The sequence below is a fragment of the Paenibacillus sp. 23TSA30-6 genome, from assembly GCF_014858585.1.
GTDB lineage: Bacteria > Bacillota > Bacilli > Paenibacillales > Paenibacillaceae > Paenibacillus.
The window spans coordinates 1-48,904 of record NZ_SLTL01000037.1 but is presented as its reverse complement, the minus strand read 5'-3'; the positions used below and the strand labels follow the sequence as shown (position 1 = coordinate 48,904).

The 48,904-nt window shown below is 48.9% G+C and carries 48 protein-coding genes and 1 pseudogene; 9 read left to right on the top strand and 40 right to left on the bottom strand.

The features are described from left to right. Positions 1–489 precede the first annotated feature (489 nt). From E0698_RS23540 to E0698_RS23525, 4 genes are all read right to left on the bottom strand, one after another. Positions 490–777, bottom strand: coding sequence for a DUF6171 family protein (locus tag E0698_RS23540; RefSeq protein WP_443146921.1), 288 nt, complete (start codon positions 775–777; stop codon positions 490–492). A gap of 51 nt (positions 778–828) precedes the next feature. After that, the gene (locus tag E0698_RS23535; protein ID WP_192513072.1) at positions 829–1,149 is read right to left on the bottom strand and encodes a hypothetical protein; all 321 of its coding nucleotides are present in this window, start codon (positions 1,147–1,149) and stop codon (positions 829–831) included. Positions 1,150–1,217: 68 nt separating this feature from the next. Beyond that, entirely contained in the window at positions 1,218–2,162 is a 945-nt protein-coding gene (locus E0698_RS23530; RefSeq protein ID WP_192513071.1) for a Gfo/Idh/MocA family protein, read from the bottom strand. Positions 2,163–2,325: 163 nt separating this feature from the next. Next, the gene (locus E0698_RS23525) at positions 2,326–3,015 is read right to left on the bottom strand and encodes a TerC family protein (RefSeq protein WP_134913671.1); all 690 of its coding nucleotides are present in this window, start codon (positions 3,013–3,015) and stop codon (positions 2,326–2,328) included. A gap of 352 nt (positions 3,016–3,367) precedes the next feature. On the opposite strand from E0698_RS23525, the gene E0698_RS23520 reads away from it, so the two are divergent. Both E0698_RS23520 and msrA read left to right on the top strand, forming a co-directional pair. Then, entirely contained in the window at positions 3,368–3,985 is a 618-nt protein-coding gene (locus E0698_RS23520) for a TVP38/TMEM64 family protein (RefSeq protein ID WP_134913669.1), read from the top strand. 185 nt (positions 3,986–4,170) lie between these two features. Continuing rightward, positions 4,171–5,142: a peptide-methionine (S)-S-oxide reductase MsrA gene (gene msrA / locus E0698_RS23515; protein ID WP_192513070.1), complete on the top strand. Its 972-nt coding sequence runs from the start codon at positions 4,171–4,173 to the stop codon at positions 5,140–5,142. 96 nt (positions 5,143–5,238) lie between these two features. On the opposite strand, the gene E0698_RS23510 is transcribed toward msrA, so the two are convergent. Further along, on the bottom strand, positions 5,239–6,042 hold the full coding sequence (locus E0698_RS23510) for a lipid II flippase Amj family protein (protein WP_137063600.1): 804 nt from the start codon (positions 6,040–6,042) through the stop codon (positions 5,239–5,241). A 149-nt stretch (positions 6,043–6,191) separates the two neighbouring features. On the opposite strand from E0698_RS23510, the gene E0698_RS27145 reads away from it, so the two are divergent. After that, the gene (locus E0698_RS27145) at positions 6,192–6,485 is read left to right on the top strand and encodes a hypothetical protein (RefSeq protein ID WP_238354117.1); all 294 of its coding nucleotides are present in this window, start codon (positions 6,192–6,194) and stop codon (positions 6,483–6,485) included. Between the two features lie 223 nt (positions 6,486–6,708). Here the strand turns inward: E0698_RS27145 and E0698_RS23500 are convergent, their stop codons facing one another. Then, on the bottom strand, positions 6,709–7,413 hold the full coding sequence (locus E0698_RS23500) for a YitT family protein (RefSeq protein WP_014282274.1): 705 nt from the start codon (positions 7,411–7,413) through the stop codon (positions 6,709–6,711). Positions 7,414–7,874: 461 nt separating this feature from the next. Next, a complete protein-coding gene (locus E0698_RS23495) occupies positions 7,875–8,765 on the bottom strand; it encodes a DMT family transporter (RefSeq protein WP_192513069.1) in 891 nt (296 codons plus the stop codon). Between the two features lie 137 nt (positions 8,766–8,902). Between E0698_RS23495 and E0698_RS23490 the strand changes: the two genes are divergently transcribed. Beyond that, the gene (locus tag E0698_RS23490; protein WP_134913660.1) at positions 8,903–9,310 is read left to right on the top strand and encodes a hypothetical protein; all 408 of its coding nucleotides are present in this window, start codon (positions 8,903–8,905) and stop codon (positions 9,308–9,310) included. Between the two features lie 6 nt (positions 9,311–9,316). Here the strand turns inward: E0698_RS23490 and E0698_RS23485 are convergent, their stop codons facing one another. From E0698_RS23485 to E0698_RS27535, 5 genes and pseudogenes are all read right to left on the bottom strand, one after another. After that, entirely contained in the window at positions 9,317–9,511 is a 195-nt protein-coding gene (locus E0698_RS23485; protein ID WP_192513068.1) for a hypothetical protein, read from the bottom strand. Between the two features lie 60 nt (positions 9,512–9,571). Beyond that, positions 9,572–9,718, bottom strand: a complete 147-nt coding sequence (locus E0698_RS23480) for a hypothetical protein (RefSeq protein WP_192513067.1) — start codon at positions 9,716–9,718, stop codon at positions 9,572–9,574. 2 nt (positions 9,719–9,720) lie between these two features. Then, positions 9,721–9,894: a hypothetical protein gene (locus tag E0698_RS23475; protein ID WP_192513066.1), complete on the bottom strand. Its 174-nt coding sequence runs from the start codon at positions 9,892–9,894 to the stop codon at positions 9,721–9,723. A 10-nt stretch (positions 9,895–9,904) separates the two neighbouring features. Beyond that, a complete protein-coding gene (locus E0698_RS23470; RefSeq protein WP_192513065.1) occupies positions 9,905–10,060 on the bottom strand; it encodes a hypothetical protein in 156 nt (51 codons plus the stop codon). A gap of 2 nt (positions 10,061–10,062) precedes the next feature. Beyond that, a pseudogene (locus E0698_RS27535) lies at positions 10,063–10,173 on the bottom strand (hypothetical protein); the annotation flags it as partial. A gap of 93 nt (positions 10,174–10,266) precedes the next feature. Here E0698_RS27535 and E0698_RS23465 point away from each other — a divergent pair. Beyond that, a complete protein-coding gene (locus E0698_RS23465) occupies positions 10,267–11,415 on the top strand; it encodes a spore germination protein (RefSeq protein WP_238354116.1) in 1,149 nt (382 codons plus the stop codon). Further along, a complete protein-coding gene (locus tag E0698_RS23460; protein ID WP_238354115.1) occupies positions 11,399–11,800 on the top strand; it encodes a Ger(x)C family spore germination C-terminal domain-containing protein in 402 nt (133 codons plus the stop codon). The genes E0698_RS23465 and E0698_RS23460 overlap by 17 nt, the downstream gene beginning before the upstream one ends. 15 nt (positions 11,801–11,815) lie before the next feature. On the opposite strand, the gene E0698_RS23455 is transcribed toward E0698_RS23460, so the two are convergent. Next, the gene (locus tag E0698_RS23455; RefSeq protein WP_192513064.1) at positions 11,816–14,332 is read right to left on the bottom strand and encodes a transglycosylase domain-containing protein; all 2,517 of its coding nucleotides are present in this window, start codon (positions 14,330–14,332) and stop codon (positions 11,816–11,818) included. A gap of 216 nt (positions 14,333–14,548) precedes the next feature. On the opposite strand from E0698_RS23455, the gene E0698_RS23450 reads away from it, so the two are divergent. After that, the gene (locus E0698_RS23450) at positions 14,549–15,817 is read left to right on the top strand and encodes a DNA polymerase IV (protein ID WP_192513063.1); all 1,269 of its coding nucleotides are present in this window, start codon (positions 14,549–14,551) and stop codon (positions 15,815–15,817) included. Positions 15,818–16,018: 201 nt separating this feature from the next. Here the strand turns inward: E0698_RS23450 and E0698_RS23445 are convergent, their stop codons facing one another. The 4 genes from E0698_RS23445 to E0698_RS23430 all read right to left on the bottom strand — a co-directional run bounded on the left by E0698_RS23445 (position 16,019) and on the right by E0698_RS23430 (position 21,171). Beyond that, the gene (locus E0698_RS23445) at positions 16,019–16,306 is read right to left on the bottom strand and encodes a stage VI sporulation protein F (RefSeq protein ID WP_014282284.1); all 288 of its coding nucleotides are present in this window, start codon (positions 16,304–16,306) and stop codon (positions 16,019–16,021) included. 111 nt (positions 16,307–16,417) lie between these two features. Next, the gene (gene recG / locus E0698_RS23440; RefSeq protein WP_192513076.1) at positions 16,418–18,466 is read right to left on the bottom strand and encodes an ATP-dependent DNA helicase RecG; all 2,049 of its coding nucleotides are present in this window, start codon (positions 18,464–18,466) and stop codon (positions 16,418–16,420) included. Position 18,467: 1 nt separating this feature from the next. Further along, on the bottom strand, positions 18,468–19,337 hold the full coding sequence (locus E0698_RS23435) for a DegV family protein (protein WP_134913651.1): 870 nt from the start codon (positions 19,335–19,337) through the stop codon (positions 18,468–18,470). Between the two features lie 49 nt (positions 19,338–19,386). After that, complete coding sequence (locus E0698_RS23430) at positions 19,387–21,171, bottom strand: DAK2 domain-containing protein (RefSeq protein ID WP_192513062.1); 1,785 nt, start codon at positions 21,169–21,171, stop codon at positions 19,387–19,389. A 511-nt stretch (positions 21,172–21,682) separates the two neighbouring features. Here E0698_RS23430 and rpmB point away from each other — a divergent pair. Further along, positions 21,683–21,871, top strand: a complete 189-nt coding sequence (gene rpmB / locus E0698_RS23425) for a 50S ribosomal protein L28 (RefSeq protein WP_014282288.1) — start codon at positions 21,683–21,685, stop codon at positions 21,869–21,871. A gap of 71 nt (positions 21,872–21,942) precedes the next feature. Here rpmB and E0698_RS27375 read toward each other — a convergent pair whose 3' ends face one another. The 21 genes from E0698_RS27375 to E0698_RS23325 all read right to left on the bottom strand — a co-directional run bounded on the left by E0698_RS27375 (position 21,943) and on the right by E0698_RS23325 (position 44,704). Further along, a complete protein-coding gene (locus E0698_RS27375) occupies positions 21,943–22,074 on the bottom strand; it encodes a hypothetical protein (protein ID WP_262384577.1) in 132 nt (43 codons plus the stop codon). Between the two features lie 23 nt (positions 22,075–22,097). Then, positions 22,098–22,178 carry a stage V sporulation protein SpoVM gene (gene spoVM / locus E0698_RS23420; protein WP_014282289.1) on the bottom strand — a complete coding sequence of 27 codons (81 nt, stop codon included), beginning with the start codon at positions 22,176–22,178 and terminating at the stop codon, positions 22,098–22,100. 142 nt (positions 22,179–22,320) lie between these two features. Next, entirely contained in the window at positions 22,321–22,572 is a 252-nt protein-coding gene (locus E0698_RS23415; RefSeq protein ID WP_134913648.1) for a hypothetical protein, read from the bottom strand. Then, complete coding sequence (rpe, locus tag E0698_RS23410) at positions 22,569–23,240, bottom strand: ribulose-phosphate 3-epimerase (RefSeq protein ID WP_134913646.1); 672 nt, start codon at positions 23,238–23,240, stop codon at positions 22,569–22,571. The genes E0698_RS23415 and rpe overlap by 4 nt, the downstream gene beginning before the upstream one ends. A 4-nt stretch (positions 23,241–23,244) precedes the next feature. Then, positions 23,245–24,162 carry a ribosome small subunit-dependent GTPase A gene (gene rsgA, locus E0698_RS23405; RefSeq protein ID WP_192513061.1) on the bottom strand — a complete coding sequence of 306 codons (918 nt, stop codon included), beginning with the start codon at positions 24,160–24,162 and terminating at the stop codon, positions 23,245–23,247. Between the two features lie 75 nt (positions 24,163–24,237). Then, positions 24,238–26,523, bottom strand: coding sequence for a Stk1 family PASTA domain-containing Ser/Thr kinase (pknB, locus tag E0698_RS23400; protein WP_192513060.1), 2,286 nt, complete (start codon positions 26,521–26,523; stop codon positions 24,238–24,240). Then, positions 26,520–27,296: a Stp1/IreP family PP2C-type Ser/Thr phosphatase gene (locus tag E0698_RS23395; protein ID WP_134913639.1), complete on the bottom strand. Its 777-nt coding sequence runs from the start codon at positions 27,294–27,296 to the stop codon at positions 26,520–26,522. The genes pknB and E0698_RS23395 overlap by 4 nt, the downstream gene beginning before the upstream one ends. A 6-nt stretch (positions 27,297–27,302) precedes the next feature. Continuing rightward, a complete protein-coding gene (gene rlmN, locus E0698_RS23390; RefSeq protein WP_025684218.1) occupies positions 27,303–28,343 on the bottom strand; it encodes a 23S rRNA (adenine(2503)-C(2))-methyltransferase RlmN in 1,041 nt (346 codons plus the stop codon). 189 nt (positions 28,344–28,532) lie between these two features. Beyond that, on the bottom strand, positions 28,533–29,948 hold the full coding sequence (rsmB, locus tag E0698_RS23385) for a 16S rRNA (cytosine(967)-C(5))-methyltransferase RsmB (RefSeq protein WP_192513075.1): 1,416 nt from the start codon (positions 29,946–29,948) through the stop codon (positions 28,533–28,535). Beyond that, complete coding sequence (gene fmt / locus E0698_RS23380; protein WP_192513059.1) at positions 29,945–30,904, bottom strand: methionyl-tRNA formyltransferase; 960 nt, start codon at positions 30,902–30,904, stop codon at positions 29,945–29,947. Before fmt ends, rsmB begins: the two co-directional genes overlap by 4 nt. Before the next feature lie 6 nt (positions 30,905–30,910). Then, entirely contained in the window at positions 30,911–31,408 is a 498-nt protein-coding gene (gene def / locus E0698_RS23375) for a peptide deformylase (RefSeq protein WP_134913636.1), read from the bottom strand. A 130-nt stretch (positions 31,409–31,538) separates the two neighbouring features. Next, positions 31,539–34,160, bottom strand: coding sequence for a primosomal protein N' (priA, locus tag E0698_RS23370; RefSeq protein WP_192513058.1), 2,622 nt, complete (start codon positions 34,158–34,160; stop codon positions 31,539–31,541). Beyond that, complete coding sequence (coaBC, locus tag E0698_RS23365) at positions 34,160–35,473, bottom strand: bifunctional phosphopantothenoylcysteine decarboxylase/phosphopantothenate--cysteine ligase CoaBC (RefSeq protein ID WP_192513057.1); 1,314 nt, start codon at positions 35,471–35,473, stop codon at positions 34,160–34,162. The genes priA and coaBC overlap by 1 nt, the downstream gene beginning before the upstream one ends. Before the next feature lie 93 nt (positions 35,474–35,566). After that, on the bottom strand, positions 35,567–35,767 hold the full coding sequence (gene rpoZ, locus E0698_RS23360) for a DNA-directed RNA polymerase subunit omega (protein ID WP_134913630.1): 201 nt from the start codon (positions 35,765–35,767) through the stop codon (positions 35,567–35,569). 121 nt (positions 35,768–35,888) lie between these two features. Continuing rightward, a complete protein-coding gene (gene gmk, locus E0698_RS23355) occupies positions 35,889–36,461 on the bottom strand; it encodes a guanylate kinase (RefSeq protein ID WP_044649102.1) in 573 nt (190 codons plus the stop codon). A 14-nt stretch (positions 36,462–36,475) separates the two neighbouring features. Continuing rightward, positions 36,476–36,736: an extracellular matrix/biofilm regulator RemA gene (remA, locus tag E0698_RS23350; RefSeq protein WP_005548256.1), complete on the bottom strand. Its 261-nt coding sequence runs from the start codon at positions 36,734–36,736 to the stop codon at positions 36,476–36,478. Positions 36,737–36,792: 56 nt separating this feature from the next. Further along, positions 36,793–37,680, bottom strand: coding sequence for a YicC/YloC family endoribonuclease (locus tag E0698_RS23345; RefSeq protein WP_192513056.1), 888 nt, complete (start codon positions 37,678–37,680; stop codon positions 36,793–36,795). A gap of 35 nt (positions 37,681–37,715) precedes the next feature. Beyond that, positions 37,716–39,608, bottom strand: coding sequence for a bifunctional homocysteine S-methyltransferase/methylenetetrahydrofolate reductase (locus E0698_RS23340; protein ID WP_192513055.1), 1,893 nt, complete (start codon positions 39,606–39,608; stop codon positions 37,716–37,718). Positions 39,609–39,761: 153 nt separating this feature from the next. Next, positions 39,762–40,790, bottom strand: a complete 1,029-nt coding sequence (locus E0698_RS23335; RefSeq protein ID WP_192513074.1) for a hypothetical protein — start codon at positions 40,788–40,790, stop codon at positions 39,762–39,764. A 159-nt stretch (positions 40,791–40,949) separates the two neighbouring features. Beyond that, positions 40,950–41,783, bottom strand: coding sequence for a diaminopimelate epimerase (gene dapF / locus E0698_RS23330; RefSeq protein WP_149093482.1), 834 nt, complete (start codon positions 41,781–41,783; stop codon positions 40,950–40,952). A 122-nt stretch (positions 41,784–41,905) separates the two neighbouring features. Further along, the gene (locus tag E0698_RS23325; RefSeq protein WP_192513073.1) at positions 41,906–44,704 is read right to left on the bottom strand and encodes a calcium-translocating P-type ATPase, SERCA-type; all 2,799 of its coding nucleotides are present in this window, start codon (positions 44,702–44,704) and stop codon (positions 41,906–41,908) included. Between the two features lie 228 nt (positions 44,705–44,932). On the opposite strand from E0698_RS23325, the gene E0698_RS23320 reads away from it, so the two are divergent. Continuing rightward, positions 44,933–46,678, top strand: coding sequence for an Rqc2 family fibronectin-binding protein (locus tag E0698_RS23320; RefSeq protein ID WP_192513054.1), 1,746 nt, complete (start codon positions 44,933–44,935; stop codon positions 46,676–46,678). A gap of 172 nt (positions 46,679–46,850) precedes the next feature. On the opposite strand, the gene E0698_RS23315 is transcribed toward E0698_RS23320, so the two are convergent. Both E0698_RS23315 and E0698_RS23310 read right to left on the bottom strand, forming a co-directional pair. After that, entirely contained in the window at positions 46,851–47,720 is an 870-nt protein-coding gene (locus E0698_RS23315; RefSeq protein WP_192513053.1) for a PHP domain-containing protein, read from the bottom strand. Then, the gene (locus E0698_RS23310) at positions 47,720–48,676 is read right to left on the bottom strand and encodes a selenium metabolism-associated LysR family transcriptional regulator (protein ID WP_134913617.1); all 957 of its coding nucleotides are present in this window, start codon (positions 48,674–48,676) and stop codon (positions 47,720–47,722) included. The genes E0698_RS23315 and E0698_RS23310 overlap by 1 nt, the downstream gene beginning before the upstream one ends. Between the last annotated feature and the right edge of the window lie 228 nt (positions 48,677–48,904).

The following is a 48,904-nucleotide window of genomic DNA, read 5'->3' as shown; positions in this document are numbered from 1 at the left end:
TTCTGTATACGGACTCAACAAAAAGCTCTGCTGTTTCGGGAGCACAGGGATCACCAACCTTGGATAAGATACTTCAATTATACCGAAAAAAAGAGACAGACTCCTCAAAAAAAATGAGGAACTGTCTCTTTTGGTGAGCTGGGGGACTTTTTCAGTGGCCTCCGTAGACCTGATCTCTTTTTCATCTAAACGTTTACAATCATCCAATGTAACAGCTATTATTAATATAAATATTAATAATTAAATAAAAACATTTTACATGTTTAATATATTTTATTGCCTTCTATTTGTCAATCGTTAAGCCATTGCTCCACCCAAACCAAAAAGTCTGCCCTCAAGGCAGACCCTGGTATGACCACTTTAACTCGTGATCGCGGGCTTTAGATGAACAGCGAAAGCTTCAAATGAAAATTTCAAATAATGAAGTAAGTAGCCGGATTAGTCTTAATCACAGAAACAGCCGCATGTTCAGTGGAGTCTGAACCTATTTCATTTCAATGATGTCCCATGCCAGCGAGAGCCGCTATAGCCGGGACAATTTTGATTGACTGCCAGAGCACGTACACGGACGATACTTCCGCTGATCCTGCACGTATGCCCACCCATTAACTCATCGCATTGCGAGCAGGCTAACAGTCTGGTCTCGTACACATCATCGGTCACACATTCCATTCTGGGCCTCATGTTGTTTATGATTCTGGTAATTTGCTCTTCCGAAATAGCGATGTCCCTTTCACACCCTTTACAGGTGTTTGGTGCGGTTATACCATCCATCATCGGCTTACCCTCTCTTTCAACAACGTCCTGAGTACATGCGGCTGGAGGACCTTATATCCGTTCCGGCGGGAGTTGGGCAGCCGCTTCCGATACGACCATCGCCAAGTCCTCATTTCCGAACATAGACAGTACTCCTAATACTGTGTCCAGCAGGATATCTCCCGCTTCTTCACGCGATACGGTCAGCTTACGTACTCGGAGCAGACGCTCATTGCTATCCTGCTGCGGATAAGCTGCACGATACAGTTCCTCTGGCTCCAGCCCGTGATTGATGCACCATTGCGCAAACACAAGGATCATCATATCCTCTTCCTGCTTATAATTTTCGATGATAGCTTCTTCTAGCTGTTTACCGCGGTTGTGCTCTTCCATTCGTTCATTTCTCCTTCAATCTGTTTCTAGATGTCTGGACAACCTTGACGGCTGTCGTTCGTTTTGTGTTAGTCAACCAAACGGCTAATGAGTTCGTCCGCCAACATATGACTTTCCAGCACCCTGCCAGCACGCACACTGCATTCCTCTGGACGATGAATATGCTCCAGAAAATGATTTACCACTCCGGTGAATCCCCGTCTTTCCAAAATCGTGTCCCAGCTTCCGAATGAATGTGACAATGGCGGCTTATTTTTTTGCATAAAAATAGCCTGTTCCATGTTGGTCACCTCAACGGAACGACCTGCACCATGCAGCTCCACCTTCTCAATGTCAGCCCCTGCCTGTCTGTTCATACTGTAGCTACCGGAGGCATTTTCCAAACGTACGGACCCGAAAGCAGCGTTCATATATCCTTCACTCGTCGTGTCCAGACTGCTATGCAGCAGCTCATAATCATCGCCACCCAGCCACAATAGCAGATCGAGCATATGAATCAAATCATCATAAACCGTCTGTGCCGCAGGTCTCGGATCATATCCCGTCCGATGCTTGATCGCCGCGCATTGGCTGAAACCACCTGCTTCCTCCAGCCACGCTTTAGCAGCTACATAATGCGGGGCAAAACGTCGGTTAAAGCCGACCGCCAGCAACACAGCCTGTGCCTCCGCAAACGCGGTCATTTCCAGGTTTTGACGCACATCATAGGACAGCGGTTTATCCACATACACCGCAACACCTTTCTCAATACACGCCATAACCAGATCAAAATGGGCTTCGGTCGCAGCATGTATGAATACAGCCTCCGGCTCCCATCCCAGCATTTCCTTCACATCTGTCGTTCCTCTCGGCAGCCTGTACTGCTCCATAATGGAACTAACCGGCTCCTGCGAACGGTTCATGACACCTACAATATCTACACCTTCGTGTGCAGTCAGCAGCGGCAAATACACTTTGCGGGCAATACCGCCCAGACCTGCAATAGCCACTCTTGTTTTCGTTTGCTTATTCATATCATACCCACCTCTGATGACTCATTTCTTCTGTTGTCTAGTTTACATGGAAGTCCACTGACAAGCAAAGAAAAGAGGCCGTCCCCGATCCAGTTGGACCTGACGGAACAGCCTCTATGCATGAGCGTCCAGTTTCAGCTACGATGATTTCAGTGTACTTAGCTTAGGCGTGCAGCGCTTGTTTTCTTGTTTTTTCACTTTTTATTTTTTTAACACGCATTCCAATGGCTACGACCAGAACAACGATCAGAGCTTCAAATCCGTATTTCACGACCCCATTCGTGAACCAATGTGCAATCAGCGGCTCGGCCACTACCATTTTGGCAGCAGTGTAGGCCAGTACAGCAGCTCCAATTGTAATGACCATCGGGAAACGTTCAGTCAGCTTCAAGATAATTGTACTGCCCCATACCATAATCGGAACGGAAATCGCCAGTCCCAAAATAACAAGCAACATATTTCCATGAGCAGCTCCCGCAACAGCAAGTACATTGTCGAGGCCCATCATGGTGTCGGCAATAATAATGGTACGAATCGCGGCCCACATTTGATTGGTTGCAGAGATTTCATGTTTTTTCTCCTCAACCAGCAGCTTGTAAGCAATGTAGATGAGCGCAAGCCCCCCGATTAAACGCAAGCCGTAAATTTGCAGTAAATACGTGACCAGCACAGTAGCGATAACACGAATGACGACTGCGCCGACCGTCCCCCAAATAATGACCTTTTTTTGATTGGCCTTATCGACATTACGGGCCGCCAAACCGATTACGATTGCATTGTCACCAGCCAGCACCAAATCAATGACAATGATGGACAATAATGCGGTTAAAAACTCGATTGATAAAAAATCCATACGTTTCTCCCACCTTCTTTATTTATTTGTTATACTGTACATAGTTCTGCGCTTTATACTAAAAAAGCGCCATTTCACGGAATCCGGAAACGGCGCTTGACCCAAATTTAGCATCAAAAAAAGACCATTTACCCGGATTCCAAAAATCCTGGCAAAGGTCTCGCTTACAACATTACGTTGCCAATAAAGCCGGGGATTTTAAAATCCCGTAATGACGACTTTACTCGTTGAGCTACTCCCCTTTGGGAACTATTCTATTAGTGGTAGTATAGCACACATTATTGGGAATGTGAACCCTATTTTTTTCTGTATAAGCGACAAGCCGAACAGGGATATTGAAAGAGGTATGTAAATGAAAAAATGGCTACTCGCTACGGCTTATGTTTCGCTGCTCTGCATCGCATTTATCTACAAAGATGATTGGCTCGCCTGGGCGAACAAGCAAACCTCTTTTCCGGCTCTGCTGCTGCTCGCGTTTCTGTTCGCGTTAATTCCATTTGTGCCTTACAAGCTGATTATCGCTTCCATTGCTTATGCAGCAGGTGCCTGGCAGGGCGCTCTGATCTGCTGGCTTGGCACTACATTCGCTGCGCTGGTTGTTTACGGCGCGGTCCGTATTCTCTTCCGTGACAAAGGACGGGCTTATCTGGAGCGAATTCAAGCGTTGGAGCGCTTGAACCGGGTCATGGAGCGAGAACCTTTTGCTGCTGTGCTGTTGGCCCGCCTGATTCCGATCATCCCGCAGGCAGCGGTGAATGTATATGCCGGGGTCGCAGGCTTTCCGTTCTGGAGCTTTATGCTGGGTACGGCCATTGGCAAGCTTCCTGCAATTGCGGTATACGCTTATGCAGGCGGTACTATTGCAGAACATCCCGTGACTGGATTGCTCATTTTGCTGCTGTATACAGCACTGGTGGGCGGAGGCTTTGTGCTCTACCGCAGGAAGCTTCAACGGGCCCATAAATCATAGCTCTGTGAGCCTGCCGCCAGGACTGTAAGGATGTAGATTGGCCTTGGCTTTTTAGTCCAGAGTAATTTGCAAAGCTGGTTTGTTTCTGTCGTTCCATTGGTTTTTGCGGACATGTCGTATATAATTTAATTGTAAGCTATTTAAATAACAACTAATTGAAACTTACTCAGAATGGAGTGACAAATATGAGCACCAACAATCCAAACACCGTGGAGAAGGCAACTTTTGCAGGCGGCTGCTTCTGGTGCATGGTTTCCCCCTTCGAGGAACTGCCCGGCATTTTAAAGGTAAGATCCGGTTACACAGGGGGACATACGGAAAACCCGACCTATGAAGAGGTATGCTCCGAAACAACGGGACATGTAGAAGCCGTACAGATTACATTTGATCCGCAAGTCTTCCCATATGAAAAATTGTTAGAGCTGTTCTGGCAACAGATTGATCCGACGGATGAAGGTGGACAATTCCACGATAGAGGTTCGTCCTACCAAACAGCTATTTTCTATCATAACGAAGAACAAAGAATCAAGGCAGAAGCTTCCAAAAAAGCGCTGGGTGAAAGCGGCCGTTTTGACAAGCCCATCGCTACACCGATTCTGCCTGCGGCAACCTTTTATGAAGCGGAAGAATATCATCAGGATTATCATAAGAAGAACCCCGCGCATTACAAGCGCTACCGCAAAGGCTCTGGGCGTGAAGATTTTATTGAGCAAAATTGGTCAGGTAAAATCGATAAATCTGATTTGAAAGAGCGACTGACACCTATTCAATATGAAGTAACACAAAAGAACGCGACCGAGCGCCCTTTCCAAAATGAGTTTTGGGACCATGAGGGTGAAGGCATTTATGTGGACATTGTTTCGGGAGAGCCTTTGTTCAGCTCGCTTGATAAATATGATGCAGGGTGTGGTTGGCCCAGCTTCACTCGCCCGTTACGCAGCTATAATGTCAAAGAAAAAACAGACCTCAGCCACTTTATGATTCGTACCGAGGTCCGCAGTCGCGAAGCCGACTCCCATTTGGGACACGTATTTGATGATGGCCCGGGTCCAGATGGCCTGCGCTATTGTATTAATTCCGCCGCTCTCCGTTTTGTACCTCAGGAAGACTTGGAACGTGAAGGCTATGGAGCCTATAAGTCACTATTTGAAAAGTAAATAGACTTCAAAAATATTTTAGGCTGGCCCGGAAATCATCTTTCGCAGATGATCCCGGGTCAGCCTTTTGAATTAAATCAGTATATGTACCTCCCGTCAGCCCATAATCCACCCAAGCCAGAATGCGAGCGGCACCAACAGCAATTGTGCAAGCAACGTGCCTCCCAAACGCGAGATGATCATCCAGCCGTACATGCTGTTCATACGGTTCAAGGGCAGCTCCCCACGCAGCGTTTTTTCAGACAATACTGCCAATCTGGGATCAATTAGCAGGGTCAGCAGCACCGTTGCCATACCATTGATTAGACCTGATGACATCGACATTGCCGTCCCTTGAGCGGGCCAGAGGAAAGATGCGTATAAAGCAGACACCACTCCAGTCGTATATATCGCGGTCACAGTCATATTCAGGGTAATCAGGCGCTTGGGGATCGCTCCCCTGAACAGCGAGGTGAGCATGGACCCGGTTGGACGCTTCATGTAGTAGCCTGCATGCTTCCAGCGGTTGTGCACCATTAAATGACGCACCAGTGCAGGAATAGAGCCGGTATGCTCCAGATGCACAATCCATCTGGCCGACATGCGTACCACGGTCGGATACAAAATAATAGCGATCATGGTCCCGACGGTTGCTGCCAGTAGAACTCCGTGCATGTACAGCTCCAGCCTAACATTAGCCCCACCCGCTCGTATGGCAGCCTTTGCCTGATCGACCATACCTCCCAGTAAAGGTCCCTGAGCCATATTAGAGGTGCGCGAAACCAACAGCAGCATGCCCGCTACGGTTAAAGCCAATCCAATTCGACGTGCTCGCAAACCGCCAAGACGGAGGGCATAGGTCAAGCTGTCTGTAGTATGTATAATGATGGTTAGCATAAAGACGAAACTCCAGGCAAGCAATTGCTCCACTCCTTTTCAGGTATTCTGCACACCATTATACGCTTTTTCTCCAAATACATTTTACAATATATTCATTTCTTTGATTTCCGTTTGTTTAAGCGGACAGCGGGTAATACATACTACATCATCTGTTATAAGGAGTGTTGGGTATGCCTTGGACCAAACATGATTACCCCCCATCTATGAAAAATCTGGAGCCACGTGTGCGGGAAAAAGCCGTTGATATTGCTAACGCACTACTTCGTGACGGCTACGAAGAAAGACGTTCCATTGTGATTGCAACCTCTCAAGCCGAGGAATGGGACGATAATCATCCAACTGAACGAGACGGGAAACAGAAAAAACATGAGCAACAACATTCAAGTAGAAACGGGAAAAACAAGCTTTCTGCTTCTTCGCAGCCTCAGGAGCCTATTCATGTCGTGCCACATGAGTATGGCTAGGCTATTAAGGAAGAAGGGTATGATAAACCTGCTTCCACTTTCCGGCACAAAAATGAAGCGGTGAACGAGGCTCAAAAATTAGTAAACCGCCAGCAAGATTTCGGCGATTATTCATGACCAAAACGGACGCATTCATTCTACTTTAAAGCCTTCCTGCTGAAGCCTGGATACAGCGAAAGGGTGTCACGCAGGAAGATTTCTCTTCTAACGTAACACCCTTTCCTTATTGACGAAGGCTGTGGACGACCGGCACTGTTTTGGCAACTACCTTTTGGGCTGGAATAGCCGCAGGCAGTACCTTTTTCACAGGTCGGTGTAGTTGGAACGTTGTCGTCCATGTAATTATTTTTCCGGCGAGCCACACAGCCAGTATGGTAAACATTGTTTCCTTCACAGGCAGATACAACAGCGATAATCCTAGTACGATGATGTCACTAACGATAAACACGTTACCGATTTTCCATCCACGCCACTCGCTGATCAGCAGGGATAAAATATCATCGCCCCCGGTTGCCCCACCAAATCGCAGTACGATCCCGGCTCCCAAGCCTGTAAGCACTCCGCAAAGCAGAGCCGCTACCAGCAAGTTGCCGTGCAGATCTATAACCAGCGTCGAATACTTTTCAAATCCTGCATAAAACAGGGAAAATGCGACCGCCCCGATTAATGCCAGCAGCATGAATCTTCTGCCCTTCAGTACCCAAGCCAATAATATGACGGGGATATCAAGCAGCAGCATACTCCAAGCCGGAGACACGCCAAATGCGTAATGTCCCAGCAGAGCTAGGCCTGCAAATCCGCCTTCTGACAAATGATTTTGAGCATTGATGTGATAATACGTAAAAGCTAAAATGCATGTTCCGAGCAGCATGACAGCAATCTGCCTTAATGCTCCATTGTTCACGATAGATTCGTAAGTTTTCCTCATACAGGCTCCCTCGGTTTCTCGTAAGTTTGATGTGGATGAACCCACTCTTACGGAAGCTACCGGGTAAGATGTGCCTGGAGGACTTGGTCCTTCGCATGTACAATCCCCTCTTCCGCAGAGTTGGCTTTCGCAACTTGACGTTACTCCGCGGAAAAGCTAAGTATAAGACAGATCAAATCGTTTCCAAATCGTCCTTTGGGGAAGTATCCTTCGGGGACACATGGTATCCTGATCCTTTCTTTTGTGGAATAAAACTCCGACATTTCTGTGGTACACGTAATTCTATTATTTATTATACCACACCTTACCACCTGCTAAACAGCTTGCTTTTTATGCCGCACCATATTTTTATTTTATGCGTGAGCATGCTTTATTGTATGTGCGAATAACCGCATTATACCGAAGGTTTGGCGGATGCACATAAAATGTGTTTATAGCTTGGTTATGCAGATTTTCAGTGGTTACCCAGCCAATCTGGCTGTTCTGCGCTGGTTGGCCATAAACACCCCTCCGAGTATGAGGACCAGCCCGGTCAGAACATTCCAGCCGATGTGTTCATTCAGAAGCAAAAAGCCCCATACGATAGCGCTCACCGGTACAAAATAAGTCACCGAGGAGGCAAATTCCGGACTTCCCCGCAAAATCATATAATTGAACAAAATATAAGCTACTCCCGATCCCAAGACCCCCAGCCCTATAAGAGAACCCAATACACCAGGGATGACGACGACCGACAGATCAGGTCGATCTACCATTGCCGTCATGATGCCGCCCGCTGCCGTTGCACCCAATAATGTCGCAAAGGTTGCCTGATACATCGACAGATTGGATAAAAACCGTTTGGACAGTTGCGTTCCAAAGCCATAGCAGAGAGTCGCAAGCAGCATACATCCAAAGCCGACGGGGTCTACAGAAATAATGGATACAGGATTAATACCCAGTAAAATAACGATTCCTACAAAAGCGAGTCCCATTCCAAACCACTGCATTCGATGAAAGATAGCTCCGAACAAAACAAGTCCGACCAACATGGTCCAGATTGGCGTGGTGGCATTCAATACGGAAGCCATGCTGCTAGCAATTCTGGTCTCGCTAAAACTAATCAAGGCCCATGGCAAAACCATGTTCACCAGAGCTACGAGAATAACCGATTTCCATGGAATACTTCTGAATTCAAATGGCTTGCGCATGAGCAGCATCAACAAAACAATAAAAATGAGACCAAAGCTGGAACGAAGAAATACAATAGTCCAAGGCCCTACGTGATGAAGCAATAATACCTTGATAAACAAAAACGATCCGCCCCAAATGAGGCTTAGCAGCAAAAGCGCCGCATATAACGAGCGTGACAATATGTATACCTTCTTTCTTTCCAATAATTGATGATTGCTTTGGCAAAGGAATAATTTCTATGATGAAGTATAAAAAGAACATTTGTTCTGTATGCTGATTATAATTGTATTCCTGTTATGAGTAAAGGAGATTTCTTATGAAAAAGATACTGGACAACAAGAATAAGGCCCCATTGCCTTCCGAGGAAGACGCAGGGCTGATCAAAACTTGTGTACTTCTGACCCTCGTGCTGGATGTGCTGGAGCGGGACATTCGCATTCTGAATGCCTCTGCCTTAAAAATGCCCGATCTGTACGTTCGCAGCCTGACCGGGGTGCAACAGCGTGTAGCTGTTCAATTGGCGGAGACAAAGGCGCGAATGAAAAGGCAGGGAGTTAAAATATACAACGAAACCCGGAATCACGAAGGCGTGGAGGTCCTGTATGTATGCCGTGGCTACCAAAAGAGGTTTTTCATGCTTTCCTCCTTTGCACGCAGCGAGGTTCGACGGGAACTGGGACATTATTTGGGAATTGATGTGACCCAAAGCCACTCGACTGTGTAGTCTCATTTAAAATCCTTGTACGATGCGTTTTCCGCGTACCGTTGCTTGTGCGAGCACCTCTTTCTCGTCTCTTGTTAGCAACTGTCTTCCGCGCATGAGCACACACCCATTCACAATTGTCGTATTGACATCCGCGCCGCTTGCGCTATAAGCAAGCAGTGACTCTATCTGGTGTATTGGCTGTAAATGCGGCTTTTGCATATCTATCAGAATGATATCCGCCTTTCCCCACCTCAAGTGTGCCGGTTTTGTGCTCAAAGTTTAAAGCTTGGCTACATTGACTGTAGCCATTTGCAGGGCCTGCGCAGCAGTAAGAGCAACTGGATTGCCAGTGCTTAGCTTTTGCAGCCATGCCGCTGCCTTGATGCAGTCGCCCTGTAATATGCCAGGAAGCCGCAAAATATCCATGTCTATCGAACCAATCCAGCATGCGGGAGCGTTCTGCACAATATACTGGCAGCTCGGATTCCTCCTTTCCTGGCGCGGACACCTTTTCCCAGCTCCCGCTGACGCTTCAAACCTCCGGCCAACTGAAACATCTCTTCCCACTCCAGCTCGCTGTCATGTCTCAAACGTTCGATCATTTGGTCGGCTTTAGCCTGTGTTTATGATCCATCCACGCCGTGAACATACAGAACGTTGCAACTCCAGCGCATAAAGTACCTCATTCCTTCTCCCTTGATCCAATCGGTCCAGTACGGATTTGACTTCCTCTACTGACATACCGAATTCACGTAGCGTCATAATCATCCTCAGGCGAATGGCTTCACGCTCTGTAAAATAACGCTATCCATTATCGGGTGCTTAACAGGAGCAATCATCCCTTTTTCCTCATAGAATCGTATCGTGCGTGCAGATATATGTAATTGAGTCTCTCGTTTTCAGCCTATTCTATTATAAAACATTCACGTTACGTGAGGTGAAGATGATGCGGGATATGAATAGAGCGCCAGATCATGGATAAATCCAATCCATTTGGCACACATTATGCATATCTCATTCCAAAAGAAGGTGTTTTCTTGACTGGACATAACGCAGCTCACTTTGAATTGAACAAGAATATTTCCTTTATCGAGCAAGCTCTTTTTTATACGGATGATTTAAAAAAACAGGCTATTTCTGTTGACTGCAAAGATGGCATTCTTCTCTATATAGACTCACTCGTGGATCAGGAGATCATTCAGACACACATTCTGGCCACATTGTATAAGAAAACCGATTCTGGCTCTCATCAAATGTTTACCACCCTGAACAGCCAAAAGGACACCGACCTCCGAAATGCCGCTGATTCGCTTATTGAGGGATACTCCATTTTAATGGTGGATGGCGCAGAAGAATTTTATATCCTTTCCTCCGAAAAAACATACGCCCGTAGTACGGATGAGCCGGAGAACGAGGGGATTATCCGCGGACCGCACAATGGATTTATTGAGCAGCTGTCCGTCAATCTGAATCTTATTCGCAAACAAATCATCAGCACATCGCTGATTGTGCGCTACTTTTATGTCGGATCTAAAACCCGGACCAAAGTTGCTATCATGTATATGCAAGACTTGGCCAATCCTGAGCTAGTGGAGGAAGTGGAAAAAAGAATAAAAGCCATCTCCTCCGATCTGGTACTGCCTCCCGGTTTTATTCAGGAATTCACGGAGGACAATCCCTTTTCCCTGTTCCCTCAGCAACTCAGCACAGAACGTCCAGATCGGGTAGCAGCTAATTTAATGGAAGGACGAGTAACTATTTTGGCCGAAGGCAGCCCTACTACTGCCTTAATCGTTCCCGTCTCCTTTTTTGCATTTTATCAAAGCCCGGATGATTATAACGGTCGCTGGATTATTAGTTCCTTTCTGAGAATGATCCGAATGATGAGCTTTCTGATCGCTTTTACATTGCCCGCCGTTTATATTGCAACGATTGCCTTTCACTCAGCCATTCTACCGCTAGAGCTCGCACATACGATCAAAAAATCGTTGGAAAATGTTCCATTTCCCGCCATTGTGGAGGCGATGTTGCTTGAAGTGATCTTTGAGGTGCTACGGGAAGCCGGGATGCGTCTGCCCAGCCGAGTGGGCCAAACAATAGGCATCGTTGGGACCTGCCAGTGATTTGCAAAACTTTATTACCTATCAGGCTCATATTCAGAACATCAAACGCCAGCTTATAGTGAAAGTTGGACGCGATGGTCAAATTGATGTGTATCTCAACCTGAAGCTCCCTGTCGATGTTGTTGAATACGCGCGGGATCATCTTCAGGATAAGGATAATGTGATGCGCCTGAACCGTCAGCTTTCCGAAATCATGACCCAGGATGCGGAGGAAATTATCCGTACGCTTCAAAAAAGAGGTTGTGATGCCTTTGGCATCGGCAGACAATTGATTGCCCATCACCCGACCATGTGGAAGAGTCTGGAGTGGAATAAAGAGTACCCTAATGTTCGTTTTCACCCACAGATCACCGTCAATATTGTCGGGAACGGCATTCTGAATTAGGCCGCTCCCTTTGGTTCAGTTTTTCGGCTGATCGGGTGTTTCGGTATGAATAGTTTCGCTTGGTTTATTTTCTGGAGCTTCCTTCTGGGTTTCTGGCTCAGAAGGAGGCTCCTGCTTATTTTCAACAGATGGTTGCGAACCATCTGTTGGTGGCACATCATTAATCTCACCATTCGTATCTATTTCTGTCCCCGGATCAGAAGGTACTGTTTCTTCTGGTAGAATCTCCTTCTGATCCGTTGCAGGTTCTTGTTTCTCTGGAGCTGCTTTATCCTTCGCATCCGGTTTGGACGGCACGACAGGTGTGGATGAACGTGGTCGTTGTTCCCTCCCGACTTCCGTTGGCACGTATTTTTGGTTAAACCAGTCTGTCACGAGTTGACCGGATTGACGGGAATAACTTCCCGGTAGCTTACCTGTAAGACTGGAGACCGTAACTTTTACAACACCTTCCGGCTGTGTAAAATGCTTATTTTTGAAAAGCTGGGGCTGATCCTTGACCGCTTCGTTCATGATAAGCGCCCACACCGATTGTGCTCTGGAGTGCCCTTCTTGAGATAGGGTGTTAACCTGTTGACGGTAACCTGCCCAGACGCCGAGTGTAACATCCGGGGTATAGCCCATGAACCACACATCGCCAAAGTTTTGTGTCGTACCGGTCTTACCGGCAATGTCAATGGCACCGTAGCTTTTAAAAGCATTTTGTATACGTTTGCCTGTACCCCTCGGGTCCGATATAACCGTTTTGAGCATATCTGTCATTAAAAACGCGGTTTGCTGGGAATACACACGCTTCGCCTGCGGTTTAAATTCATAAACGATCTTGCCATCGGCATCCGTAATTTTACTGATCAAATGGGGTTCATTGTATACGCCCATATTAGGAATCGTGCCGTATGCCGCTGTCAGTTCCTTGACAGATACCCCCTTGCTGAGCCCACCCAGAACGCCTGTCTGAGCATGTTCATCCTGCGGCTGAATCGTCGTAATCCCAAGGGAACGTACAAAGTTCCAGGCGTTTGGTATTTTAACTTCATACAAAAACAGTCTCAGCGCAGGAATGTTAATCGACCGATTGAGTGCTTCACGGGCTGTCATCAACCCTTCATACCGTCTGTTATAATTTTTAGGGATATGATAGCCTTTACGTCCGTCTTTTAATATAATTTGCGAATCATCAATAAGCCCAGCAGGCTGAGTATAGCCTTTTTCCAAAGCAGGCAAATAAGCTGCAATTGGCTTCATAGCTGAACCCGGCTGACGCGTCATCTGGGTTGCATAGTTCATTTGCTCAGTATTAAAGTCCCTGCCCTCGATCATACCGAGTATAGCCCCCGTTTTATGATCAATCATGATGGCAGCAATCTGCTCCAGTTCTTTCTGCTTACTGTATGGAGAAAAGTTTTGCGGATTGGCAGCAATCTGCCGCATATCGTTATAAACTTTCTTATTTATCGTTGTATAAATCCGATAACCGGACCGTTGCAGTTCTTCTCGTATATTTTGAAGAAGTTCCGCATGCTCGGGCTTGGAAATCTCGGCTGTCGTAAGATCCGGATTTTGCTGGAGCGCCAACAACCGGGCGGCCTCCCGCTCTGTCTCCAGCATCAAATAAGGGAATGTATTGTAGCTTTTCTCCCGATGTGGTGCAAGAGTAGCTTTAATATCAAATTGAAGTGCCTCGTTATATTCTGTTAATGTGATTTTACCTGTTGCCAGCATCCTTCCCAGCACGACACGCTGGCGCTCCAAAGCTTTGTTGAAGCCTTCTTCATCAAATTTCCCTTTACCGTCAAAAGCCGAATAAACAGATGGCAATTGTGGAAGACCCGCCAAATAAGCCGCCTGAGCAATATGAAGCTTATGTAGATCACTTACATTAAAAATCCCTAACGAAGCCGACTTGATCCCGTACAAATTGTAACCTGCGGAGCCATTGCCAAACGGCATTTTGTTTAGGTATGCCGTTAATATTTTGTCCTTGCCCATAAAGCGTTCCATACGCAGTGCCAGCAGCATTTCCTTTACCTTACGGCTGTCCGTCTTATCCAGACTGAGGAAAACTCGCCGGGCTACCTGCTGTGTCAGTGTACTTCCGCCTGTTTGGCGATTTTCGTTCAGAAGCTTTTGTTTGACGGCGCGAGCCGTCCCTTTTAGATCAACCCCCTGATGCTCATAAAATTGGCTGTCTTCCGTTGAAATGAGGGCATCTACAATGGATTGGGGAACATCCTTCAGATCCACGAGCTGCCGATCCTCCTCCATACGCATTCGTCCAACCGGGGTTACCTGGTCATTAAAAAATACAAAGCTGGTCAGAGCGTTCTCATTTACCTTTTCATATATCAACTGACGTGATCGTACAGGTTCATCATGAACCAGCGCTGCCACATAACCGGATATAAGACCTCCGGCAAATAAGACCCCAAGTACGCCCGCAAGCGAGAACCACTTGATATTAATCAGCAAAACTCTGCCAAAAATACGCCACCTGCTGCGTTTTTGAGATGATGGTCGACGTTTTGGGTTCATAAAAATGGTTTTCTCCCCTCAATATGCATTCATTTCCACATGTTTTCGTTCAAGATAATATGATACGCCATGTTAGGTTTTACGTAAACAATAACGTTCCAGAAAATACAATTGGATTAAGAACACTTGTTCTGTATATAATACTACTATATGACTTTACATTCAAGAATATTTTGGAAAGACGATCAGCAGACATCTGGAAAGGAGATTGCAACATTGAACGAACGCGGAAAAAAAACTATATTTTTAGCAGATTGCCAAAGCTTTTATACCAGCATTGAGAAGGCCGACAATCCCGAATATCAACATAAACCGCTAGTCGTTGCTGGTGACCCTTCGCTGCGTTCAGGCATTATCCTAGCTGCGTGTCCGCTGGCTAAAAAATACGGTATATCTACAGCAGAACGTCTGGGAGAAGCGATAAGAAAATGTCCTGACCTTACCATTGTACGCCCGCGCATGCAGCATTATATCGACGTCTCATTAAAAATAACAGAAATTTATAACGAGTATACAGATTTGGTTGAGGTTTTCAGTATTGATGAGCAGTTTCTGGACGTAACCGGAAGCCTCTCCCTGTTCGGAGATCCGGTGAGCATCGCAAGTGAAATTCAACAAAAAGTAATGTCACAAACAGGGGTATGGATTCGTATCGGTATCAGTTCCAATAAAATGCTCGCTAAAATGGCGACAGATATATGGGCCAAGAAGAATGAAAGCGGCATTTTTGTCCTTCCTCCATCCGACATTGCAGCGTTGCTATGGTCTCAGCCGGTTCGCAGTATGTTCGGTATTGGCTCGCGCATGGAACGGCATTTGGAGAGGCTTGGATTGCATAGCATTGGAGACATCGCACGTACTCCCTTACCCCGGCTTCAGGACAAATTCCGGTCTCATTTCGGCAAGAAGTCAGATATTCAGGCAGAAGTTTTATGGCGAACTGCTAACGGTCTGGATCACAGTCCGGTCAAGCCGGAAACATTGGATACGCCCCCAAAATCCATCGGTCATATGATGACCCTGCCCCGGGATTATGTCCAGCCTGCAGAGGTGGAGACTATCCTGCTTGAGTTGACAGAAGAGGTATGCCGGGACTCCCGTCGCAAAGGATATATCGGCTCAGTTGTGACCGTCCATTGCATATGCAGTCCGCACGAGGCACCGACCGGGTTTTCCCGCCAGATGAAGCTGCACGATCCTACAAACCGTACCGAAAAGATATATGAAACCGTGAAAAAAATATTTTATACCTTTTGGAACCATATGCCCGTGAAGCGTGCGGGTGTCACTTTAAGCGGCTTGATGGATGATCAGCTGTACCAGCTTGACTTTTTTGAAGATCAGGAGCGATCCCGGGCTTTGGAAAAAGTAACAGACACTTTAAAGGATCGATATGGTCAGGCGATCATCATGCGTGCATCGTCGTTAACAAACGCGGGGCAGGCTCTGGAGCGATCCGTCAAAATTGGCGGTCATTACAAATAAAATCTCTCTATTAACACCCAGTCTATTACCCGGGGAATTAAATACGAGCGAAGGCTACGGAATATACTATACTGAACAGAAAACAAGCGGGAAATAGAGGAACAAGCAAAAAAGGACCGCCTGACATCAGGCAATCCTTTTCCAGCTTGGATGAGCATCGAGCATTCAGAGAGAATTTAGAGACATCCAACGTATGTCCGGTTAACGAAACATCCCCCACAGCTTGATCAGATGAAACGTGTTCGACGGGTCGATTTTTTGCGCCAGCACGAAGGCCGTCAATTGTTCTTCCTGTGCAGCCGTCAGCCGCTCGTTCAAAATAGCGGAAGTGGACTTCACAAGTTGACGTACCTTGGCTTTGTTTTGCAGGTCCGCCTTGGTCACGCCTTCGATCTGCTGCTTAACCCGCTCCTTAAGCGCACGATTTTTCATTTTCAACTTAATCCGCTCCACCAGTTGCGGACTGATTCCATATTGCTGATAGCTCAATGTTACCGCACCTCCCATATCATTCGGTCATTCCCAAATATATGTCGGCCAGCCTGTCCATTGTGCCTATCTGTTTAAAACTATAAAAACAGCCTTATAATTCAAGGTGTATTAGTCGATAAGATCACCCTGGAAAATCTGCTCTTTTTGCAAATAGCCACGCAATGCTTCATACTGCGGAGATGTCCAAAAGGACGAGTCCGCGATCAGAGCAGTCGCATCTTCACGGGCCTTCTCCAGCACCTCAAAATCCGCTACCATATCTGCTAACCGAAACTCGGGCAGCCCACTTTGCTTGGTACCGAAAAAGTCACCCGGCCCCCTCAAATCCAAGTCACGTCTAGCCACCTCAAAACCATCGTCCGTATCGGTCATAACCTTCATCCGCTCCTGGCCCACCTCAGACTTGGGATCAGCGACCAGCACACAGTACGAGGCATGTGCGCCCCGTCCGACACGTCCACGCAGCTGATGCAACTGGGACAAGCCAAAGCGGTCCGCATCCATAATGATCATTAGCGTCGCATTCGGCACGTCTACGCCCACCTCTACAACTGTCGTTGAAATGAGTAACTGGATTTCATTGGCATAGAAGGAACGCATAACCTCTTCCTTTTCTGCAGGAGTCATTCGCCCATGCAGCAGACCGACGCGGTAACGTGGAAAAGCCTGTTGCATTTGAATATGCAGATCGATGGCATTCTGTACATCCAGCTTCTCAGACTCCTCAATCAACGGGCAGATCAGATAAGCCTGCCGTCCCTGATCCACCTCACGGGAAATAAATCCGAGCACACGATCCATCAGATCATGCTTTACCCAATACGTAGAAATCGGAATACGTCCCTTTGGCCGCTCTGACAACGTAGAGACATCCATATCGCCAAAAGCGGTGATCGCCAGCGTACGCGGAATCGGCGTTGCCGTCATCGTAAGAACGTCGGGATTATAGCCCTTGCGACGCAATATACTACGCTGATTGACACCAAATCTGTGCTGCTCATCCGTTACAACAAGCCCAAGCTGGCGAAAATACACATCTTCCTGAATAAGGGCATGCGTGCCCACCACAATATCCAGCAGACCCATCTGGAGCGAAGCCAGCAGTTCCTTACGCTTCTTCCCGGTCGTACTGCCCGTCAACAACCCCACACTAATCTCAAACGGTTCAAATAACTTGTGAAGCGACCGCATATGCTGTTCAGCCAAAATTTCCGTTGGCACCATCAGCGCCCCCTGAAAACCGGAACGCACCGTAGCAAACAAACCGATGGCGGCAACAACGGTTTTACCTGACCCAACATCCCCTTGAAGCAGACGGTTCATACAATAAGGCGAACGCAGGTCATGCAGTATTTCAAGCTCCACTTTCTTCTGAGCATCCGTCAGCTCAAACGGCAAGGCCCTCACAAATTCGCGAACCGTGGCATTATCCACCGTATGTACAACCCCATCTGCCCGGCCGCGGTTCAACGCACGGAATGCCTGCATTTTCAACTGAAATAAAAACAGCTCTTCATACACCATCCGGCGGCGGGCCTCTTGTCCCTCTCGATTGTCCTGAGGCTGGTGTATACCTGCAATAGCCTGCTTACGCGGCATTATACTGTATTTACGTACAAGCGACTCCGGTAAAATTTCGGGAATCATTTCACCAAACTGCTGGAGTGTCTGGTTCATCGTCTTGCGCATCCAGGTCTGCGTAATCTTGCCGCCTACGGAATACACAGGCTGAAGCGTCCCCGAACGAGCGACTCCTTTATCGGGAAACTCGGAATCCGAAACGGTCATCTGCATCCGCTTCAGATCCCATTTGCCAGTCACGACAATTTCACGGCCTGACGTTAGCTGCTCCTTCAAAAAATGACGATTGAACCATGTCGCTGTAAACATCCAATCCTCGGCCATCAATTTACAAGTCAACCTTGATTTGCGCCCGTAACGCTGAAGCACCGGAATGCCCATAATTTTAGCCTGCACCGTAATTTTATCTCCGTCCTTCACTTCGCTCAGCGAACGCAGACGGTAATCCTCATATCGGAACGGATAGTATTCCAGCATGTCCTGCACGTTAGAAATGCCAAAAGCGTGAAGCTCTCCTTCTTTGAGAGCACTCACGCCGTGTATTTGTTTCAAAGGTATTTGATCCAGTTGTAACATATTACCTCTCATCTCCGGCCGGCCATGCAAAAATGGCAATCGTTCCCGGTCCCACATGGGTTCCGATCACGGCGCCAACTTCCGTATATATTCGATCTCCCAGCTCAAAGTGTTCTGCCAATTGTGCCTCGAACGCTTCTGCTGCCGAACGGTCTGCCGTATGGCCTACAGCAATATTAATTTTTTGGCCCTTTAAATCCCGCTCCAGCAATTCAATGATTCGTGCTGTCGCTTTTTTATGTCCTCTTGCCTTGTCTGCCGAATAAATGATACCTTCCTTGTCCATAGAGAGAATCGGCTTAATATTGAGCAGGGTGCCAATCATGGCTGCTGCTTTGCCGATACGCCCCCCTTTTTGCAAGTATTCCAGCGTATCCACCAGAAAATACAAGCAAAGACGTTCCTGACGATGCTCTAAAGCTTGAACGATATCAGCCGGGGAATGCCCGGAAGCCGCCAGCTCTGCCGCATAGACCACAAGCATACCATATCCGTACGAGGCCAATTTGGAATCTAGCACGGTTATTCTGTCTTCATGCTTCTCCAGCATGGATTTACCCAGCAGAGCGGACTGATACGTTCCACTCACGCCGGAAGACAAATGGATGGAAACGATCTGGCTCTCGGGATGTTGCTCCAACAGCGTCGTAAATGTCTCCAAAAAGCGGGCTGGTGAAGGCTGTGACGTCGTAGGTAGCTCATCAGCCCGTACCAATTCGCTGTAAAATTGCGCGGCAGACATCTCAATGCCGTCAAGGTAAGTCGTGTTTCCAAACATCACCGTCAGCGGCACAATGACTATCCCGAGACGGTCTACCAGTTCCTGTGGAATATCAGCCGTGCTATCGGTCACAATGATGGTGTTACTCATCGGTTAGACCTCCTTTTGTGGTGAGCTTCTATGGACGCTCTACAGCCCATCAAGTTTCCACCGAAAACAGGTAAGGATAAATCGGCTGACCGCCTTCATGAACTTCCACTTCAGCATCCGAATAATTTTCTTCAAGCCATGCAACGAGCTGCTCTGTATCTTCTTGCTTCGCATCCGAACCTGTGAGAATCGTAACAATCTCATCGCCATTCACCAACATTTTGATCAGCAAAAGACGAGCCGTTGCGATTAATTGTTCTTCAGTCGCTACAATTTTGGAATCCTGAATACCGATATAATGGCCAGCCGTAATGTGCAGGTCATCAAGCGTCGTATCCCGTACTGCATAGGTTACCTGCCCTGATTTCACGCGGCTGGCCGCGTCCCGCATGCTGTCCTGATTGGCCTCAAAGGCTTCTTCCTCCTGAAAAGCGAATGCTGCAGCAATACCCTGAGGAATCGTTTTGCTCGGAATAACCGACACCAAGCGCTCCATCTCCAGCAGTTCACGGGCCTGCTCTGCCGCCAGAATAATATTGGAATTATTCGGCAGGATAAAAATGTGCTGCGCCGCAATCGACCGAGCCGCATTAACAAAGTCTTCCGTACTCGGATTCATAGTCTGACCACCGGAAAGGACAACATCCACACCTAAGCTTCTGAAAATATCAGCAATCCCTTCGCCTGAAGCCACTGCTATGAAACCATAGGGTGCCAGCTCATGAGCCGGTGGCTCAGAAGGCTCCTCCTCACGTGCAGGCTCTGCCGGTATTTCAGCAAACCACTCAGGCTCAGGAGCGCCATCCATACCCGCAGACAACAAATCACGATGCTGCTCGCGCATATTCAGAATACGGATCTGTGTAATTTCCCCGTAACATAGCGCCAGATTCAACACTTCGCCCGGAGCCTTGGAATGAACATGAACCTTAATAACATCATCGTCAGAAATAACAATGATAGAGTCTCCATCCACAGATAACGCTAACCGGAAGGCTTCCTCATCAAAGTCCGTACCTTGGGCTTCTCCCAATTGTCGATTAATAAAAAATTCCATATCATATAAAAATTCAATATTTTCCGTTTCAAGCTTCGCCTGCGCCGAAATCGGTGCATCCGGTGAAGGAGCAATCGCTTGCGCCGTCGGTCTCTCGGATACATGAGGAGCATAAGCAGTGCGTACATTCTCCCCTTTTACAATTGGAGCTGTCACCAAACCGCTTCCAAGATGCTGCATGAACCCTTCATAAATATACACAAGTCCTTGTCCACCCGAGTCCACAACCCCTACTTGCTTCAGTACCGGAAGCATGTCCTGCGTCATGGCAAGCGTTTCCTTCGCTTTGGCAAGCACTTCTTCCATCAGTTCAGTAATGTCATTTGTCCGGCGTGAGAAAAACACAGCATGCTTGGCCGCTTCCTTCGCCACGGTAAGAATTGTACCCTCCACCGGCTTAACCACCGCCTTGTAGGCCGCATCCACCCCGCTCTGCAATGCCGATGCGAACTGAAGGGTATTCAATTCCTCGTATGGGGCAGCGTAACGGCTGAAGCCACGGAACAACTGAGACAGGATAACCCCTGAATTGCCGCGGGCTCCCATCAGCAAACCTTTGGATAATATGCCGGACATGACACCGATGGAGGAAGAATCCCCCCTCTTTAATTCTGTTACGCCCGCGCTCATCGTCAAATTCATGTTAGTTCCTGTGTCACCGTCCGGCACCGGAAATACATTAAGTGAATTGACGTGTTCCGCATGCTGCTGTAATTGTTCCGCCCCGGCTAAAACCATTGCGGTAAAATCTGTTCCATTCAAAGAACGATTACTCAAGAGAATTCCCCTTCCTAGCTTAATACACTTGTTTTGCCATCAACCTTCCGCATCGTCATGTTCATCTGTGCGGACAGGTTCAATTGAATTATACTAAAGCCAGACGACGAATACGAATGTCACACTTTCGTAAGCTTATCGTACCCACGGCCTGGTCGGCCTTCCACAGGTCTATATATGAAAAACCAGTCAACCACCCGACACTGAAACATCGGCTGGAATGATAAATATGGTTCCGCCTCTGATCTGTCCGGCATGACTGGAATAAGAATTCACATTCCAACTATTACAAGAATATTCACAGCAATAGCTATCCCATATTGTACTATAATGCGTAATAGAAATAAATAAAGTTTTTGAATCGGTTGACGGAGCTTTTTTGACTATGATATTATATATAAGTATTGTTTTGTTCAGGTTAGTGACTTACAAAGTCCGACTGACCCAGTCGGCCTGAAGAGCGACCCGTTCCATACGGAACTTGGTTATTTTCAGAATAGGAGGTGGAATCATGTCTCGTAAATGTTCTGTAACAGGCAAAAAGCCTGGCACCGGTAACCACGTATCTCACGCTAACAACCGTAATCGCCGTACTTGGGGCGTCAACGTACAGAAAGTTCGTATTCTCGTTAACGGTAAACCGAAACGCGTTTATGTCAGCACTCGTGCATTGAAGGCCGGTAAAGTAACTCGCGTGTAGTCGCAAAAAAATAACGTTATAAACAAAAGGCACCTCGTTTTAAACGGGTGCTTTTTTGGTTATTCAAAATGTTACATCCATCTGGTCCATGATGTCAAAATGTCAGGCATCTTCCCGCGCGTTCCTGCCGTTTGCTGTCGAGCTACCTGTCTGTCGCTGTGCCCGGGAAGCATGCCCTGTGTACCTTGCTCTTCATTTTGCATCCTGTGTGTACGTTACGTGCAATTCAGCTTTTCTGGAATGTATTCAGAATGGCTTTGACGAATCCACCCAGAAATCTTGGTAGCTTGATTGTATAAAACTTCATGCTTCACCCTCCCCATCATCCTCGTGCATCCGTTCTCTGTAGTTTATGCAACCTGTCAAGGGTTGTTGCCATACAAAAAAAGGCTACATGAGAATCCCGCTCATGTAACCATATTTATGCACATCTATCCCATGCTATACCATTAGACAAGTCCACGAACATACAGATATGCTGAGAGTATGAAAATAAATAGGATATAATAAAGCACGCTGCTTATTACAAAGCCGATACGCAAACCGCGCCGTTCATTTTTACGAAAATAAAACAGCACAATCAGAACGGCAACGAGTGAAAGAAGGGCATTCCAAGGAGATTTCACCAGTGAGAAGCAACTTAGGATCACACCTGTCACCATACTCGCTACCGTCATCCACAGCGCTTCGGTCAGCTTCACTTGGACGAATGATGAGCTGCACTGTCCCGAATAGCCGCAATAGCCGCTCCGCGGTCCGCTCTGCCGAATACCGCACTACCAGCCACCAGAACATCAGCCCCTGCTTCAAATACGGCTGGTGCCGTCTCCTCTGCAATGCCTCCGTCTACCTCAATATGTACATCCGGACGGCCGATTTCATTCAACCATGTGCGAATCTGTCTGATTTTATCCAACGTCTCCGGAATAAAAGACTGACCCCCAAATCCAGGGTTAACTGTCATAACCAGAATCATATCTACATTGGGCAGCACTTCCTTGATCGCATATGGAGAAGTGCCCGGATTGAGGGCCACACCCGCAAGAGCACCTTGCTGCTTGATCAAATGGATGACCCCGTGCAGATGAACACAAGCCTCGGCATGAACAGTGACGATATTAGCTCCTGCCTTCACAAAATCGCCAATGTAACGTTCAGGATGCTCAATCATCAGATGAACGTCCAGAGGAAGGCTCGTATGAGGACGAATAGCCTGAACAATAGGAGGCCCTAATGTAATGTTGGATACAAAATGACCATCCATGACATCCACATGAATCCAGTCTGCTCCCCCTGCTTCAGCTTCCGCAACTTCACTGCCCAAACGGGCAAAATCAGCGGATAAAATCGACGGTGCTATTTTTAACATATGCTCAGTACCTCCGCTTTTTTTCTTTTAACTCCTGATAGAAATGCAAATAGTTATCATATCGGCCCTGCGAAATATGTCCTTCTGCCAAGGCCTCTCTCACTTTACAGCCAGGTTCGTGAATATGGGTACAACCCCGGAATTTGCATCCTTCTGCATACGACTGGAATTCACGGAAACATGGAGATAACTCATCCACACCCAGCTCCAGGAAATCCAGTTGGCTGAAACCCGGTGTATCTGCTACAAAACCGCCATTGTCGAGTGGAATTAATTCTACATGACGAGTCGTATGCCGTCCCCGCCCCAGCTTATTGCTAATGGCGCTCGTCTCCAGCGTTAGGCCGGGTTCCAGCGCATTAAGCATAGAAGACTTCCCTACACCTGACTGTCCGGAAAACACACTGATTTGACCAGCCAACAGCTTCTTAAGCTCAGCCGTACCTTCCCCGGTACGAGCACTGGTCACCAGCACCTCATAACCAATCTTCCGGTACATTTCCTGAACAGCCAAAACCGTCTCATCCTCCGAAGGACTGCCCTCATACAAATCGCGCTTTGTCAGACAGATAATCGTATCCAGCCCGGCGTGCTCAATATGCACCAAAAATTTGTCCAGCAACGGCAGATTTAAATCCGGCTCACGTAGGGAAAACAACAGTACAGCAAGCGTAGTGTTAGCCACTGGCGGGCGAATGAGCTCCGTCGTGCGCTTCCGAATCTCATTAACCATACCTTCCCCGTTTTCAGTCAGTTCATAAACGACCCGGTCGCCGACAAGCGGCGTAATCTCTTTTTTCTTAAATATTCCGCGTGCTCTGCATTGCACCGTAGCTTCGCCGGATACCGGCCGCCCATTCTGATCCAGACTGGAGACATAATAATATCCGCTGAGCGCCTTGACGATCAGACCTTCAGGCATGTGTAAGCCGTCCTCCTTTAAGTGTTTAGGGATAGTGAAAACGAATAACGGGTATTGCACTGACCTCCGGCATGATTATTGATGCTTTACAGCCTCAATGACTTCACCCTTTTTTTTGTGGAGGTCCTTTCCCTTACCTGGATGGTTTGTGTATTTAACAGCAAACTCACCACTTGTTACGCTTGTAGAACCCGTTTGGGGGGCAAGAGCGGACGGTTCACCATTACCTTCGGTGCCATCCTGATTGATCGAGTCCCCCCCGTTATTACCACTATCATTTGAAGTATCCCCGCTATTCCCTTGTTCGCCGCTTCCACTGCCATTCTGTGGAGAAGTACCTTCTGGCGTATCCGTGGGTGTAGTTCCAGCAGGCGGAGCGATTTGAGGCATCGTCACCGTTCCATTCTTCGCGTCAATATAAGAAACGGGATACGTATCGACAAATTGTCCATCTTTATATACAGAGACAACACTGTCCTTGTTCGGAGCCAGCAACAGATTAATAGTGAACACTTGTGTCGTATTAATCGTACGGCTTCCCCATTCCTGGTTTTCTCCACGTGCATCCGTATAAGTGATACGAATCTTGCTGTTTTTACCCTCTTCCTTCGGCGCAACTGGCACATTAAATGGCAGTGTAATCGCTTCTGGAGGATAACCAGTGCTTACATAAAACGTAATTTCCGTATTTGGAGGCAAATCACTGCCAGCCTCTGACGGCCACTGCTTGGTTACTTTGCCTTTTTCCTGCTCATAGCTGAATTCCTCTTTGACCGAGCCAACCTTCAATCCAGCACTTTTGACCTCATTTTCCGCTTCTTTCTGCGTCTTGCCCACCAGATTTGGCATTTTCACGGTAGCAGCCCCCTTGCTGACCGTCAGCACCACCTGTACCGTATCTTTATCAAAGGACTCATTCGCCGCTGGTGTCTGACTTAGGACGGTTCCCACCGCCTGATCACTGAACTGCTCATTCCGCTGAATCTGTGTCTCCTTGATCTGCTGGGAGGTCAACAGCTTGACAGCAGCATCATAGCTCTGCCCTTTGACATCCGGCATCGGAGTCAGCGGCTTGGCAACCCCGACTTTCAGTTCAATTTCTGTTCCCTTCTTAACCACAGATTCCTGTGGATAGCTCTGATAGAAAACAACTCCGGGTGCAACCCCGTCCTTATATTCATGCTTAATTGGGTCCTTAACGGTCAACCCGGACTGACTGATCAACAACTTGGCCTGGTCCTCGGTCTTGGTCAACACATTCGGCACTACAACGTCAGGGACGACGAGCAAATTTTGCACATAGTACACTACGCCACCCATGCAAAGAAGCAACACGAGCACCAGCGTTATCCACAAGATCGGCTTCTTTTTACTTTTTTTAGCCGTTTGCTTGCTCTGAAGCTTTTCAGAATCGCCGGATTGGGCAGGCTCGTCGTCTCCACTGGAGGACATTCCCATTTGCTGAGGCTTAATAGCCGGAATAACCCGCGTTTGATCCTCGTCATCCAAATGTGTAAATTCCAGTTTGGATTCATTACGGCGTCCCGGCAACAGGCATGTCTCCAAGTCTTTTAGCATTTCATCCGCAGATTGATAACGTTCCTCCGGATTTTTGCGCATGGATTTTAAAATGACGTTTTCCACACTTTGCGGAATCAGTGGATTAATTTTGCGCGGTTCCTCAAATTCCTCTTGCAGATGCTTGAGCGCTACACTGATCGGACTTTCTCCCAGAAAAGGAAGTTGCGCCGTCAGCATTTGGTATAAGACAATCCCTAGAGAATATAAGTCCGATTTCTCGCCGGTGACGACTCCCTTCGCATGCTCGGGTGAAAAGTAATGGACAGAGCCCACCACAGAGCCTGTCTGGGTAATCGTCGTTGACGTGACAGCTCTGGCAATCCCAAAATCGGTTACCTTGACCCGTCCATTGCGCCCGATCAATATATTATGCGGTTTAATGTCCCGGTGAATAATCTGATTTTGGTGAGCGTGCTCCAGTGCATCACAAATTTGAGAAGCAATCCGTACCGCTTCATCCACTTGCAGCGGGGCACGTTCCTTAATAATTTCGTTCAGATTTTTTCCTTCCACGCACTCCATTACAATATAATGGATTTCATCCTCTTGGCCGACATCATAAATACTGACCACATTCGGATGGGAAAGCGAGGCCGCAGACTGTGCCTCACGCCGAAACCGGCGAATAAATTCATCATCATGGACAAATTGCTGACGCAGCACCTTGACCGCCACATTACGATTCAGCAGAATGTCTTGAGCCTTGTACACCAGCGCCATACCGCCGCCGCCGATGCGCTCAATAATTTCGTATCTTCCCCCAAGCAGGTGCCCGATCATGCGTCACACCCCTTTTCACTCAATGAAACTGTGTCATCGGGCAATTCAAACAAAGCTACCGTGATGTTGTCGTCGCCTCCGGCAAGCAGCGCCAGATGCAGCAGACGATCCGCTCGTTCCTCCAGAGGGTTCTCGGCGGCACCTACTACTTTACTAATTTGCTCCTCCGTCACCAGATTACTCAGCCCGTCGCTGCACAGTAACAGCACATCGCCTTTTTCCAGAGAAATGGAGTCAATATCCACTTGCACCTCGGAATCAGTGCCCAGCGCCCGTGTTAACACATTGCGACGGGGATGGTTCTCCCGCTCTTCCTTGCTGATCTGACCGTTTTTGAATAACTCATTGACCAGTGTGTGATCTTCCGTAATTTGACGTACCACTCCGTTAGAAATCACATAGGCACGGCTGTCCCCGATATGTCCGATAATCCCGGAGGCATCGTTTAGCAAAACGGCTACAACCGTTGTCCCCATATTATGATACTTGTCATCGTGGGCAGCCGTTTGGAAGATGACTTCATTAGCATGCAAAATAGCGTCGCTAAGCGCCGCTGTCAAAGAGTGCGCGGATAACCCGCTTTCCAGCGTCGCCAAATCAGCGGCAAGTGTTTCTACCGCGAGGCGGCTGGCCGTATCACCGGCCAAATGCCCGCCCATGCCATCGGCAACAATTCCCAGAATATATCCCTGCTCCAAGTGCCTGATCCAGGCAGAATCCTCATTCACCGAACGTACACGTCCGACGTGGCTGACATGAACTGTTTTGATCAAATGGTCTCACCCCAACTCCATATGCTTTGCACGCAACTGGCCGCACGCAGCGGCGATATCATGACCCTGTTCACGCCGGATCGTCACATTGACGCCTTTCTCGGCAAGAATGCGCTGGAAATTGAAAATATCGCTGCGCGATGTGCGCACATACTTGCGCTCAGGCACATGGTTAACCGGAATCAGGTTGACGTGGCACAGCATGTCCTTCAGCACGTCCGCCAGTTCTTCGGCATGTTCCGCCTGATCATTCACTCCGCCAATCAAGGCATATTCAAACGAAATTCTCCGGCCTGTTTTAGCAAGATAGTAACGAAGCGATTCCATAACATCCTGAAAAGGATAACGCCGGTTTACAGGCATCAGCTTCGAACGAAGCGCATCATTAGGCGCATGAATGGATATTGCCAGATTAATCTGGGTATCCTCGTCCGCGAATTTGTAAATATTCGGCACGATACCACTGGTCGATACCGTGATGTGACGCTGACCAATATTCAGACCCTTTTCATGAATCATCGTACGTAAAAATGTCATGGTCGCTTCATAATTTTCAAAAGGCTCACCCGAGCCCATAATCACGATGCTGCTCACACGCTCATTCGTCTTATCCAAAATTTTCTGTGCCTGAACGACCTGCGCGGTAATTTCACCGGCGGTCAGGTTACGTTTGAGTCCCCCAAGCGTCGAAGCGCAGAATGTGCAGCCGATTCGGCAGCCCACTTGAGTCGTTACACAAATACTGTTTCCGTAATTGTGTCTCATAATAACTGTCTCGATAGCATGATCATCATGCAGACCAAACAGGAATTTTACCGTACCGTCCTTCGACTCCAGCTTTGTAATTTCATGAAGCGTCACAAAGCTGAACTGGTCCTCAAGCTTCTCTCTCAGCGACTTGGACAAATTCGTCATCTCACTGAAATCATTGACCCGCTTCACATACAGCCAATCAAAAATTTGTCCTCCGCGAAAAGCAGGCTCACCATTGCGCTTGGCCCAGTCCTGCAACTCCTCCAGAGTTAAATCATATATAAAAGGTTTCATCAATGTTTGCACCCGTTCCTTCTTCATTAAGTTCTGTTTAATTCTCACAGACAGTGTTTTTCATTCTTCCTATTTTAGCACAAATCCCTGAGAGGGTAAAAATTTTTCGTCCCAATGCAAAAACCGCCGGATGATATCCGGCGGAATGTGGAAATGTTGGTGGTTGGCTGCCTGCGGGATTCTTACGAACTACTTCACCCGACGCAGACGCGCGATATAAAATCCGTCGCTGTGAAAATGCTGCGGCAACAGCTGTACCGAGCCTGGCTGAGCATGGTCCATGCCGTCAGCTACGTCTGGGAAGGAATGTCCTTCTGCCAGCTCATACTCGGGATGCTCACTTAAAAAGCGAGTGATTTGTCCCTCATTTTCATCCGGTTCAATTGTGCATGTACTGTACACCAGAATACCGCCCGGCTTCAAAAGCTCAGCTACGCTGTCCAGTAGCTCATGCTGGAGCTGCGTGATGTCGCGGACATCCTGTGGAGTTTTACTCCAGCGCAAATCAGGCTTGCGGCGGATCACTCCAAAACCGGAGCATGGCGCGTCGAGCAAGACGCGGTCAAATGACGCCGGAGCATAACGAGTTTTCAACTCAAGTGCGTCCCCGGTGACCGTTTCCACGGCATCCAGCCCTAGCCGATCTACCTGTTCCTGGATTAGCCGATGTTTGTGAGCATGCAGATCGTTGGCGATAATCCGGCCCTGATCCTTCATTAACTCAGCCATATGAGCTGTTTTGCCGCCCGGAGCAGCGCAGCAATCCAGTACCAGCATATCCGGCTCAGGCGCAACCGCCTCGGCGACGAGCATGGAGCTTTCGTCCTGCACGGACAGCAAACCGTCTGTATACCAGGAAGTGAGCGCCATATTTCCGCCGCTGCGAACGACAATTCCGTAAGGGCTAACCGCCGATGGAACAGCATCCACCCCTTTCGCAATCATCTCGTTCAAGAGTTGATCACGACTGGCCATTGTCGTGTTCACCCGCACGCTGACCGCAGGTGGCTCATTATTAGCGCGGCAGATGGCTTCCGCAATATCCACACCGTATTGCTTGATCCAGCGCTTAACCAGCCACTGTGGATGGGAATGCTCCAATGCAATCCGTTCCTCGGCTGACAGCCCGTCAGGAATGCGAAGCTTGTCCGGCTCACGCAGCATACTGCGCAGCACGCCGTTGACCATACCCGAAATCCCTTGGTGTCCACGCCGCTTGGCAATGGTAACTGCTTCACTAACGACTGCATGATCCGGGATACGATCCAGATATACGATCTGGTACACACTCATTCGCAGCAACGAACGTACCCAAGCCTGAAGCTTGGCCGTTCCTTTCTGAACAAACTTGTTCAAAAAATAATCCAGCGTATTCCGGCGTGCAACTGTACCGTATACAAGTTCCGTCGCCAAGCCAGCGTCACTCGCGGACAAACCTGCCTGTTGAAGTCGGCGGTTCAGCTCAAGGTTACTGTATGCACCCTCCTGCTCAACCCCTGTCAGTACGTCCAGTGCAACTTCCCTAGCCGTCTGGTTACGAGTCTTGCCTGCTCTGGCACCAGCCTCCCTGCCTTGGCCTCCCTGACGGGAGTGACCGCCGCTCACCCGAGCACCGTGCCCGGCTTCATCTGGCCGCCACGCGCAAAGTTCCCGGCTTCCATAACCTTCTTGCCTGCCGGCTGCACCTGTGTCAGCCATAGGGTACCATTGCCCGTCTGTACTTCAATGCCACGGGCAGTCAATTGCAGAACTGTCCCGGGTGCCGGAGCATTTGCACCATCTGCATCACTAAGGATGGAAGGATGCTCAGCCGCCCATATTTTAAAAACATTTTCTTCCCACAGCGTAAATGCACCGGAAAACGGGACCAGCCCGCGAATCCGGTTGTATATTTGCTGCGCACTATCATTCCAAGGAATACGCTCATCGTCGCGGTTCAGGTTCGGGGCATAGGTTGCCTCATCATCGTTTTGCGGTGTACGACCCGATTTCCCTGCCAGCAGCTTGGGCAGCTCATCCTGTAAAAGCTTCGAACCAGCTATGCTCAGCTTCTCAAAAATCGTACCGGATGTATCCTCCGGTTCAATAGCAACCTCAACCCGCGATATCATATCGCCGGTATCCAGTCCTTCCGCCATATACATCAGTGTCACGCCCGTAACGGTTTCGCCGTTAATAATGGCACGCTGAATTGGCGCCCCTCCCCGATAACGGGGAAGCAGCGAACCATGCACATTCAGGCAGCCGAAACGGGGCAAGTCCAATACGGATTTAGGCAAAATCTGCCCATAGGCCGCTGTCACGATCAGATCAGGACGCAGCTCCGCCACCTGAGCCACCGCTTCCGGCTGGCGTAAGCGGATCGGTTGAAGCACGGGCAACCCACGCTTCTCCGCTGCTTCCTTGACTGGCGTAGACGTCAATATTTTTTTTCGTCCCTGCGGCTTATCCGGCTGCGTAATGACACCGACTACGTTGTAGCCATTGTCCAGCAGCATGTTCAACGAAGGCACAGCGAAATCCGGCGTGCCCATAAAGACGATACGAATGTCTTGGCTCATCGAACCTCACTCTCCCGTCTGATGGTTCGGTCCCGGCTGTTCCGGAGCAACCTCATATACTTTTTCCGCAATATCCGTGAACAAAACTCCGTTCAAATGGTCAATTTCATGTTGAAAAGCACGAGAAAGCAATCCGGTCGCTGTCACTGTAATCGCCTTACCATCGCGATCCAGCCCTTTGACAGTAACCTTCTCGGCACGACGCACATCACCATTTAAGCCAGGAATGCTCAAACAGCCCTCCGCACCAAATTGCTCGCCTTCTTCGGACACAATTTCAGGATTAATCATTTTAATTAAACCGTGCTCATCTCCAGCATCCACAACGATTAGTCGCTTCAAAATACCTACCTGCGGAGCAGCAAGACCCACTCCCTCCGCTTCATACATGGTATCTGCCATATCGTCGAGCAGCTTTTGCACGTTAGGTGTGATTTTAGTAACTTCCTTTGCTACTTTGTGCAACACATCATCCGGTTCCAACACTATAATTCTAATTGACATGACAATAGAACACCTTCCTCTTTATCCTTCATTTAAGCTTCGTCGTATTCACAACAAGCGCGACTGCTACATTATCCTATGTACGGACGGCTTGTCCGCATTAACTGTGCCGAAAACTTTTACGCATACGCTACATAAGCATTTGCGGATCGACATCCAGACTGATCAGCAGCTTTTGGGCCTGTGCGGATTCCGCCATTTCATCAGCCACCTGCTGAGCCAGACCAATCGCATCTATATTTCCACGCCATTTTATCATACATTGAAATCGGTATCTATTCTTGATTCTCGAAATCGGTGAAGCTACAGGCCCCAAAATGTCAAGCACATCGGATGTAAGCCGATCCATATTGCCCAACCAGCCCCTTTGTCTTGCCCTCCCCTGTAGAGTGGCTGAATAGTTCTCAGCCAATCGAACCAGTACCGGGAGCTGTTCATGAGAAAAAGTCACCAAAATGAGTCGGCAATACGGTGGATAATGCAGATTACGGCGGTGTTTTAGCTCTTCCCTGACAAAAGAACCGTAGTCGTGCCGACTCGCGTGAATAACCGAATAATGCTCCGGCGTATAGGTTTGCACGAACACTTCCCCAGGCAATTGATGCCTCCCGGCGCGTCCGGCTACTTGTGTTAACAACTGAAATGTCTTTTCCGCAGCCCGAAAATCCGGTAAATTAAGCGCCGAATCCGCAGTAATGACACCTACCAGCGTCACATCGGGAAAATCCAGTCCTTTGGCAACCATTTGGGTGCCGAGCAGTACATCCGCTTTTTTATCACGAAATTGCTTGAGCAGCTTTTCATGGGCATTTTTCTCCGTCGTTGTATCGACGTCCATCCGCACGACACGTATACCGGGAAACAGCTTTGCCAGTTCCTCTTCCACTCGCTGAGTACCTGTGCCGAAGTAGCGAATATGCTCACTACCGCATTCCGGGCAGACCTGAGGCACGGGCTCGGAATAGCCGCAGTAATGGCAACGTAAATTATTCGAACGCTGATGATATGTGAGCGAAATATCGCAATGCGGGCAACCCGCCACATAGCCGCAGCTACGGCACATGACGAACGTGGAATGTCCGCGCCGATTCAGCAGCAATACTGTCTGTTCCTTACGCTCCAGCCGCTCTGCGATTCCGTTATGCAATGCGCGACTGAACATGGAACGGTTGCCAGCGCGCAGTTCCTCGCGCATATCCATGATATGCACCTCGGGTAATGAGTTCCCTAGTGCGCGAGTCGGCATCTCAAGCAGCAGCGGCGCAAACTCGTCATTGCTTTGCGAGCGGGCTGCATAATAGCTTTCCAGCGACGGCGTAGCTGAGCCGAGAATAACCACAGCCCCATGCTGATGGGCTCTGCGTACGGCCACGTCGCGCGCATGGTATTTGGGTGTCTCTTCCTGCTTATAGGAGGTTTCATGTTCCTCATCCATAATAATAAGACCCAGTTCACGAAAAGGCGCAAATACAGCCGAGCGGGCGCCAATCGCCACCTTCACACGACCCTCGCGTATTTTGCGCCACTCGTCGTAACGTTCGCCCCCGGACAGTCTGCTGTGCATCACCGCCACCTGATCGCCAAAGCGACCTTTAAAGCGCTCTACCATTTGTGGTGTTAACGATATTTCCGGAACCAGTACAATCGCCTGACGATTCTGCTCGATACAGCGCTGAATCGTCTGTAAATAAATTTCCGTCTTACCACTGCCCGTAACTCCATGGAGCAAATAAGCTCCTTGCTCGCGCGTATCCAACTGCCGAATGATCCGTTCATACACGTATTGCTGCTCTTCGGTGAGCGGCAATGGCTGCGTAGGTTTGAAGTTTCTACCCCGATAAGGATCGCGGAACACCTCTACATCCTCAAGCACCACATAGCCCTTATCCTCCAGCGCCTTGACCGTTGCGGCTGATACACTAAGCGAGGTCATGACTTCCTTCAGCGGCAGAGGCAGAAACTCGCTACGTTCCAGCAAAAAAGCAAGTACCTCCCGCTGACGCTGCGCTTTGGCCGAAAACTGTTCCAACACCGCTGATGCCACTTCTATGCTGATAGCCAAATCCACGGCTTTCATGGTCTTCTTGCCAAGCTTGTCTTTAATAACCTGACTCTCCTGAAGCACCCCCCTGCGCAACAGCGATTTAATAACCTCCGCTTCTTCGGGGAAACGGCGGCTTAGCTGCTGAAGCGGGACTTGCTCCTTCTCCTGAATAAAGCTGACAATCTGGCGTTCAGACGGGTCGCTCATGCCATCATCGGTAAGGAGAGCCCATTCGGGTTCTCCCCTCATATCCGGCCGCATGGTTCGACGTGTACCCGCTTCTGAACCGTAATTCAAAACGTCAGCAGCAGGCGAATGATCTGTGAACTCATGCTGCTCAGCGATAGAAATATAACGTTCGGCCTTGCCCTTTAACGCTGTAGGAATCATCACTTGCAGCGCCATAATCTGATTGCAGGCATAGCGTTCGCTCATCCATTTCCCCAGTTCTACCAGATCCGGAGACAAGGGCGGCACCAAATCCAGCAGCTCCTGTATCGCCCTCATCCGATATTTCGGCGGCTCCTCAGCAGGTACTACCGAGATGACAAAAGCCTGCACCGTCCGTTTGCCGAACGGCACTGCAACCCGGCTACCCGGCTCAATCCATGGCCGCATCGACTCCGGGATCAGATAATCGAAAGTACGATCCGTATCCTTGGCGGGCACATCTACAATAACCTTGGCAACTAAATTGCCCATTTCCATTAATGCAACACCCCGCCCATACGTCCAGCCGCTATCGCAAGCAGCTTACGCGCTACTTCTTCCTTCGACTGCACAGGAATACGTTCTACCATCCCGCCGCGGTCGTAAATTTGTACAGCATTCGTATCGACGCCAAAGCCTGCTCCATCAGCAGTTACATCGTTAGCTGCGAGAAGGTCACAATTTTTCCGTTCCAGCTTATCCATGGCATACGTCTCCAGATTCCCGGTTTCCGCAGCAAAGCCGATTAAAAATTGATGTTTCTTGCTCCGTCCGAGTGATTCCAGAATATCGACATTCTTCACTAACTCCAGCGTAAATGTACTATCTTTCTTTTTGATCTTGGTCTGTGCCGCCTCACGCGGTCGATAGTCTGCAACCGCAGCAGCCATCACGACCAAATCGCTATCTTCCCACTGTCTGAGCACAGCGCTATACATGTCGTCAGCGGACTGAACTCTTTCAATCGAAATGCCCACAGGAGGCTCTGCGCTTGTATTTGCAGCAATCAAGTGCACATCGGCACCCAACTCCTGAGCCACTTTTGCGATGGCAAAGCCCATTTTACCGGAAGAATCATTCGTTATATAACGTACCGGATCAATCCTCTCGATCGTGCCCCCAGCAGTTACAATCACTTTTTTGCCTGACAGCAGCCGTTCATCGCCATTCAGCAGCGAGCCTTGCGATAGTCCACCCGAATCCACAGCTTCTCCGCCAAACCAACGTGGCTCCGGCTTGTTGGTGACGCCCTTACTTTCCTGCTCTTGCTGTTCAAAATATCGTTCTACCGTTTGTACGATGGTTTCAGGCTCTTCCAGCCGCCCTTTGCCAACATAACCACAAGCCAGCAATCCTTCACCCGGCTCAATCATCATGACACCGCGGGATACGAGCGTCTCCATGTTTTGCATTACTGCGGGATGAGTGTACATATGCACGTTCATAGCAGGTGCTACCATTATAGGTGCTGTCGTAGCCAGTAACGTTGTGGACAGCATATCATCGGCAAGCCCATGCGCCATTTTACCGATGATATTCGCGGTTGCAGGAGCAACCAACACCAGATCCGCTTTGTCCGCCAAATGAATATGGGATACGACGGACGGTTCTCTTTCATCAAACGTGTCACTGTATACCGGATTACGAGAGAGCGACTGAAGCGTAAGCTCAGTAATAAACTCCTTCGCGGATGCCGTCATAATAACATGAACCTCGGCTCCCTTTTGCGTTAGCTTACTACACAGCGCAGCCCCTTTATAAGCTGCAATTCCGCCGGTAATACCAAGAATAATAACTTTCCCCTTCAACATCGTTAACTCCCCCTGACCGAAAAAAATAACAACCTTGCGGTTGTCAAAGGAATTGGCATTGCGCCCGGTTATAATAATTGTCTATAATTCTTATTAATCTTCGCCGCTTTCAAGACGCAGATGATCCGCGTAAATCTCTTCCAATGCAACTCCAACTTGCTTGTGGGATCTAGGATTCTTGAGAGTCGTCTTTCCACCCTCGCGCAACTGTCTGGCACGGCGTGAAGCCGCTACAACCAACGAATACTTACTATCTGCCTTTTTCATCATTTCATCAATAGAAGGATACAGCACGAATAGACACCTCTTCATGTAGTTTTGGGACTATACAAGCTGAACTCCAGTGTACATTTCCGAGTTCAGCTTGTATAGTAATTTTCTCTTTAAATACGCTTGGCATATGTAAAGTCCTCGTTTATGGATGGACCTTACAATGTTCGGCGATAATAATGGATTCTATTCGTTTACATGCGAAATCAATCTCATCATTGACAACCGCATAATCATAGTGACGCAACAGATTCATTTCATCCACAGCTACCGACATGCGGTGATCAATGGTTGCCTGAGTTTCTGTACCCCGTCCCCGAATCCGGTCCTTCAATTCATCCAGCGAAGGCGGAAGCAGGAAAATGAAAATGCCATCGGGAAATTTCTCCTTCACTTTGAGCGCTCCCTGAACCTCAATCTCCAGAAAAATATCTTTTCCCTGCGCAAGCGTCTGATCTACAAAATCACGCGGAGTGCCGTAATAGTTACCGACGTACTCTGCATGCTCCAGCAGCTCATCCCGTTCAATCATGCCCAAAAACTGTTCACGCGACTTAAAAAAGTAGTTAACTCCGTCCTGTTCACCCATGCGGGGCGAGCGGGTTGTCGCGGAAACGGAGTATGTCAATTCCGGCAGTTTTTCACGCAGGGCGTTGCCTACCGTTCCTTTGCCGACACCCGAAGGTCCGGATAATACAAATAATAATCCCTTAGCCATAGTACACTCCATTTTTATTCGTCATTGTCATCATCTTTAGTGGATAGTCGATGAGCGACCGTTTCCGGCTGCACCGCAGACAAGATCACATGATCACTGTCCGTTATAATAACAGCCCGTGTCCGGCGGCCATAGGTAGCGTCAATCAACATATGACGGTCCCTAGCTTCTTGTATAATCCGCTTGATCGGAGCAGACTCCGGACTGACGATGGAGATAATTCGGTTGGCCGACACGATATTGCCGAAGCCAATATTGATCAATTTAATTGCCATATTCAGGTCTTTCCCCCTATACATGTGACTATTGCAGCCGTGCCGCTACCAGGTAGCTACTCGATGTTTGCAGCCTGCTCACGAATTTTTTCCAGCTCCGCCTTCATCTCCACGACTAAATTAACTAGCGCAAGATGGTTGGCCTTGGAGCCGATCGTGTTGACTTCCCTGTTCATTTCCTGGATTAAAAAATCTAATTTGCGGCCGGCTGGCTCGTCCGACAGCAGCAATCCCCTGCATTGCCCAAAGTGACTTTGAAGCCGGGTAAGCTCCTCATCAATACTGCTGCGATCCGCGAATAAAGCAATCTCCATTCCAAATTTATGCTCATCAAGCGTAAATGAACCGTCCTGAAGCTCAGTAAGTCTGTGTTTTAGCCTATTACGGTAGTCGCTCACAACGTGAGGAGCCAGCACCGTCATTTCATGATGCAGGGATTCCAGACGCGAAATGCGGGATTCCACATCCTGCGCCAAATGCCCGCCTTCTCGCCTTCTCATGTCCAGCAGTCCTTGCAATGCTTCATTCAAAGCTTGCTGAAGCTGCTCTTCCCAGCCCTCTTCCTCTCCATCGCAAGCCTCACCGGGCTCACCCAGAACGTCAGGCAACGCAAGAATATCGCTTATACCCAACGTTCCCTTCACACCGTACCGATCCGCCAGCTGCTCCGCTGCATGCAAGTAAGCCTGCACTACAGTGTCATTCAACCGTGCGGCGGGTATCTGTTCTTCATCACGTTCCCTGTGAATGAAGACGTCGACACGGCCGCGCTTGATCTGCTGTTGAACCGTTCTTCTCAAGCCATCTTCATAACGAGTCCATTCGCGTGGAATCCTCATCATCACTTCGCAATAGCGGTGATTCACCGATTTCAGCTCCAAGCGCACTTTATAGCCTTCGTAATGAAGGATGGCTTGACCGTATCCGGTCATACTCAATGACATCGGCATCACATCCATTATACTATTGTAATTGATTATTATAGTCGAAACAAGGGGGCCTGCACACGGCCGGATTTTTGCCATACATAAGAAGTCAGCTCCGCCGTCATTTCATAGAACATAAATGGAGTCATTAAATAGATACCGTTAAAATGCTCCATCGCCGTATCAAGCAGCTCCTTGGCAATGGTTACGCCCATTGCGCGGCCTTCTGCACCCTCCAGACCAGACATACGCGCACGAACCTCGTCGGACAACTGAATGCCGGGTACCTCGTTGTGCAAGTACTCCGCATTGCGCCCGCTGGCCAGCGGCATAATACCGATAAAAATCGGCACCTCCAAATGACGAGTCTGTTCCGCCATGGATATAATCAGTTCGCGGTCGTAAACGGGCTGGGTCATAATGTAATCCGCCCCCGAAGCAATTTTCTTCTCCAGCCGCTGCACAGCTTTACCCAAATGCTTGACATTGGGATTAAAGGCGGCGCCCACCACAAAATTAGCTTTTTGCTTGAGTGGCTTGCCAGAAAAAGCGATACCGTCATTCAGCTGCTTGATCATACGTATAATTTCAAAAGAAGTCATATCATACACCGAGCTGGCACCCGGCAAATCACCGAACCGCGCCGGATCTCCCGTAACGGCCAATACATGATCAATGCCCAGCGCATCAAAGCCCATCATATGGGACTGGGTACCAATCAGGTTACGGTCACGGCAGGCAATATGAATTAACGGGCGCAAGCCCGTTTCAAGGCTCACCAGATGTCCAAGCGCCATGTTACTCATGCGAGTAACTGCAAGTGAATTGTCTGCCAGCGTAAGCGCATCGGCCCCTGACGCTTTCAACGCCTGTGCCCCTTGCATGAACCGCGTAATGTCCAGATCGCGCGGAGGATCGAGCTCTACAATGACCGTATGCCGCTCCTTGACCAATTCCACAATGTTAGGTTCACTGGCGTTTCTACCGTTGCCTCTTTCCCCTTCACGTGCAATCTGTTCCGTCTCAGCCACAATGACTGGCGCATCCGAGAGTAAGTCTCTTGGAGCCAGCGGAGGAGGCTGCAAACCATTCAAAGCTTTAGAAATCGCTGCGATATGCTCTGGTGTGGTTCCACAGCAGCCACCGATGATTCTCGTACCCAGCTCTACGAAGGAAGCCGCACATTCCCCAAAATATTCAGGCGATGCACCATACACATAGTGACCATCCACATAATCAGCCAGACCCGCATTAGGATATACCGACAGCGGTACTGATAGTGGACCATCCAGTTGCTCCATCACGCTCATGATCCCCTGCGGACCGGAATGGCAGTTAAATCCGAGGATATCCGCCCCCTCATTACGCAACACCGTAAAAGCCTCTGCCACCGAAAAACCGTCCTGTGTACGACCAACCTGATCGACCGCGAACTGACAAATCACCGGAATATTACTATATTTACGTACACCACGAAGCGCAATGCGCACTTCATCCAGCGAATAGAAAGTTTCGCACAAAATGCCATCTACCCCTTCGGAGAGAAGTGCATCAATCTGCTGATCATAGTTACGTGCCAGCTCTACCTTGGATATGTTAAGCCTTTTACCACCGCATATGGAGCCTACCGCACCCACCACATAATGCTCCGGGCCAGCCGCTGCTCTGGCAATTCTCACCCCGGCACGGTTAATTTCTTCCACCTTGGATTCCAGACCGAAGCGGGCCAGCTTATAATCGTTTGCAGAAAACGTATTGGTCTCCAGCAACCGTGCTCCCGCTTGTACATATTGACGATGCACGTCTGATATGACGTCAGGCGATGTGATATTCAGCTCTTCGTAAGACGTATTTACCGGAAATCCAAGCTGATATAAAAAGGTTCCCATTGCGCCGTCTCCGACAATAATTTCACGATCCAGCACAGTACGCAAATCCGGTTTCATGTCCTCTTCTCCACCCCGCTCTTTATTTTCATACTAATGTAACATAAAGAGACTGCAAACATAAGCCAAAAACAAAAAAAGCCGCCCCACTCCCCATTATTATGCGATCAGGAGCGAAGCAACTTGACTCATCATTGCTATTTTCTATTACCTTTATTGCAGTTTCCCATCAGCAGAATGAAGAGAGAATGCGTAAAAAGTTCCTTTTTTATTCATTTTACCCACAATAGAGGGCGTCCCCTTTTGCTTTTTGGAAAATGTATATGCATTTCCTTGGATTCCCACATTATAATCGGATAAATTGATGTTAAATAACAGTTGAACCTTAGGCTTGGCCTGCTTCAAAGCTTCAGAGGACGTATATTTCGGGCTGGCAAACGATTTTTTAAAATCCGCGTCATCGTTCCAATCCACCCCTGAGGTGGACACAGCCAGCACTTTGCCGGTCACTGCGCCAATTTTGACCTCACTCGCCTCGTTTGCATCCTCAAACGACCAATAAGAAAGCCCCTTTGCCTCGTCCTTGTAACGCGAAGCATGCTGCACCGTGATACGCTGTCCGCTAACGCGCTTGAAGCTGTTCGCTGCACGGTTTAGCAACGCAGGGTCCACCTGCTTCAGCGGGTAGTCGGCATTGATGGTGATGCTATTGCCGCGATCCACGTCAACGTACAGCGAGGAAGCCTTTTCCCCTGCACCCCAGAATACCCAATAATTCGAAGGCTTGTTAGACTGGTAAGGGGATTTGACCCGCCAGAATGCCTCAAATTGCATAGGACGCTTGCTGTCAAACGCTTTGGCGCTGTTCAGCACTTTAGTTTTGAGTGGCGCATCCATCGCCTTTGCCAAGCTACTTATTTTATATCGAACGGTTGTAGAATCCACTCTGTTTTTTTCCTTATTATATTCCGTCTGAAGCGTAGCTGTCCCATCCTCCAGTTCGCCCTCGACAATCCAGGTTTTACCCATATCCGTCACATCGTCAAATTGAAATGCCGTCTTTGTACCGATGAGTTCTTGTACTGCCTTTTCCAAACGATTCACGACAGTAGGGGTTAGTGAGCCGACCTGCTTATCAGTCGTTTTTTCCGCAGTAGCAGGAACGGTCGCGGCCTGAGCCGGAAGCGCGGCGACTACAAATATAAGGGCTGCGAACGCTGAAATCCAACGAAATTTCCGCACCATGAACGGCCTCCTTATCGTTTTCTCATTTTCTATATTATACATGGTTCAGACGTCAAAAAAAGACAGAATGTTGCTCAGGCAAAAAAAAGAAGACCTACTTAGGTCTTCATCACACTTACCTATATCATTCTATATCGCATGCTGTATTCGCTTATTTCAGGACAAACGTCCATCGTACACAACCTCAGCCGGACCTGTCATATATACATGATTGTCATTCTCGTTCCATTCGATATCCAGATCGCCGCCCTTCAGGCTGACAATCGCGCGGCGGTCGCTGTATCCGTTCAATACAGAGGCCACAAGCGTAGCACAGGCTCCGGTTCCACATGCCAACGTAGGCCCGGCTCCCCGCTCCCATACTCTCATGTCAATTTGGTCCCGGCTTCGTACCGTAGCGAACTCGACATTTGTTTTTTTAGGGAACAGCGGGTGGCATTCCAGCTTAGGCCCCCAGGCTTCCAGATCAAAGCCAGGTGCATCCTCAACATAAATCACACAGTGCGGATTGCCCATGGATACAGCTGTAAAACGAAAGCCGCTGCCTCCAGCTTCGATGGACCGGTTGATGACACTAGCCAGATCCAGCGTGGTTGGAATTTTCAAGCCATCCAGAATCGGTTCTCCCATATCGACCCTCACTTGACGTACAAGTCCGTCCACTACGGTCAATTCGACCTGCTGCACACCTGCACCCAGCGTTTCAATCGTGATCTGCTCACGACTGATATGCTTGCGGTCATACACATATTTGGCTGCACAACGGATAGCATTTCCACATTGCTCAGCCTCCGAGCCGTCCGAATTGATAATGCGCATGCAGAAATCGGCTTTTTCAGATGGCAGTATATATACCAGACCATCAGCGCCGACACCAAAATGTCGGTCACACAGCCGAACAGCCAATTCCGAAGCGTCAGGCGGCAATTCCTGGTGCCCAAACCAAACGATAAAATCATTACCCAATCCGTGCATTTTTGTGAATTCCATAGCTTCCCTCCGCCGTTGCTGCTAATCTCATGCTCCTTATGAAGCTTTGGTTCCATGATAGCATACAGGGCAAAAAGGGAAAAGTGATGCATATAGGTCTGTTCCCGGCTTGAGCCGGGAGCTTACGCCGAAAACTTCGTGCGTCCCGAAGCGAAGCGGGTATGTCCGCCATGACGACGGTTGCGTCTGCCGCCCCATACGCTCCCCGCTCCCATCAGGAAGGTCGGAATGCCGGCAGCGACAATGGAGAGCGCCCATTCGCGGAAGCCAAGCGGTACCGTTTTGAAAATAGGTTGCAGCACAGGTACGTACATAACCACCAGCATCAGCACTACCGAAGACAGCACAGCAAGTACAAGATAACTATTTTGAAACGGATTACGGTGGAAAATAGAACGGGAACTGCGGCAATCGAACACATGAATGAGCTGTGCCAGTACCAATGTGGCGAAGGCAACCGACTGTGCCTTGACCAGTTGTGCTGCGTTATCAGGCGCAATACGCAACGTCAGCCAGAACGCAGCAAGCGTACATAAGCCGATCAGCAGGCCGCGACTAATGATTTTCCAGCCGAGACGACGGGCAAAAATATTTTCCTTAGCGCCGCGTGGTTTGTGCTCCATGAGATCCTTTTCCGGCTGATCTACACCCAGAGCCATCGCGGGAAGCCCGTCGGTCACCAGGTTCACCCATAAAATCTGAATCGGAAGTAGCGGCAATGGCAGACCGGCCATCATCGCGAAAAACATCGTCAAAATTTCACCGACATTGGAGGCAAGCAGATAACGGATAAATTTACGAATATTTTCGTAAATATTTCGCCCTTCTTCAATCGCCGCTACAATCGTCGAGAAATTATCGTCGCTGAGCACAAGCGCAGCCGCTTCCTTGGTCACGTCCGTTCCCGTAATGCCCATCGCGATACCAATGTCCGATGCCTTGATCGCTGGCGCGTCATTCACGCCGTCTCCAGTCATGGCTACGACATGCCCGCGTCTTTGCAGCGATTTGACAATCCGCAGCTTATGCTCCGGGGACACCCGCGCATAGACGGAGACCATATCTACTGCTTTATCAAGCGCCGCATCATCCATCACAGACAACTGCTGTCCGGTCAGCACATGCGAGCCGCGCTGAAAAATGCCTAGCTGCTGCGCAATAGCCTCGGCTGTGGTACCGTGATCGCCCGTAATCATCACGGTACGGATGCCAGCACGACGGCACTTGCCAATGGCTTCCCTTGCCTCGCGGCGCGGCGGATCAATCATGCCCGTAAGGCCGATGAAGATGAGCTGGGTCTCAGCCTCTTCCACCGAGACGACGCGCTCATGCGAGCGGATATCCCGATAAGCGACACTGAGTACACGCAGCGCCTCCGAGGCCATTCCTTCGTTGGCTGCCAGCACCTTTTGGCGCAGCGTACCCGTCAGTGGAACGACATTTCCTTCCCATAAAATGTAGGAGCATTGACCTAACAACACATCCGGCGCGCCTTTGGCAAAGACGATATGCCCTCCCTGATGCCGTACAAGTACAGACATCCGTTTCCGCTCCGAGTCAAAAGGAAATTCGCGTTCTCGTGTATACAGCTCATGCAGCCCTTGACGCGTAACCCCGCCCTTGGCGGCTAAAGTGACAAGCGCCCCCTCCGTCGGGTCGCCTTTCAGCTCCCAAACAGCGGTCGACGTCGCCTCCTTGGCTTTCTTTTTCGAACGCAGCTCATCCATGTCGGCTTGAACAATTTCCGCGTTGTTGCACAGCACGCTGGCTTGCAGCAGTCTGCGAAGTGATTGTCCGTTTTTGAGATCCGCAGGAGTATCCCTGTCCATAATATGTCCGTGCGGGTCATAGCCCTCTCCTGTCACTCCCCAGAAGCGACCGTCCACCCATAGCTTGGTAACCGTCATTTTGTTCTGGGTCAGCGTACCCGTTTTGTCGGAGCATATGACAGACGCACATCCGAGCGTTTCAACGGAAGGCAGCTTACGCACAATCGCCTTGCGTTTGATCATACGCTGCACGCCCAAGGCGAGCGCAATCGTCACAATGGCAGGCAAGCCTTCCGGTATAGCCGCTACAGCCAAGCTCACCCCGGCCAGAAACATACTCATCGCTGGCTGTCCATGCAGGATGCCTGCTACGACGACGAGCACGGTTAACCCTAACGCTACGATGATCAGAATTTTGCCCAGTTGCTCCAGTCGGTGCTGTAACGGGGTTTCCTGAGACTCCGTATTTTGGATCAAGTCTGCGATTTTGCCCATTTCTGTGTTCATGCCTGTACGAATAACAACTCCCTGAGCTGTACCTCTGGTCATCATGGTGCCCATAAAGCCGATGTTCTTTTGATCTCCCAGCGGTACCTCGGCGGCATGAATAGGGCGGCTATGCTTGCTCACTGGGACCGATTCGCCAGTCAGGGCGGATTCCTCCACGTCGCAGCCGTTTGTGCTCAGCCATCTTATATCTGCGGGAATACGGTCGCCGCTTTCCAATAGCACGATATCACCCGGTACCAGCTCTCTGGCCTGAACCTGAATCCGTTTGCCTCCCCGTAGCACTTTAGCGGTTGGAGCAGACAACTGCTTCAAAGCCCGAAGCGAACGTTCCGCTCTAAACTCCTGCACAAAACCAAGAATTCCATTTAGCACAACAATAGCAATAATGGTGATCGCATCGAGATATTCGCCGAGCAGGCCGGATATCAGTGTGGCTCCCATCAGTACGAGCATCATAAAATCCTTGAACTGATTCAGCAGCAGCAGGATCGGCGAGACACGCTTCCCCTCGCTCAGCTCATTCCATCCTGACCTTTCTCTTCTTTCCGCAAGCTGTTCCTCCGAAAGACCCTGCTTCGGGTCGACTTCCAGACTTGTTGAAAGCTGTTCATTGCTTAATTGGTGCCAATGTGCTTGTTCCATTCTCCCCAATTCCCTCCCGGTCAGATAGTCCGTTTCCGTCGGTAGTGCGTAGGATGGCTGCCCGTTATTGCGTTTTTGTGCCACGAATGCTGATAAGCTGGACAGACTTTCTAGATTCAATCTATTCGGACAGGACCTGAAATATCACAATGCCGCTTAAGTTTTGTCCCAAAGTTATGTATCATAGAAGGAAGGCAAAAATATTTGCTTCAAAGGAGAACAGACATTATGGCATTGGACGGAATCGTAACCCGCGCTATCGTACACGAGCTGCAAAGCATTCGAGGCGGGCGCATCAATAAAATACATCAGCCGAACGATCACGATATCTTACTAAATCTGCGGGCTCAAGGCGGGAGCGTTAAGCTGTTGCTGTCGGCCAACCCGACATTCCCGCGTGTACATTTTACAGAACAAAGCTTTCTCAACCCGACGGAGGCCCCTATGTTCTGTATGCTGCTTCGCAAGCACTGCGAAGGTGGTATTATCGAGAAAATTACCCAGGTGGGCATGGAACGTATTATTCACATGGATGTGCGTCAGCGTGATGAGCTGGGGGATATTTCACTCAAGCGGATTATCATTGAGCTGATGGGCAGACACAGCAATATTATTTTGCTTGACCCAGAAACAGGCGTTATGCTGGACGGAATCCATCATGTCACACCGTCCATCAGCAGCTATCGGGTCATCATGCCCGGCTTTCAATACACGGAGCCTCCTGAACAAAATAAGCTGAATCCGCTGGAAACGGAAGAAATAGCTTTTGCATCCTCATATCAGACAGCTATCGAAGCCGAAGAAGCTCCCAAACGCTGGATCGTGAACACCTTTACTGGACTGAGTCCCCTTATTGCCGAGGAGATGCTGACCCGAGTTTCCAATGAATCACCTGCTGGCGAGTATCGTCCGCTATGGAATACATTCAGCCACATCATGGATGACGTGCGGAATCATCGTTTTCAGCCGGTATCTGGTCTGAACGCACAGGAAAAAGTGATATTTTCAGCCATTCCGCTCACGTTGATTGAAGGAGAGCGCAAGGAATACACTACGATCAGTGAGTGTATGGAGGACTTTTTCGGTGAAAAAGCAGAACGTGATACAGTCAAGCAAAAGGTAAGCGACCTGCTGCGTTTCCTGCAAAACGAACGGAGCAAAAATGTAAAAAAACTCGACCATCTGCATCAGGATTTAGCTGAGGCAGAGGATGCCGATCAATTTCGCATTTATGGAGAGCTGCTGTTCGCTTCGCTGCATGAAGTGAAGAAGGGCGACAAGGAAGTGACGCTCACCAACTTTTATGATGAAGAACAGCGTCCGATGACCATCCCGATGGACCCGTTGCTGGGCCCATCGGATAATGCTCAACGTTACTTCAAAAAGTACAATAAATATAAAAACAGCCTGGCTGTCATTGATGAACAACTGGAGAAAACACACGAAGAAATTCGGTATATGGACAATCTCCTACAGCAACTGGCTCATGCCTCCATGAACGATATTGAGGAAATACGTGAAGAACTGGTTCAGCAAGGCTATCTCCGAGACCGGGTCAAAAAAGGGAAGAAAAAGAAGAAAACTGACCGACCAACCTTACACGTATATACGTCATCCGAAGGCATCGAGCTGCTGGTCGGCAAAAACAACTTGCAGAACGAATATGTGACGAACCGACTGGCCGGGCCTAATGACACGTGGCTGCATACAAAGGATATTCCGGGGTCACACGTCGTTATTCGCGCCGAGCAATTCGGAGATGCAACGCTGGAGGAAGCTGCTCAGCTCGCTGCCTATTTCAGCCAGGCCAAACAGTCCAGCAGCGTACCCGTAGACGCCACCTTGATCCGGTATGTGCGCAAGCCTAGCGGAGCCAAGCCAGGCTTTGTCATCTATGATCATCAGCGTACGCTCTTTATCACACCCGATGAGGATCTGGTCAAAAAGCTGCCGAACCGCATCAAAAACGGCTAAGCCTCACCAGCATAATCTTATAAACAAGCATTCATTCAAGAACGCCCACGCGAAACACAAGCATAGCGGACAAGGCCCTTGAATCGACCGAAAGCCCCTTATCTTGTGCAAACCACACTTCATGTGTGCAGGCACAAAACAAGGGGCTATTTGTGTTAGCCAATATGTGTACTTACTTTTGTCCAGCAGCAGCCTTTCTCAATTCCTCCACAACCTGACTCTCCACACTGCGGCTGCCTAGATCACCGTGAAAAATGACGCCTTGGCGCGCACCATGAAAATCCGAGCCACCAGTCGGGATCAGCCCGTAATGTGCCGCCATTGCGGCGTATCGACTCTCAGCCGCATCATTATGGTCTGAATGTCGCACCTCCAGGCCCGCAGGCTTGGCCTCCTCTACAATGGAGCGAACCAGCTCATCATTGCCATACAATCCAGGGTGAGCCACCACAGGTACTCCTCCTGCTTCCCGAATCCAGCTTATGGCCTCCGCAGGCTCCACTCGGGGCACAGACACATAACCGGGCGCTCCCTCTGCCAAATAACGGTCAAACGCATCCCTCATATCCTTCGCATAGCCTTTTTGTACCAGCGTATCCGCCATATGCGGACGTCCAATGCTTTCATCCGGCGCCAGCGGTCTGCCCATCGTAGCTACCACCTCATCAAGTGTGATTTCCACACCCAGGCTACGCAGCCGACCCAAAATCAGATCATTGCGGGCATCCCTCGCCTGACGTAGCTTTTCCAACCGTTCCAAAAAAACTTCATTACGGTAATCCATAAAATAACCGAGTATATGAATATCCTTACCGCCTGTCCGTGTGCTAATTTCCACCCCCGGCACCACTGTAATGCCCAATCGCTGTCCTTCCTCAAGAGCTTCCTCCAGCCCAGCTACCGTATCGTGATCCGTAATTGCAACCCCTACCAGTCCTTTTTCCTTGGCCCAACGCACATTGTCCGCTGGTGGCTGCATTCCATCAGATGCCTGAGTGTGAGTGTGCAAATCGTATCGTCCCGAATTCGTATGCTCCTCCATTACGCATTCTCCTCCTCTTTCATCTCTGCAAGCTCGTTCACCGTATCCCCGGACACATCCGTTCCCTGATCATGACGACGCAAGAATGACAGAAAGGTTACCACCGGAATCGGCAGCAGTGCTGATTTCAGATGGATGGCATAAAACTCACGTTTGAAGGAGATATCTGAAATATTTACAATTTTAAGCAATCCGAGTGCAACCTCATGCTTCACCGAAGAAGGCGATAGCATCGTAATGCCTAATCCAGCCTCGACTGCCGATTTGACCGCTCCAGTGCTGCCCATCTCCATAACGATGGTAAGCCGAGACGCATCAACACCGCGGCTTTTCAGCTCGTCCTCTATCACTTGCCTTGTACCTGACCCCTTTTCTCTTGCTACAAAAGGATGCTTAAACACATCCTCCAGAACTACCTTTTTGGCCTTCGCCAGTGCATGTCCCGAAGGAACAATCAGCTTCAGTTCATCCTGCATCACAGGCTCCACCACGATATCCGGGTGCTGAATCGGCGCCTCAATTAGCCCCAAATTCAACTGATGCTTTAAAATATCATCCATAATTTGAGTCGTATTCATTACATTCATCGCCATGCGTATATGAGGATACTCCTGACCAAACGGCCCCAGCATTCTCGGCACAATATACTCGCCAATCGTAAGACTTGCCCCAATATGTAATCTTCCCTCCAGCATGTGAGTAAAAGCAGACATCGCCTCATCAGCTTCGCGGATAAGCTGCATGCTTTTTTTCGCAAAAGGTAGCAGTGTCGCTCCTGCCTCCGACAGCTCGATTTTTTTGGTGGACCGATGCAGCAGCTTCGTACCAAAATAATCTTCCAAAGACTGAATTTGCATCGTCACGGCAGGTTGCGTCATATGCAGCGCTTGCGCCGCTGCTGAGAAGCTCCCCCGCTCCGCTACCGTATAAAAAATATGTAGCTGATGAAAGTTCATACTGACAGTCCTCTCCCCTCTGATGTTCTTATTTTAACATAAGAAAAACGTCTGTCGAAGAATTTCCAAGAAAACATACTGAAATTAGGGGCTTTTTATTATAGATACTATACAATAAAAAAAGTATGCAGTTGATTCCTGCATACTTCTGCTATATAGAACGCAATTAATAAGCTACCAAATTCACTTCAACCGCCAAATCGGGTAATAAAGGGTAACTCACCACAA

Bases quoted from the DNA above. Each gene is read 5' to 3' on its own strand.
- rpmB (WP_014282288.1), top strand. From the start codon at position 21,683: ATGTCTCGTAAATGTTCTGTAACAGGCAAAAAGCCTGGCACCGGTAAC.
- E0698_RS27145 (WP_238354117.1), top strand. From the start codon at position 6,192: ATGCCTTGGACCAAACATGATTACCCCCCATCTATGAAAAATCTGGAG.
- E0698_RS23465 (WP_238354116.1), top strand. From the start codon at position 10,267: ATGGATAAATCCAATCCATTTGGCACACATTATGCATATCTCATTCCA.
- E0698_RS23325 (WP_192513073.1), bottom strand. From the start codon at position 44,704: ATGGAACAAGCACATTGGCACCAATTAAGCAATGAACAGCTTTCAACA.
- E0698_RS23485 (WP_192513068.1), bottom strand. From the start codon at position 9,511: ATGCAAAAGCCGCATTTACAGCCAATACACCAGATAGAGTCACTGCTT.
- E0698_RS23315 (WP_192513053.1), bottom strand. From the start codon at position 47,720: ATGGAGGAGCATACGAATTCGGGACGATACGATTTGCACACTCACACT.
- priA (WP_192513058.1), bottom strand. From the start codon at position 34,160: ATGGAAATGGGCAATTTAGTTGCCAAGGTTATTGTAGATGTGCCCGCC.
- rlmN (WP_025684218.1), bottom strand. From the start codon at position 28,343: ATGAAACCTTTTATATATGATTTAACTCTGGAGGAGTTGCAGGACTGG.
- E0698_RS23490 (WP_134913660.1), top strand. From the start codon at position 8,903: ATGAAAAAGATACTGGACAACAAGAATAAGGCCCCATTGCCTTCCGAG.
- recG (WP_192513076.1), bottom strand. From the start codon at position 18,466: ATGTTACAACTGGATCAAATACCTTTGAAACAAATACACGGCGTGAGT.
- remA (WP_005548256.1), bottom strand. From the start codon at position 36,736: ATGGCAATTAAATTGATCAATATTGGCTTCGGCAATATCGTGTCGGCC.
- E0698_RS23435 (WP_134913651.1), bottom strand. From the start codon at position 19,337: ATGAGTAACACCATCATTGTGACCGATAGCACGGCTGATATTCCACAG.
- E0698_RS23500 (WP_014282274.1), bottom strand. From the start codon at position 7,413: ATGAGGAAAACTTACGAATCTATCGTGAACAATGGAGCATTAAGGCAG.
- spoVM (WP_014282289.1), bottom strand. From the start codon at position 22,178: ATGAAGTTTTATACAATCAAGCTACCAAGATTTCTGGGTGGATTCGTC.
- E0698_RS23475 (WP_192513066.1), bottom strand. From the start codon at position 9,894: ATGATCGAACGTTTGAGACATGACAGCGAGCTGGAGTGGGAAGAGATG.
- E0698_RS23520 (WP_134913669.1), top strand. From the start codon at position 3,368: ATGAAAAAATGGCTACTCGCTACGGCTTATGTTTCGCTGCTCTGCATC.
- msrA (WP_192513070.1), top strand. From the start codon at position 4,171: ATGAGCACCAACAATCCAAACACCGTGGAGAAGGCAACTTTTGCAGGC.
- E0698_RS23540 (WP_443146921.1), bottom strand. From the start codon at position 777: ATGATGGATGGTATAACCGCACCAAACACCTGTAAAGGGTGTGAAAGG.
- E0698_RS23310 (WP_134913617.1), bottom strand. From the start codon at position 48,676: ATGAACTTTCATCAGCTACATATTTTTTATACGGTAGCGGAGCGGGGG.
- rsgA (WP_192513061.1), bottom strand. From the start codon at position 24,162: ATGCCTGAAGGTCTGATCGTCAAGGCGCTCAGCGGATATTATTATGTC.
- E0698_RS23345 (WP_192513056.1), bottom strand. From the start codon at position 37,680: ATGTCATTGAGTATGACCGGATACGGTCAAGCCATCCTTCATTACGAA.
- E0698_RS23530 (WP_192513071.1), bottom strand. From the start codon at position 2,162: ATGAATAAGCAAACGAAAACAAGAGTGGCTATTGCAGGTCTGGGCGGT.
- def (WP_134913636.1), bottom strand. From the start codon at position 31,408: ATGTCAATTAGAATTATAGTGTTGGAACCGGATGATGTGTTGCACAAA.
- E0698_RS23455 (WP_192513064.1), bottom strand. From the start codon at position 14,332: ATGAACCCAAAACGTCGACCATCATCTCAAAAACGCAGCAGGTGGCGT.
- E0698_RS23470 (WP_192513065.1), bottom strand. From the start codon at position 10,060: ATGATTATGACGCTACGTGAATTCGGTATGTCAGTAGAGGAAGTCAAA.
- E0698_RS23340 (WP_192513055.1), bottom strand. From the start codon at position 39,608: ATGAAACCGGATTTGCGTACTGTGCTGGATCGTGAAATTATTGTCGGA.
- E0698_RS23525 (WP_134913671.1), bottom strand. From the start codon at position 3,015: ATGGATTTTTTATCAATCGAGTTTTTAACCGCATTATTGTCCATCATT.
- coaBC (WP_192513057.1), bottom strand. From the start codon at position 35,473: ATGTTGAAGGGGAAAGTTATTATTCTTGGTATTACCGGCGGAATTGCA.
- E0698_RS23480 (WP_192513067.1), bottom strand. From the start codon at position 9,718: ATGGATATTTTGCGGCTTCCTGGCATATTACAGGGCGACTGCATCAAG.
- dapF (WP_149093482.1), bottom strand. From the start codon at position 41,783: ATGGAATTCACAAAAATGCACGGATTGGGTAATGATTTTATCGTTTGG.
- fmt (WP_192513059.1), bottom strand. From the start codon at position 30,904: ATGAGCCAAGACATTCGTATCGTCTTTATGGGCACGCCGGATTTCGCT.
- gmk (WP_044649102.1), bottom strand. From the start codon at position 36,461: ATGGCTAAGGGATTATTATTTGTATTATCCGGACCTTCGGGTGTCGGC.
- pknB (WP_192513060.1), bottom strand. From the start codon at position 26,523: ATGATCGGGCACCTGCTTGGGGGAAGATACGAAATTATTGAGCGCATC.
- E0698_RS23535 (WP_192513072.1), bottom strand. From the start codon at position 1,149: ATGGAAGAGCACAACCGCGGTAAACAGCTAGAAGAAGCTATCATCGAA.
- E0698_RS23320 (WP_192513054.1), top strand. From the start codon at position 44,933: ATGGCATTGGACGGAATCGTAACCCGCGCTATCGTACACGAGCTGCAA.
- rpe (WP_134913646.1), bottom strand. From the start codon at position 23,240: ATGTTAAAAATAGCACCGTCGATTTTATCCGCTGATTTTGCCCGTTTG.
- E0698_RS27375 (WP_262384577.1), bottom strand. From the start codon at position 22,074: ATGCAAAATGAAGAGCAAGGTACACAGGGCATGCTTCCCGGGCACAGC.